This window comes from Legionella cherrii, assembly GCF_900635815.1.
Taxonomy (GTDB): domain Bacteria; phylum Pseudomonadota; class Gammaproteobacteria; order Legionellales; family Legionellaceae; genus Legionella; species Legionella cherrii.
Window position 1 is genome coordinate 1,266,617 of sequence record NZ_LR134173.1, and the last position, 57,671, is coordinate 1,324,287.

Sequence of the window (57,671 nt, forward strand, 5' to 3'; positions counted from 1 at the left end):
CCTGACGCCAAATCTCATGGCTTTGCCGGTTTCGTTCGTCGTGGACAAGAGTTTGATCTTGGTTAAAGCTATCTAAGTCAATTAAAAAAACATATAATCAAAAACTATGTCATTGCAAAATTATCCTTTAAGATAAAGATCCTTAGGAATTTCTTTTTTTTCAAAGTAATAAGCGGGCACGAGTATCAAAAAAACTCGAGTTTTATTCTTAAAGACTAATTCATTTCATTGATATAATGACTTACTGTTTCAATCGGGGATATGGATATTTATGTGGATTGTATGGATTGCACTTTCGCGACCTTACACGTTTATTGTAATGGCTCTAATGCTTCTCATTATTGGGCCTTTGGCAATAATGCGTACTCCTACAGATATTTTCCCTGACATCAATATCCCCGTTGTGAGTGTGGTATGGAATTACACCGGCTTGCCTCCCGATGAAATGGGTAACCGCATTACGAGTGTGTTTGAACGTGCTGTAACTACTACAGTCAATGATATCGAGCATATTGAATCGGAATCACTGATTGGCGTCAGCGTCATCAAATTATTCTTTCAACACGGTGTTAATATTGATGTCGCTCTAAGCCAGGTCACGGCAATCTCTCAAACCATACTACGCAATTTGCCGCCAGGGACGTTACCCCCCTTAGTCTTAAGCTATAAAGCATCAACCGTTCCGGTCTTACAACTGGTGCTTTCGAGTGCGACCATCCCAGAACAAAAATTAAATGATTTGGGCAATAATTTTCTTCGTACGCAACTGGCAACCGTACAAGGAGCGGCAGTTCCATATCCTTATGGAGGTAAAATTCGGCAAATACAAGTCGATTTAGATTTACAGGCCATGCAAACCTATGGTGTCTCGGCACAAGACATTAATAGCGCAATTCTTGCCCAAAACCTAATTATACCCTCAGGAACACAGAAAATTGGTGAATATGAGTATATTGTCAAATTAAATGGCAGTCCGCTTTCAGCTGTTGAATTAAATGATGTGCCTGTTAAATCAACGCCCGGTCGAGTGTTATATATTCGTGATGTGGCTCATGTACGTGATGGATTCGCGCCGCAAACCAATATCGTAAGGGTCGATGGAAAGCGAGCGGTCATGATGTCGATACAAAAAACTGGAAATGCGTCCACTTTAGATATTGTACATCGGGTAAAGGCTTTATTGCCTAAAGTGAAGGACATGCTTCCGGAAGGACTTAATTTATCAAATTTTGCGGATCAATCCATTTTTGTCACGGCAGCCATTCGTGGGGTTATTGTTGAGGGAGTCATCGCTGCAGCATTAACGGGTCTTATGATTTTACTTTTTTTAGGAAGTCTGCGTAGCACCTTTATTATTACCTTGTCTATTCCACTATCCATCATTGCATCGATTACTGTCCTTTCAGCTTTAGGCGAGACGATTAATATTATGACCTTAGGAGGGTTAGCTCTTGCTGTGGGTATTTTAGTTGATGATGCGACCGTTGCAATCGAGAACATTAACTGGAATTTAGAGCAAGGGAAAGAAGTAGAACAGGCTATTCTTGATGGTGCGAAACAAATCGCCATACCTGCGCTGGTATCAACCTTATGTATTTGTATTGTTTTTGTACCTATGTTTTTTTTAGGGGGTGTTGCTCAATACTTATTCGTACCTTTAGCAGAGGCGGTAATTTTTGCTATGCTGATGTCTTATGTGTTATCACGCACACTTGTAGCTACGCTCGCAAAATATTGGTTACACAAACATGAACTGATGGGCGAGGAGAAAAATAAAAGCCGCATGGCTCGTTTGCATGCACAATTCGAAGACAAATTTACACTGCTCCGTTCCCGTTATTCCGAATCATTATCATGGGTATTAGACAATGCTAAAATTTTTATTCCTTGTTTTTTAGCTTTTGTTGGTGTTTCCATATTATTACTCTGGCCATGGCTTGGTTCAAATTTTTTCCCCAGCGTGGATGCAGGACAAATTAAATTACATATTAGTGCTCCAACAGGGACGCGAGTAGAAGAAACCGCACGACTTGTTGATAATATTGATACAGTGATCCGGCAGGTTATACCTCCTAAGGATTTGGGAAGTATTGTTGATAATATTGGTTTGCCTGTGAGTGGTATTAATTTATCGTACAGTAATTCAGCAACAAATGGTCCGGAAGATGCCGATATCTTAATTTCTCTGAAAGATGGACATCGCCCAAGCCCAGGTTATGTTCACCAGTTGAGATCTGTTTTAAGAGAACGTTTTCCCCAAGTGACTTTTGCATTTTTACCGGCTGATATTGTAAATCAAATCATCAATTTTGGTTTGCCATCACCAATTGATATTCAGGTTATCGGCTTAAAAAAAGAGGAAAATGCTCATCATGCGAATCAATTGATGAGTCAGTTGAAACGAGTTCCTGGCCTTACTGATGTACGAATAAGACAGGCCAATAACTATCCTGAATTTTTTGTAGACGTCGACCGCAGTTTGGCAAATGAACTTGGGTTTACTCAATTCAATGTTGCTTCTGACTTATTAATTACTTTATCTGGTAGTTTTCAGACAACCCCTACATTTTGGTTGGATCCTAAAAACGGTGTTTCTTATCCTATTGTGACGCAAGCACCACAATATGCAATGACTTCGTTAAATGATTTGCTCAATATACCAATCGGAAGTTTGACCACACCGAGCCAAGCACAAATTTTAGGTTCTTTTGCCACTTTGAAACGTACTTGGACCTCTGTGGTTGAGTCTCATTATAATGTTCAACCAGTGATTGATATTTTTGCTTCGATACAAGACAGGGATTTAGGCTCGGTGACAAAAGATATCGAGAAAATTATTCACGATACAAAAAAAGATTTGCCTAAAGGATCATCTGTAGCGATACGTGGACAAATTGATACCAAAGAAAATGCGTTCAATGGATTATATTGGGGATTAGCATTTTCAATCTTGTTAGTTTATTTATTGATTGTTATTAACTTTCAATCTTGGACTGATCCTTTTATTATTATTACTGCATTGCCTGCCGCGATTGCTGGAATTGCTTGGATGCTATTTATTACTCATACGGCATTAAGTGTACCTGCTTTAACGGGAGCAATTATGTGCATGGGGGTTGCAACAGCAAATAGTATTCTTATTATCAGTTTTGCTCGTGATCATCTTGCGGTTGAAAATGATCCAATGAAAGCAGCCCTTGAAGCAGGAAAAACGCGTTTACGACCGGTAATGATGACTGCGCTAGCGATGATAATTGGTATGTTTCCCATGGCGCTGGGGCTTGGGGATGGTGGTGAACAGAATGCTCCTTTAGGACGGGCAGTCATTGGAGGGTTATCTTTTGCGACGGTAGCAACACTCTTTTTTGTCCCTGCGGTTTTTTATGTCATTCATGAACGCAAATTGAAGAAAAAGCAAAGGAAGGATCATGCTTAAAACGATCAAGTCGCAGATACAGAACCACCAACATAAACGACTTATTTTGGCGCTTACTGTTTTTTTATTCATTCTCTTAGTGCTCATTGTTTTACGTGTTTATGCCGCGATAAGCTTGCGCAATGAGACACTTGCAGATGCAGTTCCTGTCGTTCGGGTGATGAAAGCAAAACAAGAAAAAGGATTTGATAAAATTATATTGCCCGGTAATGTTCAGGCCTGGCATGAATCACCTATTTTTGCCCGGACTAATGGCTATGTAAAAAAATGGTATGTCGATATTGGCAGTCGGGTAAAAAAAGGGGATTTGCTAGCTGTCATTGAAACCCCAGAACTTGATGCACAGGAACGCCAGGCAAGGGCAGATTTAAATACAGCAATTGCTAATAATCAACTGGCACAGATTACAGCAAAACGTTGGCTTAATTTATTAAAAACGGAATCTGTTTCCCAACAGGAAACGGATGAAAAGGTGAGCACCGCTGCAGCTCTTGAGGCCGCGATGCATTCGGCGAAGGCTAATTTGCAACGATTACAAGAGTTAGTAGGCTTTGAACAGGTTATCGCGCCTTTTGATGGGGTCATCACGGATCGTGCTACGGACATCGGTGATTTGATTGATGCAGGGAGTAGTTCAACCGCACGACCATTATTTCGTATTGCGCAAACAAGCCCTTTGCGAATTTACGTCAAAATTCCCCAGTATTATTCAGCACGTATCAAACCTGATATGACAGTCAAACTGCATTTTGCAGAGCATCCTAAACAGGTTTTTCCAGCAAAATTATATGAAACAGCACACGCTATTGACCCTAAGACGCGAACGTTACTCGCTCAATTTATTTCCCCAAATAAACAGGGGGAATTATTACCTGGTGGTTATACCGAAGTATGGTTTACTTTACCCGTTCCTCCTAAGACAGTGATTTTGCCAGTTAATACCTTGCTCTTTCGTGCACAGGGATTACAAGTAGCTGCTTTAGGTAAAGACAATAAAATAGTTTTGAAATCAGTAACAATTCGACGTGATTTTGGTGCCACAGTTGAAATTGCTACTGGGGTATCGCCAGGTGACCGAATTGTGATTAATCCTCCTGATTCTATTATCAACGGCGAAGTAGTGCGAGTTGTTTCATGAAAAAGTTGATCAGTGCCGGGGTTCTCCTTTTTGCATTGGTGGGTTGTTCTTTAGCTCCCCCCTATCATCGCCCAGCGATGCCAATCCCTGAACAGTTTAAGGAACCTGGAAAATGGTTGAAAATTAAATCAGCCCCCCAAATTGTTGCTCCTGATGCATGGTGGTTGGCCTTTCACGATCCGGTGTTAAATGATTTGGAACAACAGCTGAGTGTGGCAAACCAAGATTTGAAATTAGCCTATGCCCATTTTCAGGAGGCGATTTCATTGGTTCAAGTTGCCCGTTCGTATTTTTTTCCAACTATTCAAGGATTATTCAATGCGGATAGACAACAAAATTCACGAACCGTTGCAAATCCTCCAGCGACTCCAGTATTTAATCAATTTTTATTAGGTGGTTTTCTTAGTTATGAGCTGGATGCATGGGGTAGTGTTCGCAACACAGTCATCGCCAATGAAAGTAATGCCAAGGCAAGTGCTGCGGATATGGCTTCGATTCGATTAAGTTTACAAGCCGCTCTTGCCACCAATTATTTGGCTTTAAGGGGAAGTGATGAGGCACAACGAATTTTAGACACCACCGTTGTTGCTTATCAAAAAGCCCTTTATTTAACCAAAAAACGTTATCAAGGTGGGGCGGCACCTATATCTGATGTAGACGAAGCTGAAACTCAGCTTGAGAATGCCAAAACAATGGCTGCCGACATGCGCTTACAGCGAGCTCAGCTTGAACATGCGATTGCGGTATTAGTTGGAGAAATACCGAGTAATTTTTCATTGGCCCCTGCAAAATCACCCAGGGTTTTCTTAGCAATAGCCCCTAATTTACCTTCAACTATTTTAGATAGAAGACCTGATATCGTAGCTGCTGAATCTCGAGTTATTGCTGCAAATGCAAATATTGGCGTAGCCCGCGCTGCTTTTTTTCCTGTGATTGATTTAACCGGCAGTGGCGGTTTTCAAAGCAGGAGCTTATCCAATCTCATTTCGAAACCCAGTCTTTTTTGGTCGCTCGGCCCTTTGAGTTTATTATCCTTAACTCAACCTGTAGCTGAAGTGACTCTTTTTGATGGGGGACGATTGCGAGGTCTACTAAATCAAGCTAAAGCACAATATTTCGAAACAGTAGCTACTTACCGACAAACTGTATTAACTGCATTTCAGGAAGTGGAGGATAATCTGGTTGCAATCAATCAGCTTGATAAGGAGTATCAAAGTCAAAAAGCAGCGGCTCGTGCAGCCAAGCGAGCATGGGATCAGGAATTGTATCGATATAAAGGCGGTCTTGTTACTTTTCTGCAGGTGGTGGTGGTTGAAAATGCCGCATTACAATCAAAACTTTCATTAGTAAACATTTATACGCGCCGACAAATTGCCAGTATTCAGTTAATTAAAGCTTTAGGTGGGGGGGCTTTAGAGCTGGGAAAGAAGGGCGCGGCAATCGATAAAGGCAAGAAATAATCCAAATCCAGGCAATTCTTAGTACTTGATGCGAATCACAAGTTGGTGGTCAGACAAGGGGAGGCTGGGCCTAACAGCCCAGCCTGTATTTGCAATAACGTAGCCGTATTAATCGAGATTAATAGTATAAGAGTAGCTACCCATGCCATCATATACTGTATCAATATAACGAATTCCGTTACAGGAAGCACTAACTGTTGGGTGATTCATTAATGGACCATCTTTAATATCAAGCACACACCAATTTTCTGAGTCATAAGCAACGGTAACATGTGCATAGCCACTGCGGCATTGGTATGAATCTAAAATTTCAAAGCTACGTGGGCCAATGATGTGGAGAAACACATCAGCATCGTTAAATCCGCTTACTACATAGATGCCTGGGTGAGAAGTATCGCTTAAACGAAAATAATCTTTATAACCGCACCAAGATTTATCTGCATGAGCATTCATCATCATCAAGCTGGTTGTCGCTAATATCATCCATTTTTTCATTTCAGAACACCTTTTATTGTTATTATTATTAAAACCGAGGGGATTATAGGGAAGTATTGAACATAAAACAATCACTCTGCTGCAATGCCTCCAGATGAGCGGGCATAGGTTGGTTCAGCAAGCCAAATCATTACAAGTAAAATCATAAAAATCCAAGCGGAGAGTCTGAAAATATCGTTCGTAGCGAGCATATATGCTTGATTAATTATTTGGGTGTAAATGATACCAAAACTTTTTAGACCCGAGATTCCTAATGAATGCAATTGATCTATTGCTTGTTGGACTAAAGGATTGTATGCGGTAATTTGTTCTACCAGATGGCTTTGGTGTAGGGCTTCTCTGTGACTCCATAAAGTAACACTGATTGAAGTTCCGAAGCTCCCTCCCAAAATTCGAAAAAAGTTGCCAACGCCTAAAGCACTGGCTAACCGTTCAGGGGGTAAATCGGCCAAAATTAAGGCAATTAATGGGGTAAAGAAAAAAGCAAGAGCAATTCCCTGTATAAATCGAGGTGTAATCAGTTGGATAAACCCCACTTCAGTATAAAAGGTAGACTGCCATAAGCAGGTAAGAACGAAGATAATAAACCCTAAGCTGATAATAATGCGTAAATCAAATTTTCCCATATAGTTACCAACAATGGGGGTTAAAAAAAAGGGTAAAACGCCTACGGGTGCAACCGCAAGTCCCGCCCACGTGGGGGTATATCCCATTTGGGTCTGCAACCATAATGGAAAAATAACTACAGTAGCGAAATAGACCATAAAACCCAAAGTCAGACCTATCGTTCCAATGGTAAAATTACGGTGAGCAAATAAATATAAATCGATAATGGGGTGCTCTTGGGTCAAAAGCCAAATGATTAAAAAACTTAAAGTAATCGTTGAGATAATCGCCAAAGTTAGAATAAATTCTGATTTAAACCAATCGAGATCATTGCCTTTATCTAATAAAACCTGTAAACAACCAATGCCTATGCATAATAAAACCAAGCCTATATAATCAATAGGTAATTTAGTGGTGGGGGTTTCTCTTCCACTAAGAGTGATCATGGTGAAGATTACCGAAAAAATCCCAACAGGAACGTTAATATAAAAAATCCAGGGCCAGGTATAATTGTCAGTAATAACACCACCCATGATAGGGCCAAATATTGGACCTACAACAGCGGTCATTGCCCATATTCCGGTTGCCAATCCTCGTTTTTCGGGAGGGTAATTGGCCAGAAGAATACTCTGTGATAGAGGAATCATAGGGCCTGAAACTGCACCCTGAATAACGCGGAAAAAAACCAGCATTTCCAGATTTATGGATAGGCCACAGAGCACGGAAGCAATGGTAAATAAGGCTGTAGAAAAAAGAAATAAACGCACTTCGCCAAAACGTTTAGCAAGCCATCCGGTAAGAGGCAGCATAATGGCTTGACTTACTGCAAAAGAGGTAATAACCCAAGTTCCATTATCGGGGCTAACACCTAAATCTCCTGCGATAGTGGGGATTGCCACATTAGCAATAGAGACATCAAGGACATTCATAAAAATGGCCAGTGATAAAGAAATGGTCATTAGAGCCAATCTACTGCCAGTTAGTGGAGGACGCTCAGTCATTATACTTTTTTCCTTGGCAAGGACATATCCGGTGAGTTTGCATGTAAAATTTCATTAATAATCGACTCTACCTCCGCGAGCTGCTTCTTATAAACATTGGTTTGAAAGGTAACTTTAGGCTCTGTTATTTGAGCCAAGCGAGTCCCTTTTAAATTATGAATATCAATGGTCACCCGCATGGATAGGCCGAGTTGCAAAGGCGTCTTTTTCAATTCTTCCGGGTCCAAACTAATGCGCACAGGCAGTCGTTGTACGATTTTAATCCAGTTTCCTGTGGCATTTTGTGGCGGAAGTAGGGCAAAGGCTGAACCTGTTCCTGCATTTAAGCCAACCACATGTCCATGATATGTCATTCCAGGATAAGCATCGGCGTAAAGCGTAACGGGTTGGCCCACACGGATGTCATTTAATTCAGTTTCTTTGAAATTTGCATCGACCCAAGTATCATTTAAGGGAACAATCGCTAACATGGCGGAGTTCATAGACACTTGTTGTCCAGGATGGACATTACGTTTCGCTACATAACCCGTAGCAGGCGCAACAATAGTGGCTCTGCGAAAATTCAGGTAAGCCATTTTTAAATTTGTTTTGGCCGTTTCAACTAATGGGTGAGTGTAAAGATGAGAATTTTCAACTAACGCAAGTGCGGCATCAAGTTGATGTAAAGAAAGATCATAATTGGCCTGAGCTGCCTCTAGGGCTGTTTTATAATGTTGCATCTCTTCACGAGATACCGCTCGATTTCCAACTAGACCTTCCCGGCGTTTCAAATCCAGTTGTGCTTTAATCAGATTTGCTTTACCTACAATCACATTTTGTTGTGCTTGTGCGGCATTTTCAAAATATTGGCGGACTTGACGTACAGTTTGTGCTAAATCTGCTTTGGCTCGTTGTAGCGCCACCACATAATCAGTGGGATCCAGTTGAATTATGGTCTGGCCTTCAGTCACCAGTTGCGTGTCATCTGTTTTAATTTTAACGACGGTGCCGGGGACTTGAGGCATAAGTTGAACCATATTCCCGTTCACATAGGCATTATCGGTGGATAGTTTAAATCGTCCCGAAATAAGCCAATAGAGAAACCATATCAGCGCTATAAGTAAAAAAAGACCGCCAAGAACGAGCATCGCAGTCTTGCGTTTACGTAACGTTTCAGCTGTTGGACCACCCTGATCTTTAGATTGGGCTTCAGATTCTTTTATTTCTGCCATAATTTATAGCTCTCCACCTAAGGCTGCTAATAAGGCTACAAAAGCTTGCTTTTGACGCGTTTGTAAATTATATAAAATAGCTTTTTCTTGGACTAATAACTGTTTTAATTCAATAAGTTGGGTGTAATCAATAATTCCTTGAGTATAACGAGCTTGGAGTAATTTGTAATTGGATTCAGTATAGTTTAATGCCTGGTTTTGTGCGGTAATTTGAGCATCCAGTGTTTTCAAGGCAGATAATTGGTCACTTACTTGCTGTAATGAATTTAAAATGGTTTGATTATATTGGCTTACTGCGAGTTCATATTGCGCATAATTTGCTCCTAGATTTGCCTTGCGTGCACCCGCATCAAAAATAGGTAAATCAAAGGCAGCACTCACATTATCATTTTGCAGCCATATATTGAATGCTTTAGTAAAATAGATACTTTGCAGGCTTAACAGACCTTTCAAGTTAATATTCGGGAAGAATGCTGTTTTAGCTACATTGACTTGATGTGCGGCAGCTTCAGTTAAGGCCCGAGCTGAGGCTATATCCGGTCTTTGGGCAAGTATGTTTGCAGGAATTACTGCAGGCAACAGGAGTTGTTTCTTGTTATAAACAAAAGCTGCCGTCTCAATTTGTGTATTCAAAGGGTTTTTTCCCATTAATACGGCTAATTGATGGCGTGACTGCAGTTCAGCGCGTTTGTAATCTTCTATAGATAGTGTGGCTGCCTGAGCATTAGCTAATGCGGTTTTTACTGGAATATTGGATTCAATGCCTTGCTGTTCCCGACCTACGATGATATCAGCAAGCTGTTTTAACAAGCGTGCATTTTCTTTGGCTAACCGTTGTTGAATGATATTATTTTGAATGTCGAAATAAGTGGTAGCAACGGCAGTACTCAAAATGAGCCGAGTTTCAGCGAGATCCATCTGTGCAGCAAAGGCTTCACTGACTTTACTTGCTAAGTTTTCTCTATTTTTACCCCAAAAATCCAGCTCATAATTAAATTTTAAGCCAATGTCTGCAATGTTCGCTTGATCGACTTTGATAGAGTTGATTGGTGGGGGAACTTTGCCATGTATTGGAAAGTATGCCTTTTCCAAATAACCACTTGAGTCTATAAATGGCCAAAGTGATGAATAGGCAATTTTGGCAAGTTGTTGCGCCTGTTGAACTCGAGCTTCAGCGCTGCGCATATCAGGTGAATCAGCGAGTGCCACAGAAACGAGTTGTTTTAATTGTGGATCGATAAGCGGTTTAAGATAATGGATTGATTTTATATTTTTAGGAAGTTTATAACGATGTTTTATTGCTAAGTCAGCTGCATGAAGTGGTTCTGTATTCGTATGGACCTCACCAAAGAGGGAACAGCCCGTTAATGTGAGTGTGATTAATGCACAAATTACAAAAAACGAACGCAAAATTTAGATCCCTTTTGGTTTGATGGAATAAGTACTGTATCAATATTTTTTGAGAAAATACATTGATGAATTTATTTAAAAAATTTGGTATTAATTTTTAATTTTATAAAAATATGGTCTAGAATAATTTACATAAAGAATAAATTTAAAATAAAAAAGGGGAATAACATGCTGAAAAAAATAATCATAGTTAGCATTTGTCTCTCCACACTTGGAATGTTAAGTTCCTGTGGAACTGTTCATGGTTTTGGACAAGATGTATCGCATGTGGGTAAAGACATCCAAAGAGCTTCACGATAATCATTTTTCTCACTCCCTATAGCTAATCCTATAGGGAGTTTGTTTTGTGCTCGTGGGGCTAAATCTTCGTCAATACCAGGATCTCTATGATCACTCCCTAAGTAGGGGTATTACTCTAATTGGAATGGATTGCTCGCCACGAGTTAAAAAATGGTTTATGCCCTCCCAGATTATTTCGTTAAATTATTTCGCTTCTCCACCCATAAATTGAAGTCCACTGATTCTACCGGAGTCGTATTTTGGTCATGATGAAAATTATAGTTTAGCTTTATTGTCACGTTGAAATTTCAGTGTTTTTTCTTAAAAATTACATTGTGATGCAAAAAGAAGAGTCTGAAACTTGATGTTTGTGCGTTCTGTTTTCGGTGTTAAATAATCTCCAACGCACAGAAGTAGAGTTCACCACGAATGGATTGGTTATCCCATCCCAAGGTGTATATTGCTCCATGCTTTGAAAAAAACATAATTTAGGTGAAGATAAAAGAATTTTTTGATCGTATTTTTTACAAATTTTTAACAGCTCTCCTACTTTATTTTGAATTTCTTTAAAAACGTGCTCATCGTCAATTTCTTTATATCCATAAGCTAAAGTAATATGAAATAATCCAGGAACTTTGTTTTCCAGACCTAATTCTTTCGCGATCTGTTGAATAACTTTTTTTTGTTCTTCGGGTATGGATAAAATGAGCTGTAACCCAGAAAAATAGTCTATAGATTCAACTGAAATTGAGGGGGTAAAATTCAATTCAGACAGTTTTTTATTGATTTTTTGAAAAAATGGCAATTTTTTTGATATAAATGAAACCCAATTTTCCTGTGTTTCTTCTTTTGTATACAAATTACAGGTTGTCATATGATAACTGTGACGTGGCAAAGGAGAAAAATAGTCGCAAAGCACAGGGGTGTTTTTAAGAAAATGATAAATCTCGTCCCATAGATTATGATTTGTTTGTCCTACATCAGCAATAATAGTAACCCCGGGAAATTCCAGATAGTTTCCTTGATCATCGATTTTATTCAGGATAGGCATAAATAATAGGTATCAACATGTGGGTCGCTTAATATTTTAACTATCTTGCCAAGAGAAAACAACTTAACTCTTTCCAACCTGCATTTGCTTTTCAGTAACGACTTGATCCTCCATTAAATCATAAAATCTCTGAAGAGATATTAACTCAGGTTTGTGACCGGAGTTATAATTTTTGAGTTCTTGTAGTGTCGCTTCAATAGTTGCTTTTGTCTGTTGCCAATCGCCTTTGCTGAGTTCTGTTATTGCATTGTTGAGATTTTTATTGAGTACTACTTGTCTTTGTGCACCTTGTCTAAAGAATGAAAAATATTCTGATTGAACTCGAGCATCATTTATAGCGATTATCTGTTGTAGTTTTTCCACTAACCTAAAACAATCGGCTGCATGATGTACGTCTTTTTGGGCAACCTCTAAAAGATTCTCTTTTAAATCAGGGCTCAGTTTGGAACTGTTGATTAAGTCAGGTATTGATTCTTTATCAAAAGCTTTTTTCAGACCTTTTAATTCGTCTAGGACAGCAGTTTTTTTCAGCATTTGTTCGTTGTACGCTATTGCTTTATCCAATGCTTTATCAAAGGCATCCTGATTCGTGTTTAAAAATAATTCTTCTAAATCTAAAGTGTCAAAACCATCAATATGAGCGAATTCTTGTTGCGTCTTAGGCAGACCGATGGGGGCAACAAACTCATGTAAGCTATGTCCTCCAGAATTAAACAATAAGGCAGAAACATAGAGTTTTAAAAAAGATCCCAATTTTTCTTTAGATGCTAAAAGAGTCTCGTCAGTCGCTTTTTGGATGTGCTTTATTACTTCGGGTGATATTTTGCCTTCTTTTATAAGTTCAGCAGCTTGCTCCAGAACCTCATTGGTTACTTTACCGGAATCCATAATACTGATAATCAGATCTATTTGATTTTTTTTCGTCGCTTCATCGAGCGGCTTGCTTTGCTCTCCACCATCATTAGGTTTTGCTAGGACATCCATAGAGTCTGCTAATTTCTTAAGCTCTTTAATTTTCGCTAAAGCACGCAATTGGCAGAGCATGGTTCCTGATATTGAGTTTGAGAATGGATGAACCAGGCGAGAAAAATTATCTTGTACCCATTGAGCATTGGTATCATAGCTTGATTGATCGGAAGGTTTCAAAAACTCTTGGGTTTTGGCCATACGTGCTGGATCATCTATAGGCACTGGATCGCGATTTTGTAGAATACCAAGCGCACTTGTCGTTGTCGTATTTTGTAGTACACCTCGGGCAGTCTTTTTCGTAGTAGACTGATTTTCTTTGGCTACTTTTCCTCTGTCCAGGTAGATATCTTCATGATAAATGTCCAAAGGCAATAAATGGGGACCCTGTGAGGCAATAATCATTGCGACGAAAGCAGATGAGACTATTTCAATGATTTTTTGTCTTTGCTCATCAGAAAATTGCCCGAATATTTCCTTGTTTCGTAGTTTTGTTAAATAATCAGCATATTCATGCTCTGTATCATCAGATGGAGCATATTCTCCTCGCAAAACCTCTTCATATAATCCTGCATAAGAGCTGTATGCGGTTCCTTTAATCGCCTCTAAATGTTGGCTCATTTCATCCAATGTAAACTGTCCCAACTGGCTACTTAAAGTTTCATAAGCCAAATGTGTCTCAAAATATCGACGGGAGCTGTCATTATTTATGTCCTCAGGGGACTTAGAGATCTGAAAGCCTGCCAGTGCAGAGTCTTTGAGATACAGGTCGATTGCAGATCGAGTGTCTTCGTTTTTTGCACCGGCTAAGTACAAATGCTTTAATTCGTTAAATTTATCTTTATCATCGTGATATTTTGCGAGGAGCATTAATAATGCTTGTCCTACTGATATCTTCATAAACAGCCATTTATAAAAAAACATTCTTGACTTTAATTAAAGCACATTTTGCAATTATTTTTCATTTTTTGGCTGAATATATTGATTTATAAACTCATAATTCTGATTGGGAGAGTTCAGGTGATGCTTGGATTCTTCGGTTTTTTGCCCCCATTTCTCTCTTGATAAATGGTTGCCAGTGCCATAAAGGAATATCAAAATCATGTGCTTGAAATAACTCATTTAAATGAGAAATCAAGGCCTCTTTTTCTGGTAAATCAGGAGTGATTTGGATGGTGAAGTGATTTAAAGCCTGTTGCTGGATGGTGTAGTCATCAAATTGAAAAGGGAACGATGCCATTTTTTGACGAATCAAATCAGCAAAAATGGGAAATAATTGGTTATTTTGGGTTGCATAACAAATATCACCTACACGACCTTCAATTCCTGCCAGCCGTGTAAAAATGCCTTTTGAAGGTTCCTCAATCAACACATCATCTAAACGATAGCGAATTATCGGTTGAGTGGTGCGCAACAGATCCGTAATGATAGGAACAAACCGGCGTTCATCCAGCCATTCTTTTTCAATAATTAAATATTCTTCATTCATTAATAAATGGTTATTTTCTTTATCACTGATGGCCAAAAAGCCTTCGGTGCATTGATAAACCTGTGCTACCTGACAATTGAAAGCCGTGCTTATAATTGCCTCATCGCGTGGCTCTAACACTTCCGCAACCGCGAATATTTTTTTAGGAGTAATCGATAAGCGGTGTTTTTCCCTAGCTAAGGCCAGTAATACAGAGGTTGGTGCCGATAAAATGGTAGGTTGGATTTCATTTAATCGATCTCGATGGGCTTCGAAATGATCAAGCAAATCAAAAAAATGAAATTGGATTTTTTTGCTTTTACTGAGGGTTGTGTAAAGTTTGCTATTTGCCCTGAGGAAAAAAGCAATGCACTCATTTTTCTTAAATCCTTCGGGTAACGCTTTAGCCAGTAAAATCCCCGCCCAGGCATCGCGCTCTTTCGCATTGGCTAGAAATAAACCGCGATTTCCTGATGTTCCAGAAGAAAGCCCCACTGCAATGCCATTGATTAAGGCAGAGAAATCGCGGGTTTTTTCTGCTTTTAATGCCAATTCCAAGGCGTGGTCTTTTTTGATGTTTGCCGTGTTTATTTCATCAAAATGGTGCATCATTATTTTTTTATTGATAATTGGCCACTCACTCAGGGGCTTATCCAGATAAGGTTGATAAAAAGAAGACTTGGCATAAAGTGGACTTGACTAACTTTTTAAATCTTTTTTCCTGGTAGGCAGACAATTGGTCACGTGATTTAAACCGTTTGCGAAGATAATGGGTTTTAAAATAATAATAAAGCAGCCTCAGTATCATCGTTGATTCTCCAAAAGGCGAGCACGGATGTGTTGACAATGAGAAGGAATAATATCGATTTCTTTATTGTTTTTAAAAAGCTGCTGCAATTTTCTAATGGTTTGCTGGTACGCTTCTTTATTATCATGAATTAAATAAGTCAGATCACTTGGAAAAACGCCTTCCTTAAAAGATTCTTGATGCCAACAACTGTCTGCCACAAAGAACGTTTCTTGGGGCGCCTTAAAATACAGGCCGATTTGACCTTTAGCATGACCTGGCAGAGGAATAGCAATAAGTTGTCCGTCATGAAACAGATCAAATCCAGTGGCAAAGGGTAGCAGGTTCGTTTCGAGTCGTACTTCATGTTCTAATACGACCAGACGTTCATAAAAATCTTTTGGCAGTAGTCCGGGTAAAAATCCCTGCAACAATGCTTTGATTCCTGTTTTATGGCGTATGTCTTCTACCGCTTCGGCATGACAGAATATGCGTGCGTTAGGGAAGTCTTTTAAACCACCAATATGATCTGCATGAAAATGCGAAATCACAATACCCTTGATCTCCGCAGCTTGAATATTTTTTTCCGCTAATTGTTCTTTAAGTGATTTTTTTAATTCCACGGGTGTTAAGCGTCTGTAGATGGAATAAGGAAATTTTTGGGTTAGTGTGTAGAATCGATTGCTGTAGCCTGTATCAAAGAGGATGTATCCTTGCTCTGGGTGTTTGATTAAGGCACAAATTGCTGGATATTCGCGTTGTTTCCAACGCCCTTTTTTTAGGGTCATTCGCTCACAATGTCGGCAATAACCGGCTTCGAATAATTGATACTCTATCATGCTCTTTGATACCACGTTGCAAAACGTTCTATGCCTTGATTAATACTGATCTTGGGTTGATAGCCCAAATCCCTTTGTGCTGCTTCAATATTTAAAGTTTGCCCCATACATAAAACTGCTGCACTGTAGCGAGTCAGACGAGGCTCTTTTCCCAGTTAATGAAAGGTGATGTAGTTTTTCCATTGAGGCTGCATATATTTTTGCAAGCGAGTAAGGAATAAATTTGGGTCGAAAAGGTTTTTGTAATGCCGCTAAAAAGCTCAGTAAGAATCGTGATTAGAGCGGCGTGGCTCAGCATTGGTTATATTGTATTTCTTGCCGCAAAATCGTCGATCTGCCTGTGCTGCAAGCAGCAAACTGTCTACTACATTTTCGACATAAGTAATGTCGATTAGATTTTGTCCAGTACCAATAATGGGCAGAATGCCATTTTTTTCATTTGAAGTATGCGAGGTAAAATGGCGCGATCATAGGGGCCAAAAATCGCACGTGGACGTAAGGTGATCACATCCAAATCGCGTTCTCTATGGGCCTTATCAATGAGGGATTCAGCGAGTAGCTTGGTTTTTACATAATAATTGGCAGGTTTCAGGGGCAATAAGGAGTCTTCTTTTATATTATGTTGTTCCGTGAAATTAAAATAGATACTTGGTGATGAAACATGAACTAATCGGGCATTTGGGGGCGTCGCTGCAATGACATGTTGTGTGCCGAGTACATTGGCGTTATAAAAGTCATTATAACGTCCCCAAGGGCTAGAAAGAGCGGCACAGTGAAAAATGGTTTGGGCATCTTGTGCAATTCCTTTTAACTTTTCTTTATCGAGTAAGTCTACAGCAATGAATTGAGCACCGAATTGGCTAATCAATTTGCCAAGTTGTTCGTTGCGCCCCAAAGCGATGACTTCATAACCGTCTGCTACTAATCGCTGAGTCAAGCCTTAGTCCCAGACAACCTGTGGCACCAGTAACAACGCATACCATATTTAATACTCCATAATTATGCCACCAGCTGCTAAACCAGCACCGGTACCCATTAAGAGTACTAATTGTCCACGGTGTAATTGTTTGCTGTCAATTAAAGTGCTTAATGCAGTGGGGATAGATGCTGCAATTTGATTTCCATGATTAGAATAAATTGAAACAAATTTTTCAGTTGGAATATTCACTCTCTTTTGTATGTGGCGCATCGCCAGCAAGCTTGCTTGATGAGGGATAAACCAATCAATATCACTCAGGGTTAATTTGGCTTTGCTTAAAAGATTTTCCACCAAACTATCGACTAGTTTAGCGGCTAATTTAAATACTTTTTTACCATCCATATAAAACAGACCTTGTTCTAAGTTCTTCAGTGGGTTTTTTGCAGGCAAACGTGTACCACCTGCTTCAATTTGGCAAAAAGTGGCACCAATACTATGCGTTTCATGATGTGATGATAAAATTCGATGTGTTCCATCGCTTTTTTCAAGTACACATGCTGCAGCCCCATCACCAAAAATGGTGCATGTTTCCATGTCTTGCCAGTTTAGTCCCGCTGAAGCAATGTCACTGGACACAATAAGTACTCGTTTATATCGGCCTCCCTCAACGAGATAGGAGGCAATATCCAAGGCATTAATGAAGCTGAGACACGTACTATTGATATCAAAACAAGCAATTCCCGTGTGCCCTAGCCCTAATTGTTTCTGAATTAATGCAGAGGTACAAGGAATTGCTTGCTCACTCACTCCACAAGCACTGATGATGGCATCAAGCTCTGTGAGTTCAATATTGGCTTGCTGTACTGCAATCAATGCAGCCTGTGCTCCCATATAAGAAGTTGTTTCATCAGGGGAAGCAAAGTGGCGTGAGATTAAGCCGGATTTTTTTTGTACACTTCCGGCGGGTAAATTTAGTTGACTATCCAGTTCTGACGATAGAACTTTTTTTCGGGGTAGATAACGTCCCATTCCTGTAATTTTTACAGCAGGCATACTCAATTCCTTCATTGCTTCCATCGTGATACTCGAAATGTTACAGAAATGGAAGATAATAGAAGGGCATTATACTGTGTGGTTATTTGTTAATCAAACATGAAGTGTTGGAATGGAGGTAACAATTACACTGTCAACCCTTTCCAATCCATGATAAATTAACCAGTATTCATTGAATGATTCGCAAAGGATTGTGGTTAGTGTTTAACCTGAGACAACATGTAAGTGTATTTATTTTGGTTTTGCTGAGTACCGTTCTGCAAACCTCGTGTAAGGTTGGCCCTAATTTTCAGTCACCCACGCCACCCAAAGTCAAAAGACTTACGGAAACACCACTACCCAAAAAAACGGTAGGTACTCGCGGTGCAGGTGGTCAAGCACAAGCTTTTATCACTAATGAGGACATTCCTTTATTGTGGTGGGAATTGTATCGTTCTCCTGAAATTAATCAGCTCATTCGTAAAGGCTTAGCACATAGCCCTAATTTAGCTGCAGCATCTGCTGCTTTGCGTCAAGCTCAGGAAAACTTGAAGCAGCAAATTGGCAATTCAATGTTTCCTTCAGTCGATGTGACGAACCTTATGGAAACGCAACGTTACTCCGGTGCCCAAATTGGTATCCCAAATGAAACCGCCATATTTACCATCTATTATACCTCATTTAATTTATCTTATACTTTGGATGTTTTTGGTGGTGCGCGGCGTCAAATTGAAGCATTAGGTGCCCAGGTTGATTATCAGCAATTTCAAGTGATTGCTGCTTATCTGACCCTGACTGCTAATATCGTTACTACTTCAGTGGCCATTGCATCATATCAAGCACAAATTGATGCAACTGTTGACCTTATTAAGGCGGAGCAAGGGATTCTTGATATTTTAAATAATCAGTATCGTTTGGGGGGCGTGTCACAAGAAAATATATTGACACAACAAACCTTGCTTGAACAATCAAAAGCAACATTACCCCCATTACAAAAAAGTCTATCCCAAGCCAAACATACCTTAGCGGCACTTGTGGGCACATTTCCGGATGAACCCTTACCCGTTATTCGTTTAGACCGATTAAAATTACCTATTGAGTTACCGGTAAGCTTACCTTCGAATCTTGTTCGTCAACGCCCCGATGTGCGTGCATCGGAAGCATCGCTTCATCAGGCTTGCGCAAATATTGGCGTAGCAACAGCCAATTTATTCCCGCAATTTACTCTAAATGCCAATGAGGGATGGCTTGGTACTACCTTTTCAGGCCTTTACAGTGCAAAAAATAATGTGTGGTCTGTTGCGCCCCAGGTGATGCAACCTTTATTTCATGCAGGGGCATTACTGGCACAGCGACGTGCGGCGATCGCAGCCTATCAGCAAGCTTGGGCTCAGTACCGACAAACTGTATTGCAAGCTTTTCAAAATGTAGCCGATGTTTTAAGAGGTTTGGAAGTAGATGCGCGCACATTACAAGCGCAAATTAGGGCTGAAGATGCAGCACGCGCTTCCCTAAATCTCACCCTCAAACAATATCGGTTAGGTGGTGTAAGTTATATCAATTTATTAAACGCGCAACAGCAGTACCAACAGGCTCGAATTAATCGTATTCAGGCACAAGCTGCGCGTTACAGTGATACAGCCGCATTATTCCAGGCGTTAGGCGGGGGCTGGTGGCATAAACCTTGGTGCGTCAAAGAGTGTCTATGATGAAAGAGATATTTTTAAAAAAACAAATGATTATTATGTTGGTTGCAGTGGGCATCTTGTTTGGCTTGATTTTTGGTTGGAAGGCAATTGGTAACTATATGATGAGCCAATATTTTCTGCAGATGAAATCACCTGCAGTTACCGTGTCCACGATGAAAGTCGAAACTTCCTTGTGGCAACCTACCCTGAAATCGGTGGGGAGCATGCGTGCACGGCTGGGTGTGAATGTCACAACAGAGCTAGCGGGTATGGTGCAAACAATCTTGTTTACCCCAGGTGCCCTAGTCAAAAAGGGGGCTGTTTTGGCGCAATTAAATGCCGATGCAGAACTGGGACAATTACGGTCATTACAAGCACAGGTTGAATTAGCAAAAATTACTTATAAGCGTGATAAGGCACAATATGCGGTTCGGGCAGTGAGTAGGCAAACGGTAGATACTGATGAGTGGAATCTCAGGAATTTAGAGGCTCAAGTTGCCCAACAAGCTGCAACTGTTCAAAAAAAGACAATACGCGCACCTTTTGCAGGTCAATTAGGGATCAACAACATTAATCCAGGACAGTATCTTAACGTAGGGGACACGGTAACCACATTACAGGCGTTAGATCCGCTTTATGCTGATTTTTATTTGCCACAACAAGATTTAGCGCAGTTAAAAGTGGGACAAACTGTGAAGGTTGTTACTGATACTTTTCCCGAGAAAGTATTTTTGGGAAAAATTACCACTATAGAACCTATTGTCGATAGTGCAACTCGTAATGTGCAGGTAGAGGCGACTATCCCTAATCCTGATTATTTGTTGAAGCCAGGTATGTTTACTCGTGTTGAAGTGGAAACTGGGGCAAAAGAAAGCCATCTAACCTTACCGCAGTCAGCGATTAGTTTTAATCCCTATGGTGATATTGTTTTTTTGGTGAAACAAAGCGATCAAAAAGATAAGAATAATAAACCAATCCTTGTGGTCAAACAGGTTTTTGTTACTGTTGGAGAGACGCGGGGGGATCAAATTGCTGTGCTTAAAGGATTGCATGAGGGTGATATTGTGGTAACCAGTGGCCAATTAAAACTTAAAAATGGTAGTAATGTTCTTATTAATAATAAGATACAGCCCAGTAATGAGGCATCACCAAAAGTCGCTGAGCGGTAATAATGCAATCCCAGTTTAGCTAACGTGATCCGGGGAACTGAAGACATGAAGTAAACTTACAAGTCCTGGTTCGGGCTTGTGTCTTCACCAAGGTGCGATGAACCATGAAGTGAGCAGTTTAGATAAAGAATAATCTAAGGATTAGAGAATGCGGTTTACCGATATTTTTATTAAAAGACCTGTACTGGCTACGGTGATCAGCTTGATGCTTTTAGCAATGGGCTTACGTTCTATTGGTTCTTTACCCATTATGCAATATCCATTTACTGAAAATGCTATTGTCACTGTAACTACCACTTATACTGGTGCAGATCCTGATATTATTGCTGGTTTTATTACTACGCCACTTGAAAACTCCATTGCTCAAGCAAATGGAATTGATTACATGACTTCCATCAGCTCTCCGAGTACGAGTACGATTACAGTAAACCTTCTTCTCAATTATGATCCACTCAAAGCTTTGTCCGACATTACTACTAAAGTGAATGCGGTACTGAATCAACTTCCCAAAAACGCACAAACACCGGTGATCACCGTTTCAGTAGGGCAAACCATTGATTCTATGTATATTGGCTTTTATAGCGATGAATTACCGATTAATAAAATTACAGACTATCTAATCCGGGTAGTACAGCCTAAATTACAGGCAGTTAATGGGGTTCAAAATGCTCAAATTCTAGGGAATCAAACTTTTGCCCTGCGCGCGTGGTTGGATCCCGTTAAACTTGCAGGATATGGAATTTCCGCAGCAGAAGTTGGAACTGCGCTCGCAAATAATAATTTTATTTCTGCAGTGGGCCGTACTGATGGGCAAATGTTCATCCAAAATCTGACTTCGGGTACTAATCTATCGGATGTAAACCAATTCAAGAAAATGGTAATTAAAGCTCAAAATGGGGCGATTATTCGTTTGGAAGACGTGGCTAAAGTCAGCCTAGGGGCAGAAAATTATAATTCTGCAGTGAGTTTTGATGGGCGAACAGCAGTATATATTGGGATTGTTGTAGCACCTTCAGCCAATCTTTTGACCGTAATTAATGAGATTAAAAAAATATTTCCCAGTATCCAGGAACAATTTCCCCAAGGTCTACAGGGAAAAATTGTATATGATGCCAGTTTATTTGTTAATTCTTCGATAAATGAAGTAATCTTTTCCTTATTAGAGGCTTTTTTAATTGTCACTGCGGTCATTTTTATTTTTCTTGGCTCAATTCGCTCGGTTGTTATTCCTATAGTTGCTATTCCCTTATCTTTGATCGGAGCATTTTGGATGATGCTCATTTTGGGGTATTCAATTAACCTGCTTACTTTGTTGGCCTTGGTTTTGGCTATAGGATTGGTAGTTGATGATGCAATTATTGTTGTTGAAAACGTGCAACGCCATATAGAAGAAGGACAAACACGGTTTAAAGCCGCTTTATTAGGCGCGCGTGAGTTAGCGAATCCCATTATTGCGATTACGGTCGTTTTAATTGCTGTTTATTTACCCATTGGCTTTATGGGTGGATTAACCGGCGCTTTATTTACCGAGTTTGCTTTTACACTCGCGGGTGCGGTTACTGTTTCGGCTGTAATTGCATTAACTTTATCGCCAATGATGTGTTCCAAATTGCTTAAAATGGGAGATGGAGCGGCTAAAGGGCGTTTTATGACGTATGTCGATGATTCCTTTACAAAACTTGAACATTTTTATAAACGAATTTTATCTGCTACATTAAATCACTTGCCAGTAGTCATTGTCTTTGCAATCATCATTCTTCTCAGTAATTATTTTCTTTTTATTACTTCAGAGACTGAATTGGCCCCCCAAGAAGATATGGGTATTGTCATTGCTCAGGTGACTTCATCAGCGAACGCTTCTCTCGCTCAAACACAACTTTCTGCCAATGCAGTAAATGACATTTTTAGACAGTTTCCAGAAACCGATCACATTTTCCAAGTTGATGGTTACCAAGGATTAAATACATCCATCATCGGTATGGTTTTAAAGCCTTGGGATCAACGCACACGAACCTCCAATGATTTAGAGCCCCTGGTTCAAAATGAACTCAATAAAATTGCTGGAGCCAAGGTAGCAGCCTTTCAATTACCTTCATTACCTGGAGGTGGAAGTGGATTGCCTATCCAATTTGTTATTACAACTACAGAAACGTTTGAAAAATTAAATATTGTGTTACAGCGTGTTTTAGAGAAAGCGGATGAGGCCGGTATTTTTGCTTATATTAATCCTGATCTCAAAATCGACCAAATACAGACAAAAATTAATTTAGATCGGGATAAAATATCTCAGTTTGGTTTGACCATGCAGGATCTTGGCGATGTATTTGGAGCCGCCTTAAGTGAAGGCTATATCAATTATTTTGATCTAGCAGGCCGCTCTTATCAGGTAATTCCTCAGGTCATGCGGGCTACACGATTAAACCCGGATCAAATATTGAATTATTATATTAAAACTTCTTCGGGAGCCTCAATACCTCTTGCCACGGTTGCTAATTTGCAAAGACAAGTTGTTCCTGAATCATTAAACCATTTTCAACAACTTAATTCCGCCACAATTTCTGCGGTTGCCTTTCCTGGTATCTCTATGGGCAAAGCGTTGGGTACGCTTGCCAATATTGCCAAACAAGTTCTCCCTCAAGGTTATTACATCGATTATGCTGCTCAATCACGTCAATTCATTCAGGAAGGCTCCAGTCTGATTGTTACTTTTTTCTTTGCTTTAATCATTATCTTTTTATCATTGTCAGCCTTATTTGAAAGCTTTCGTGATCCTCTTATCGTTTTGATTAGTGTGCCTATGTCGATTTGTGGGGCCATGATTTTTATCAGTTTAGGGATAGGTGATGCCACACTGAATATTTATAGTGAGGTGGGACTGGTTACACTGATTGGGCTTATCAGCAAGCATGGCATTTTAATTGTGCAATTTGCCAATGACTTACAGGCAAGTGGGCAAAAAAAGTTAGATGCCATACAAGCCGCAGCGGCAATTCGATTGCGCCCTATTTTGATGACTACCGCGGCAATGGTTTTAGGTGTTATCCCATTGATTTTTGCTACAGGGGCTGGTGCGGAGAGCCGTTACAATATTGGTCTAGTCATTGCAACGGGAATTTCGATAGGTACCTTGTTTACGCTTTTTGTGGTGCCTTCAATGTATTTGTTATTAGCGGCAGATCATTCAGAAATAGCAGCAGCAGAGCATTTAGAGGATGAAGAATCTTTTGGGTAAATAAAATCAAGCAGAGGGAGTCGCGGCAGGCATTGCGGGTGCTTCATATCTTTTTGCATCGGCATCTTGAGCAGTTTTGGCAGCAAATAGACCAAGTCGTTGAGTTAACGCTTTGATTTCAGGTGGATTGTGCACGGCATCATTAATATTATCCAGGAGTTTTTGTCGCGTTGGTGTATATAAATTCAATGCTTCAAGCAGGGATAAAAAACACATTTTTAAGTAAGTCCAACTAAAGGTATCCACTTTCTTATGCGCTAGCATAACTCTTGAAAAATTAGGATTTTCAACCTGGTCTTTTATTTGTTTTATGCGTTCTTGTACCTTTAATGTTTTATTTCGGGCAATTTCATCTAAAAGGCGAACGCACATTGATTTTTTATCTAAAGTTTCTTTGTTTTCAAATATAGAAGTTCTATTATGGGTAGCGGCTTTTAAATCTTTGAAATAAGTTTTAAATTGAGCCAGAGCCACTTGTATCGTATCAAGATGATAATATTCAGCGTAGAATTTTTTCTCGAATTTACTTATTTCTATTTCCAACAGCTTTTCGATACTTCGGTCAATATTCTTAGAAACTTTTGCTTTCGCAATTATTTCATTTTTGAGGTTCATTAAATAGGCTTTAAGTTCAGCAATGTATTCTTGATCAGTAAATTGTAAGTCTATAGGATTACACTTTGCTTCCAGATTTTTCTCGAATGATTCAGTAGTATACTCTTCAATGAAAGCCAGTTTTTCTTGCTCTTGGATTGGCTCTAAACTCTTGAGATAAACTAAATGTTCTTCTGTAGTATTTAGCCGCATTTGATGTGTTGCTTTCAAACCCAAGTAATAATGATGACTAGCAACGATTAAACCTTCGATTTCAGTAAAATGAGGATCATACGCTTTAAGTCCAGAATTACATAGGCCATCGAGCGTATGATGTTCAGGGTATGGGCTAGGAGCAATTTCGACCTTTTTATTTCGTTTAAGTTGCGCTAGTTTGGGTAGTGCTTTTTTATAAGCAGCACATAACTCAATTTTTGCTTGAGTAGAGTCCACTTTGGGCTTGGGAGCGGAAATATCAAAAAGATCAAGTGGGGTGGTTACTTGCAGATACCAATAGTATAGATTTTCAATATCTTTGTAGTCTTTATCTATTTTTTTGAGATATTTTTGGTTTCTTTTGATCTGTTTTGTAGCCAGATTAATTCTTTTTTCCAGTGGCTCTTTATCATATATTAATCGAATACGCGTTTTCGAATCCAAACTACTCAGTGGCAGTGGATGCACTAAGCCTTTAAAAAATTCATTAGTGATTTGCCTTAAGGGGCCGGATAAAATTCCTGGGGAGAGTCCTAATCGGTTTTCCCAGTGATCTGCCTCAAGAAGCATAGGCGTAAATATGCTTGAGCGCATATTCTCCATGTTATCCATTATGGCGTCATGAGAAGTGCTGGTAAATTCATTAAGCTTTGCTGTGAGTTCCTGGTAAAGATAAATCATTTCCGCTGATTGCAGGAACAATTTAAAATAGGAATTAGAATTCTCAATCAAACCTTCTATAATTAACGTTGATTTTTTAGCACGAAAATGTAATTCACCAAGTTCTTCAGTAGTTAGATAATTTGTATTATTTAAGGCGCGAATGTGTTTAGGGCTAATATAAAAGGCATTTATAATATACCAAAGTGCGTTGTATTGAACTTTAGCTGGTCCATAGGAGACTTGTTCGGGTGCTATTTGGTATGCATCGGAATGTTCCTGGAATGTGGCATAAAGATCCTGGGCCTTATGAAGTAAATCACGAGCTATGAATCCTGTGTGCGGATCTGCAGCCAAACGCTGTGCTGACTTTATGATTTCATTGAGATGCCCGTAGGCTTGTAATAAATAGCGTACGTATTGAGTTTTAAAACTTTGATTATTTAAATTTTCTAACTCATGAACGATTCCTTCCAAATGGAACAAACTGTTAAAAATGTCTTTTAATGCACAGACTTGTCTGCTTTGACTCAATCTCTTGTTATTATCCTCCATTTCAGGGAATGGTACTGCCGATGGAGGGAATACAGTTTGCACGGCTTCATTCAACATTCCTGTTGGTGAAAGATCTATGTTTTTTGGGGGGTACATAGCGAGTTAATGCCTCCTGCATTGGATGGTTAAATAGTTTTGTTACCTCAAATAAAGATTGTCTGAATGCATGAATGCATTTGGAATAATTAGTATGTTGGATAACAAAGTGTTCTCTACCTGTTTTGGGATCGGGTTTGAGTACTGCTGCGTTATTTTCGAGAGTAAATTTATCTTGAGCCAGGTTATAAAAACGTTCCTTTCTTCGTTTCCATTCATTAGTGACACGAATAAAGGTTTCCCGGAAATGGTCTTTTAATCCTAAGAACATTAGAACAGGTGGAGCATCCCTGCGAAATATCTTTCTGTTTGATAAACTGGCAACCAAATATTTATCAAAATTTAACGCATCTTCCTTCTGTTCGGGGGGGAGGGCACAAATTAAGTAGGGTTGAAAAATACTATATAAGTTGCGGAGTTGAGCTTTTACTCCTGGCTCAAGAGAACTTAACAACGATATATTTTTTCGAATTTGAGGTTTCTCTTTTATTGCTTTATGAAGCAACTCGAGAAATTGAGAATATGCATTGGTCACAACTAGGAATTTATTATGCTTATTTTGATACCATTGGTAGATTTCAAGAGCTTGATCCGAATCTAATTGATCAGGATTTTGCAGCAATTTATCGTCTTCTACTTGTTTAAAATGCAGTTTTGCATCTTTTGCTCGTTTACTTTTCAGAGCCTCCGTTTCTTTTTCATCAAGAAATCGAGCTTTAGCGAAATCATAATAAGTTTGGCTTTTATCCTGCCATTTGGCCAAGGAGTCCTGGGTGTGTTTATCCAATTGTAAAAACAAGGATACAGGGGGGGCTTCTAATATTTCTACAGGCTTATTGGCAAGGAATGCAGCCAAATATTTTTCAAAATTTTGAGCCGCCTCTTTAAGCTCTGGTGGTATTCCCAATTTAAAATAGGGCTGGAAGACTTTAAATAACTCGAGACACTTACTTTTTGTCTCGGCATCAAAACTGGTTAACAGCAAGTTATTACCGTAGAGCTGGGGTTTTTCTTCGATCTGTTTTTTTACTATTTGAGAGAATTGTGTATAGGCGGTAAGAATTTTCTGGAACTCATCTTTATTGAACCACTCAAAATTGATGTAATCAAAAAAGCTTTGGATATTTTTATCCAGACCGAGAAAAGAACTCTTTAGGGGAATATTGGTAATCGGATTCTGTGCAAATAAATCGGCTAAATAGAGTTCAAGATTTTTTGCTGAGTCTTTAAACTCAGTGGAGGTCATAGAGCCCAAGTAAGGTTGAAACACTTTAAATAATTGTTGACACTCTGCTTTTACAGCCTCATCGAGTTTGCTTAGATCCAAATTTTTTTCATAGAACCCTGGTTTGGCGGCGATTTGTTCTTTTACTAGATGGACAAAACGCAAATAAGCAGATTGGATCAGTAGAAATCTTCTTTTACTAATCCTTGATATTTTATCTTGCTCTGACTCAACTTGTAACGGTATTGATTCATCAACCGTATACACACTCGCTTTTTCATTATAAGGAAATAAAACTAAATTGGCTTTTTTGTGCACCGAATCAATAAGGTTTTTATTCAATTTAATATGAAAAACCTTACTGTTTTCATCTTTAGTAATTAAATTCTTTAACGCCTTTTCTTTTTCCAAAACAAAACTGATATGGTCTAAGGGAAGCTGTCTTTTTAACTTGCGTATGCTCGAGCCCATGAAAGAGTACCAATCTTCTTTTTCAGGACCTGTTAATCTTGAGATTATGAGTTCATTTAAATCGATGTCGAGTTGGGCCATATAAGGCTTAATAAGCTTATAGTGTTTTATAAGCTCTTTTTTAACCTCTGGGGGAAGTTGATACAAACGAAGATTTCTATAGCGAGGATCTTGTAACAGTTCAAAAAATTCTTTACATGCGGTATTTGCTTTTTTAATTTTATATAAAGATTTATTGTCTTTATCGATCCTTTTATACGTCATTTCTAATCTTAATTCGATAAAGCGCGGATCTTCTATTTCCAGTAAATCTGCTCCTTTCTCTTTAAAATCAATGGCCTTTTGGGGCAGGTAAAGTATTTTTTCGTATAAAACTTTGATTTTTTCCATTAAAGGAACAGACAAAGTGCCAGGCTTTAGCATGGCGTTGTCTTCAATTTTATCAACAAAACCAAATAAAGTGGGTAACAAGGTGTACTTAAGCTGCGCTAATTTATCGCGAACTAGATCTTGAGATGATTCACTGAGCTCTCCAATTTGTTCTAAAGTGCTCATCGATAAAGTAATTAGATTACTAATTATGTGGATATAATTTAAAAATTTAAATGAAATAAAAAAGCGGTTTCCTTTTAAATTTTCTATATCATTCAATAGGCTTAGTGCTGCTTTTTGCAGCTCAGCCAGCTTTTCTTGGTTCAGTTTAGGTTCTGATTTTTTTATCTGCGACGAATATTGTTCTATGTAATGAGTTAATTTATCAATATAACTCGGTAAAACGGCACTGAACTGAGTCAGAAAATTATAATCCACATTACTACTAATGGGCCGCAGTTGATCGACGGTGATTCCAGCTACTTCCCCTATTTGCGATGCTAATGGCATAGGTTTGAGTGCTGTGACAAAAGCCTTTTGTTCTTTAGCATGGTTCTCTGCAAATGCTTGAATTTGACTGAATACAGGCAAAATAAGGGCTAACTCCTCATTAAACATGTCTTTCAGATCAACGTCTAAATGAGTAAGCAGATAACTTGCTTCATAAGCTGAATTAATTGTTTTACTGTAGAGTAAAGTCAGATCAGTATAACTGCGCTTAAGATCTCTGACATCAATATTTTCCAAATCTAAAAAAGTAAGACGCGCATGATAGAGTGCATTGATCAGTTTTTTAATTTGAGAAATATTATCAGGATCGAGATCATAGTTGCTAAAAGGAGCCCACTCGATATGACCATTCCTTGAAGCCGCTGATAGTACACGTGCTCTAAATTCATCGAGTGTAAAAGGAAGGGTGTGATTTCTTTTTGATGTAATTCTAAGAATTTCGGGCATAAAAGGCTCAAGGTCCTTGGGTGCAAAACCTGAGCGTAAGTTAATCTTTAATTCTTCCTTTTTTATTACCGACGTTATCAATTTTCCTTGTGGGTCAATAACGGTATATTCAAGGCCTGCATCAATTATACGGGCATAAAAAGAGCCTTTTTCAGGGACTATGCCGCTGGTCATTAAGCCAATGTTGTATTTAAAAGGGACTGGTGCGTCGAGCTCTGTCAAAACAACATCTTTAACCTCCTTTCTATCTTTAACCCCCTCTTCACCGGGCGTAATTACTGAATAGGCAATTTTTCCATTTTTTTCCCTTATGTATATTTGTTTCTCTTTTAATTCGGTTTCATCCGACATGAAACAAAGCTCGTAGCGAGGAAAATAAGGAACTATTAGAGGACTAACATGTTTGCTGTATAGAATGTCAAAAATTTTAGTGTCAATTTGCTCCAGTATTTTAGATATCTGGTTTTTCTTAAATGACTCTAATAATTTTACATATTCTTCAAATATCATTTACAGTAGCCTAATCATTAATTATTTTATTGGGCATTACTAAATCGGTACTAATAATACCTCAATTTGGCAATATTTTCGACTGTAATTGTAGATAAAACAACAATAACCTCTGTCTCTATTGTTTATGCTACAGGGATTTTGAACGTATTTTTATGGATAATTCCAAAATAAACTCTGCAGACAGCTCCGTGAAACCAGGGTAATCTGTATAGGCTTTGATCTGGATAGGTTGAGTTATTCGTTCCCCAGTTTTTTGAGACTCGTCTAGCATTGCTTCAACTTTTGCTCCTTCAGTACAAACAAAATAAACATCCGACTCGGGGCGACGTAAGAATTGGGCCTGAAATGATTTAAAAACAATAGAAGCATTTAATTTTTTTTGGCTAGCATGATAAAAACTATGTAGGCCTCCCGCTAAATCAGCACCAACACTGAGTGCGCCGAAATACATGGAATTTAAATGATTACGACTGCGCCGATTTAAAGGGAGGCAAATAATGATTTCAGTATCGGTAAGTTTTATGAGCCGGGGTTTTAAGTAGCCGATCAGGGGTACTTTAAAATGACTAAATTTCCAAAGAAAGAATTTAAAACGAGTCAACATGTTCATTGGTTTTCCTTTTTTACCATATCCATACTTTGAATGAGCAAAAGTCCATGGGGCAGTGGATTTGCTTCAATAACTATAAGGGAAAAAGCAATCGTAAGATTCAATTCAGGAATTGAGACCACTTCATTAACCCGCCAATAATGAATATTTAAAGCGATACCTTTTTCAGCGATATAGGGCTCTGTAATAAATGTGGGGTGAAGTGTGAGTTGTTGGTTTTTGATCACCTCAAGATAATTGCCCAGAAAGTCAGTTAAGGCATTCCAGGCATTTCCCGTATAGTTTTTATGTAATTCTGAATCATTACTTGAGTCATAATTGTAATCTACGGATAAAGTATTCAATAGAATTTTTTTCACCCATTGGCATACTGCTGCATCATTTTGTGTATATTCATTTTGTGCATAAAGAGCATATGAAGATATGAAAAGTACGAGCCATAGCAATATCCTTTGCAAGAGCGTATTCATATTTGAAATCCTTTTTAAGTTATTAAAAAGAAAAGGTTAAGTCTTTTATTGTAGTACAATCTGTAATTTAGAAATAGGAATCGAACAATTTCATTTTTTCTGTGCAAAAATATGCTAAAATAAAAAATTATTTTTGATCCGTTTCCAAAGTAAAAATGTTTATTTGATCTATACGCTCTATTTTTTTGACGTATAATTAAATTTTTTGAAGCCGCAAATAATTAAACCATAACTAATCTGTCTTAAACCAAAATAATCGAATTTTATGCATACTATCACCATACGTGGTGCACGAACCCACAACCTTAAAAATCTTGACCTGGATTTACCACGCGATCAACTCATTGTAATTACGGGTTTATCCGGTTCAGGGAAATCCTCGTTAGCCTTTGATACATTGTATGCGGAGGGGCAGCGTCGTTATGTCGAATCGCTCTCTGCTTATGCGCGGCAATTTTTATCGATGATGGAAAAGCCTGATGTGGATTCAATCGAAGGATTATCACCGGCAATTTCCATTGAGCAAAAAGCAACTTCACACAATCCTCGCTCGACGGTCGGGACCATTACTGAAATCTATGATTATTTACGGTTACTCTACGCACGAGTGGGGTGAACCTCGGTGTCCTACGCATCACGTCAGTTTGCATGCGCAAACGATTAGTCAAATGGTGGATCAGGTACTTGCTTTGCCTACGGACAGTAAAGTGATGATTTTGGCTCCGGTTGTGCGTGAACGCAAAGGAGAGCAGGTCCAGCTTTTACAGCAGTTACAAGCGCAAGGCTATGTACGTGCTCGAATTGATGGAGAACTCTATGAGTTGGATTCGCCTCCTAAGCTGGGTCTGCGTACTAAGCATACGATTGAAGTCGTGGTGGATCGTTTTAAAGTCAGGCCTGACATTGCGCAGCGCTTAAGCGAGTCCTTTGAAAATGCGTTAAATTTGGCTGAGGGCCTTGCAATTGTTGCTTCTATGGAAAATCAATTTGATGACCTGGTTTTTTCTTCCAAATTTGCTTGCCCAGAATGTGGATACAGCCTAAGTGAGTTAGAGCCCAGACTTTTTTCATTTAATAACCCAGTTGGTGCTTGTCCTTCTTGTGATGGGTTGGGTGTTGATCAGTTTTTTGATCCGGATCGTGTTGTTCATGATCAAACAGCCAGTTTGGCCGAAGGGGCTATTCGTGGTTGGGATAAAAAAACGACTTATTATTTTTCAATGCTCGAATCGCTTGCACAACATTATGGTTTTGATATTCATACCGCATTTTGTGATTTGCCTGAGGAAGTCCGCCAAATTGTTTTATATGGGGGAAATGAGGTTATCGATTTTCATTATCATAGGCCCAATGGTGGGTATATGGTGAAGCGACATCCTTTTGAAGGCATTATTCCGAACATGCAACGACGTTATCGGGAGTCTGATTCGGGAATGATACGTGAAGAACTTGCTAAATATTTATCATCTCGTCCATGTCAGAGTTGCCAAGGAACACGATTGCGTGAATCTGCGCGGAATGTGTTTATTGATAACAAAAATTTACCTGAAGTTACCGCTTATTCGATCGAAAAAGCCTATCTGTTTTTTAAAAATTTGCATATGACCGGCTATAAAGGTGAAATTGCAGCAAAGATTAACAAAGAAATTGTTGAGCGATTAGGGTTTTTGGTCAATGTAGGCCTGGATTATCTCTCCTTAACACGTAGTGCTGAAACATTGTCAGGAGGGGAAGCCCAACGTATTCGATTAGCCAGTCAAATTGGCTCGGGATTAGTGGGGGTGATGTATATTTTGGACGAACCCTCCATTGGTTTGCATCAAAGAGATAACGATCGCTTATTAAAAACATTAATGCACTTAAGGAATCTGGGAAATACAGTCATTGTGGTGGAACATGATGAAGACGCGATTCGCAGTGCTGATTTTGTTCTGGATATAGGCCCTGGCGCTGGGGTTCATGGTGGGGAAATTGTTGCTCGTGGGACCCCTCAGGAAATCATGCAATCTCCAGCTTCATTGACGGGTCAATATTTATCTGGGAAACAATCCATCGCAATTCCTGAAAACCGCCGGCCAATTAATCCCGAAAAAATGATACATTTAAAAGGGGTGGTCTGTAATAATTTACTCGATGTCAATGTCAGTATTCCTTTGGGTTTGCTAACTTGCATTACGGGGGTTTCGGGTTCCGGGAAATCCAGTTTAATTAATGATACTTTATATCCGAGTGCCGCAAATCTATTAAATAGAGCAAGTTTATATACTCCTGGTTCCGTTAAAGAAATCACCGGTTTAGATCTATGCGATAAGGTGATTGATATTGATCAGAGTCCAATAGGGAGGACTCCGCGTTCTAATCCGGCTACCTATACTGGAATATTTACTCATATTCGCGAATTATTTGCCGCAACTCCTGAGTCTCGAGCACGGGGTTATCAGCCTGGGCGGTTTAGCTTTAATGTGCGTGGGGGGCGCTGTGAAGCGTGTCAGGGTGATGGACTTATTAAAGTCGAGATGCATTTTTTGCCTGATATTTATGTGTCATGCGATGTATGTAAAGGCAAACGTTACAATCGAGAAACTCTTGATATTCAATATAAGGGCAAAAACATTCATGAAGTTTTAGAAATGACGGTTGAAGATGCAAGCCATTTTTTCGCAGCGATTCCGGTATTAGCCAGAAAATGTCAGACCCTGATGGATGTGGGCTTGTCTTATATCAAATTAGGGCAAAGTGCGACTACCCTATCTGGTGGGGAGGCTCAGCGCATCAAATTGTCGCGTGAGCTGTCAAAGCGAGATACAGGAAGCACTTTATATATTCTTGATGAACCAACAACCGGATTGCATTTTCATGATACCAAACAGTTGTTATCCGTATTATTTCGTTTGCGAGAACAAGGCAATACCATCGTGATTATTGAACATAATTTGGATGTGATTAAAACGGCGGATTGGATTATTGATTTGGGGCCAGAGGGAGGAAGTAAAGGTGGGCGTATCGTGGCAACGGGGACGCCAGAACAGGTTGCCGAATGCGAGCATTCCTATACAGGGCAATTTTTAAAGCCTATTTTGGCTACACGGTGATTTTTACTACCCATCCTCATCTCAAACAGAGCGAGTGGTTTCCCATACCCACAAGGTGCCGCATTGTGGAGACCCCTTGCTTGCGTTCGGGATGACCCGCAACCCAATTATGCATTAATGCGATTCGTTTTTTTTAAATAATTATAGGCATAAAAGCTGATTGGTAGGAGTAATGCCCAGGTAATACCCACAGAAAGATAAAAGGGATAGCTTTTTTCAATGACTACGATATTGCACGATGCCCCAATTTTATAAGCAAAAGGCATCAAAAAAAGAATCAGTAGAAACCAAATGAAATAGTAGCGTGTGAATTTTTCATTAAGAATAATCAGATTTAATCCGAAACTTAACCAAATACAAATCATCCATGGGGCTGTAAAATAAGAACTAAAGGGATTTGCTTTAAAATAAATATAGTTTTGATGAAGCCAAATTGTGTCGGTAAGCGAACCAATAAATGCAATAAGAAATGCAAAAAAAAGGGCATTTAAATAAGGCAATCGATTAATTAATTGCCATACGATTTGCACGGCAATAATTAGAAAGCCAATAATTGGCCCAAGATATACATTGTTTTGTGCTGCAAAATAGAAACAAGCTATCCAACACAAATAATAAGATGAAAAATGGATACACCATCCGATCCTACTTTTATTCATCAGTTCTACTCTTATGTTTTGGGTGTAAAAAATCCTCTCCCATTCCAATAGGCACATCATCCCAAGTGCAGCGAGGGCTCTCCTATGTTAGCGAATACCGTGCCACAGCATGGAGCCGATAACTCGGAATGACCTAGTATTTGCCTATCCCGCTTCGGTGCTCAAAAATCATACGCTTTTGTTCCACCTCGCAATATTTAGAAAGCGCGTACTGTTCTTTTTTACATTTTCGATCTATAACTAAATTGTAGGAAATTTTGCATAGGAAGAAAAATGGGTACTTTTTTTATTGTTCTTATCATTATTGTAGTACTTTTATTCATATGGGCTATTAGTGTTTACAATACCCTAATTCACTTAATCGAAGCGATTAATAACGACAAAAAACAAATCGATATCCAATTAGATCGTCGTTTTAAAGTATTTGAATCTTTGATTGAAGCTGTAAAAAAATATATGGATTACGAGCAAACTACACTAAAAGACGTGGTTGCTTTGCGGAATCAGGCTCAAGCCGCTAAAGCTGCGGGGGATGAACAAGGGCGCATTGCTGCAGAGAATCAAATTTCCCAGATTGCTTCTGGACTTAATGTAGTATTTGAACAATATCCTGATTTAAAAGCAAGTCAGAATGTAATGCAATTACAGGAAGAAATTGTCAATACTGAAAATAAGTTAGCTTATTCTAAGCAAGCTTATAACGATGGTATAGAGCGTTATAATGCCAAAAAGAAATCGTTCTTTGAATCCATGGTGGTCTCTTTTTTTGCTTCCTCTTTAGATAAAGATTTTGTTTATTGGGGACTTCCTGAAGAGCAGATCAAGGAAAAAGAAGACTATACCGTAAAATTTTGAGTATAGGATATGGGGCTTGAAGAGTATCACGGCGGCGTAGGCAATTGGCGCGAGCAAATACGGTTAAATAAACGCAAGACACGAACAGTGATTGCTATTTTTATTGCGATTTATTTTGCTGTAGGCTTGCTTGCCGATCTATTTATTTTGCATACAGCTTACCCGCAAGTCACTCTTGAGCGATGTTTTCTCGCATTGATTCAGCTGAAAGTTATTCCTTATGCGACCATTCTGATGGTTGGTTTTGCGGTGGTGTCATTAATGATAACGTATGCATTTTACGATCGCATCATGCTATTAGGAACGGAATATCGTGAAATAACCCCCAAAACAGCCCAAAATTTACTCGAGCAACAATTATATAATGTGGTCGAGGAAATGAAAGTTGCTGCGGGCTTGCAGTACATGCCCAAGGTTTTTATTATCGAAGCTGATTATATGAATGCTTTTGCAAGTGGCTACAGTGAAAAATCGGCAATGGTAGCAATTACTCGTGGATTAATAGGGAAATTAGACAGGGCAGAATTGCAAGCGGTGATGGCTCATGAATTAAGCCACATTCGTCATTACGATATTAAATTAACTCTGATGGTGGCAGTTTTAAGTAATATTCTTTTGATTGTAGTCGATATTTTGTTTTATTCAGCATTATTCAGGCGCAACGACAGACGTGAAGATAACCGCCTGTTAATGGTTATAGTGGTTCTGCGTTATGTTTTACCTTTAATTACTATCCTGTTGACTTTATTCTTAAGTCGAACACGGGAATACATGGCTGATGCGGGTTGCGTGGAATTAATGCGTGACAATGAGCCTTTAGCGCGGGCGCTCCTCAAAATTAGCGCTGATCATGCGCAACATGTGGAACAGTATACCCAAGAATACGGTAATACCCCCCACGAGCAGGTAAGACAGGCATCATATCTCTTTGATCCTTCTGATATGCAACCGGTTAAATCTTTAAGCAGTGCTTTTGCAACACATCCTTCAATTGATGCTCGTTTACGCGCTTTGGGATTTAAGCCTAAGTAAAAAACGTTCCAAAGAAATATAATGTCCTTTATCTCTCTATGTCTCAGTTCTTGTGCAATTTTATGTTTAAGCATATGATTATACACGAAACCTACACTGGACTATGTCAACCCGAACTTAGTGAGAGTTCTCTAGTTATCTAGTATCAGCATTATGATATGATGCTAAAATCCGGAGATCATTTATCGTAGAACTCAGGATGACAAGAGTCGTGAAAGATTACTTATAGTCTAAAAGTTTATACCTTCTCTAAAAAGGAATTTGGATGTGATGAAAATTCAGTCATTAGTTTTATCTGTTTTTTTGGTATTAAGCGGATTTTGTCTCAATGCAAGTACGCTGTCAAAGGATGGTACAAGCAATCAATTAAATAGTTCAGAATTTCTTAGAAAAATAACGCCAGAATTTCTGTATGGATATACCGATTTTAATTTTGATTCGACTTCAGGGACCAATTTTAACCGATACAATGGACATTCAAATCTCTATTCGGCAGGAGCAGACCATGTTTCTCTAGGCCAGACTATGATGGTGGGTGTTTATTATTTTGGAATTGATACAGAACTTTCTTCTCAATTTTTACTCACTCCTGGATCTGTAACTACCTCAGAACAGACCATACATAATAATACGATTTTTGGCCATTTGTTTAAAATTTTCACTCCCGAGATTTATGCTGATTTGGGTGGGGGATATGGTTTTAATAAGTTTATTACCTTTACAGAGATAGCCACAGAGCCTGTGCCATTAATCGCTCAAGCAACTAATAATAACAACAACTGGTTTATTAGCTTTAATGGAATTTATAGAAAAATCTGGAAAAAATTTTTGATGAGAGCTAATGCCGGAGTGTTGTACAGCCAAATTGATACGGGAAGATATAATTATTTTTTCCCGGCTACTGATACCTTTCAAGTAATTGAACCACTAACGAATAAAGCAACCTTAATTTTGGAAAATATTGAATTAGGTTATTATATTAAGCCTACGGTAATGCCTTTTCTGAGTGGTGGATTAATTCAGGTAGCACAATTTTCCAATAGTCGCGCATTGATAAATCCTGCAAGCGTCATTAATGGTTCACTCCCCCAATTGAATATGGATAAAAGTGGCTTTCGCGTAGGGGGAGGGATCGCCATAACCTATAAAAATGCAACCATCCGAGTTGAAGAAAAATATTATAATGCAAGTGGCGTGTTTCAGAGCTATCAAACTCTAGCCGCATTAGAATATCAATTTGGTTAGGACGAGTCTCATCGTTATTCTCTTGACCAAAGCATTTTGACTTTTTGAAACCAGGCCCTAGGTATAGAACTTGATAGCGTCAACTATTATGATTAAGACAAGGCGCAAAAGAATGAGGCGAAGATGTTATAGGGCTCTATATCTTTGCATACATTCAGTGTTGTGGCGAAGCGTATTAAGGACGATATCTCGTGAAGAAGAAACATTATTTTTCGCCTAAAGCTATGAAATCTAAATGGATACAAATCCTTTTAGGTCTCTTCTGGGTGGCTCTAATTTATTGCACGGATGTCATTCAAATCCCACTTCTAAGTTCATTTATTACTCAATTAGACTATCGAACCTATGATCAAGTGGTTCAATTAAACTGGCGTCCTCATCAAACAATTCCTCGAGTTGTTATCATTGATATTGATAATAAATCAGTACAACAAGAAGGCCGATGGCCTTGGTCTCGAGACAAGATGGCTGATTTAATTAATCAATTAAAGAAAAATGGGGTCGTCACGATTGCAACAGATATTGTTATGGCAGAGGCAGAGGTAAATTATGCAATTGGTTTAAAAAATGAATTAAATAAATTAATGCCTCAATTGTCCCTGGAACAAAAGCAATTACCTAATTTGCTCGAGCAGATTGCCCCCAAAGTAGACAATGATCGTATTTTGGCTCAGGCATTGATGGATCATAATGTGGTATTAGGCTTTTTGTTTCATAATGACACGCAAATTAGGAAAGGGGTGTTACCTCCTCCTTTAACTAATCCAGAGAATCAATATTTATGCAGAGATCATCTTCCTCTTCATCAATTCTCTGGATATAACGGGTGTTTACCCTTATTTCTGAATGCATCCACGCACGCGGGTACGGTGACCAACGTACCTGATCTGGATGGGACAATACGACATGGGCTTATGTTAGCCAGTTATGATAACAGGCTCTATCCAACTTTAGCTCTTGCAACGGCCATGAATTATTTAATGGCGCATCACATAGAACTTAAAATTCATGATCATCGATTATATGGAATACAAATGGGGAATGTATTTATCCCTACAAACTCGCGCGGACAAATTCTTATTCCATTTTGGGGACAAATTGGGACACTTAATTATTATTCTGCGACGGATGTTATCCAAGGTAAAATTAACCCAGACGAATTGCAAGGAGCCATTGCTATCATTGGTTCAACAATCATCCTTTTGGCCGATCTGCACCAATCTCCGGTTGCCCAATCGTTTCCTGGTGTTGAGATGGTAGGGAATATGGTTCAAGGTATTGTTGGACAGCAATTGGTATCAGAATTTGATTGGAGGACTACTCAAGGAAGAGTGTATTTAGTATTGATTGGATTATTTTTTACCTTTTTAATCTCTTCCTTGAGTGTTTCCGGAATGTTGATTCTTGCAGTAATTAGTATTATCGGTATTCGGGGTTTATCAATCTATCTCTTTGTATCCCAAAGTTTCTATCTCCCAATAGCACTTATGTTAACCTTAGTCGTACTGATTACCATAACGAATTATGCTTATTTATTTATCATTGAAAGAAAACAAAAAAGAAAAATAAATCAGTTGTTTGGTCAATATGTCCCAGAAGCATATGTTAAAGAACTAATCGAATCTCCTGATCAATACAGTATGGAAGGACAAGAACGTAACATGACGGTTCTATTTAGTGACATACGTAATTTTACAGGAGTGAGTGAAACGTTAGATGCATCTCATGTGAAGCGGCTATTAAATGCTTTTTTTACGCCAATCACTGAAATCATTTTTAGCTTTAGAGGAACGATTGATAAATATGTAGGTGATATGATTGTCGCGTTTTGGGGGGCTCCTATACATGATGAAGAACATGCATTTCATGCCATAAGTTGCGCGTTAACCATAGCCAAGCGTTTACCAGAAATTAATGTAACAATGCTAGAAAAAGACTTACCGACGGTGAATATCGGTATTGGCTTAGCAACAGGAATGATGAATGTCGGTGACATGGGTTCAGAGTTTCGCCGTGCTTATACAGTCATTGGAGATACAGTGAATCTTGCTTCTCGATTACAAGATTTAACGAAATTTTATCAGGTGACTATTCTAGTGAGTGATGGAACACGTACGGGACAAAATCAATTTGTCTGGAGAATCATCGATAAAATTACAGTTAAGGGAAGAAAAAGTGGGTTGGTTATCTACCAACCTCTGGGCAGGGTGAATGAAGTTTCTGAGGAAGTTTTAACGGAGCTCAAAGAGTACCATCAAGCTTTGGGTGAGTATTCCGCACAGAACTGGACTTCTGCAGAAAAAAAATTTGCCTTGCTAAAAACCAAATTTCCCGATGTTTATTTATATCAGATGTATCATGAACGCAGTAAAGCGTTCATGAAAACTCCGCCTCCTGATAACTGGGATGGGGTTTATACGCACCTGCATAAATAATTTTTCATTATCTTATGACAAGATTAATGAATAAGGATAGGCTTATGCTCAGTACCCATAACTATTTTTAATGGAAAAATTGTACAGGAATCTATATGAAAAAAATAATAATTACAGGGTTATTCATGTTAGCCAGTCAAGTATTTGCTCAATCTGCTGCTACTGTTTTGTTCACCCAGAAAAAAGTGATCGCCAATCATAATGGTGTTGAGCGTGTGCTGTCTCGTGGCTCGGCTTTGGATCCTGGTGATGAAGTGATTACAGGTGATGGTGCGGCCGCGAGCCTCCAATATACAAATGGCGCATTAGTTAACATCGGCAACAATTCAAATTATAAAATTCTGGCGTATTCGCCCAAGGAGTCAGTGCAAATTAAGGCGGAATTGAGTAAGGGTAAGGCAGAAATAAAAACTCCGGAAAAAATTAAGGAGTCACTTAAAACGCCAATTTTATCACTTGCAATACTTGGAACCGATGTGCGTATCTACGTCCCTTCGCACAGCATGACCTATATCGAGGTGATTGAAGGACTTGTTTTGGCCAGAAATGAATACCTTCGACCAGGAGCAAGTGTTCGTGTTACTGCAGATAAGATTGTTAATGCTCCTTTCCCTAAAGAGGGGGAAGTCACAACGACCGCGGATGTGGTATCAGTCACCACTGGGGCCGGGAAGACAGTCACTAATGATGCTGGGAGTGGTGTTGATAGTGTATCCTATCTTTCTACAGCGCAAGTAACCGCGACGTCAACTTCTACGGCAACACAAGCTGCGCAAGCTGCTGCAATAGCAGATATTTCCATAATTTGCCTGACTCCGGGATCTCTCGGGTGAAGCCTGATTGGTTGCAAACGGAGGTGTGATTTAAAGTCTCATCCCGGTTGCACGGTTGGGCCTTGGCCCGACCATTCTTTGATGGGTTACTCTCGAGCAAAATGCTGTTGGGCGAAGGCCCAACCTAGGTCTTCTTATTGGAGATGAACGCTTGTAGCACATGCCTTTTGATGCCACTCTGCGCACTCCGGCCAGTGTATCACGTCTTCTCCTGATTCTGCGGACAACTCCGGGAACAGATGGAGACGATTATTCGCGAAAGCCTACCCCTTTTTTTAATAAAATCATGTTGAGGAGCGTGAGTAATGCCAACATAAGGACAATAATTGCCATGGCTAAAGATGTATTGACTTCACTTTGACCAATCATCGCATTTCTAAGCGCATTGACCATATAGAGAATAGGATTAAGCCAAGAAATTTTTTGCCAGAATTCAGGAAGCATGTTGATACTGTAAAATACTCCGCCTAAATAGGTGAGGGGGGTGAGCACAAAGGTTGGAATAATCATAATATCATCAAAGTTTCGGGCCACCATGGCATTGGTAAAACCTGCCAGAGAAAATACGGCAGATACCAGCAATACAACCAGCAGCGTCATCGGCAAATGGCCTAGCTCAATAGTTAAGAAAAGACTCGCAATAATATAGACCAATGCAGCAACGATTAATCCTCTAAATACTCCTCCCAAAACATATCCAAGCAGCAGGAGACTGTTATGCATTGGACTTACGAGCATTTCATCAATACTTTTTTGAAAGCGGACGCTATAAAGTGAGGAGGATACATTTCCATAGGAATTGACAATGACTGACATCATAATCAATCCAGGAGCAATGAACATTGGATAACTGACCCCTTGAATCGAGCCGATACGAGGACCAATTAAACTACCAAAGATGAGAAAATAAAGTGTCGTCGTAATCACTGGCGGTAAAAAAACTTGAGTTGAAATGCGAAACATACGAACTAATTCGCGTCTAACCAAAGTATATAATGCGATAATTTGTTTTTTAATGGCCATTTTTTATCAGATCCAAAAAGAGTTCTTCTAAGCGATTCGTTTTATTACGCATACTATGAATTTTTATGCCGTTTTGTGTGAACAGGGCGAATGCATCATTTAAATTCAAATGGTTATCGACTCGGAGTTCTATTGTAGTGCTATCGATCAAAGTCGGTTTAAAGGGATGTAAATCGGGTAAAAGATCGATACGGTTTTCTGTGTTGAAAATAAACGTTTGATGGCGTAGGGTTTGTAACAACGCCTTCATCGACGTATTTTTTATTATTTCCCCTTGATCAATGATGGCAATGTTTTTACACAGTTGTTCTGCTTCTTCCAGATAATGAGTGGTGAGAATAATGGTTGTCCCTTCTGCATTGGTTCGGGTTAGGAATTCCCACATACTGTGACGGATTTCTATATCGACACCAGCCGTAGGCTCATCAAGAATCAATACCTTAGGTTGGTGAACTAAGGCTCTGGCGATCATGAGTCGACGTTTCATTCCTCCCGATAAATGGCGTGCTATTGAATTTCTTTTTTCCCAGAGGCCTAATTGCTGTAGTAGGGACTCAACTCGGGGTTGTGCGCATTTTCGTGAAATTCCATAGTAGCCGGCTTGATTTAGGAGAGTTTGTTCACAGGTTTCAAAAATATTGAGATTGATTTCTTGGGGTACAAGTCCTAAACACGATTTGGCTTTCTCCGCTTCCTTTTCTAAATCATAACCATGAATACTGATGCTACCCGATGTCTTATTAAGTAATGTCGTAATTAAACCAATGGTAGTTGATTTTCCCGCGCCGTTAGCACCCAATAAAGCAAAAAAATCACCCTGGTTTATGGTTAAATCAATGCCCTTTACGGCTTGTACCCCATTTGCATAGGTTTTATATAACTGTTTGATGTCTAAGGCGTGCATAGCGATTTAGTGAAAATAAAAAGATTATTATACACAATAATCCTATTATTTCGCGAGTCATTACTCCCTCCCCCAAATGCAGGGGGAGCTCCCTTCGTAACACGATGCCGCCGTTTTGAGATTCTACCCTTGGAATGAGGTGAGTGAATTGGAGAACTCGCTCCGATTCAATAAACAAGACGATTGAGTTTTCATCCAACCCGTAATGCTGTAGCGAGGTTGATGCGTAACGCAAACCTCGTGAGGTAATTCGCTATTAAAACAGATGAAGCGATTTTCGGAGGGTAAAACCTTTTTAAGCAATTGATCTTCTGTATTGTAGAGTTTTAACTCCCCACCAAATTCAGGTTCCCAATTATGATTTAAATAATAGACACAGGAGATTTTTCGTGTTTTTTGGGTAGCAAACTGATCGACATGTTTTTTATAAAAGGTGCCAGGCTGATAGGCAGCAAAATGGGTTTCAAATTCATGCAAACCTAAAAAGAGTGACTGATTCAATATTTGAGCTAAATACTGCATTTGCTTTAAGAAAATTTGTATTGTCGGATGGCTCTCATATTCATCCAACCAAAAAATTTCATCAGAGCGAATGATCTCATTATGGTGCGAATCCAATCTACGGCCAATTTTAGCTCCTCGAAATTGCCCTTGCTCATACAATTCTTGTGCTACTACTCGTAATGAGCGGCATTGGTTGGGTTCTAAAAAACCATCGATAATATAAAACCCCTGAGTACAAAGGTTCTGAATAAGTTGTTCTGAATCAATCAAAGCATTCGTCCTTCAAGTTGGTATTCATACTCACGCCATTGTGGCATGAATTGGCTCATTAGTTCATAAAAGCGTTTATTATGGCTTGGTTCTAGCAAATGAATTAATTCATGAACAAGAACATACTCCAGACAAATCGTAGGTTTTTTGATGAGGTTGAGATTTAACCAGATACGTGCTGCTTTAGTATTACATGAACCCCAACGGGTTTTCATTTTTCTTATTCCCCATTCGCTGACTTTGACACCAATAATCGTTTCCCAATGTTGAATGAGATCAGGCAATAATATCTGCATTTGATGTTTATACCAACGTTCCAGAATGGTTTGTATTTGTGGAGGAGAACTATTGGGCTGAGTAAAACAGTACATCAGTTCATCATTGATTTTAATCTGTGTAGGGCCATGATGTTCTTCAATGATGAGTAAATACTTTTTCCCTTTGAATGGTACAGTGGCTCCCGTTGCAAAGGTACATTCTTCAGCAATGGCCCGATTACGGATGCGTTCTCTTTGCTGATGTATCCATGCAGTTTTAGATTCAAGATTTTGTCTTATCAGCTGTTCACTGAACCGCAAAGGGGCACTCACCTTAACTAATCCATCAGGGGGATAAATACGTAAGTGCATGTTTTTAATTTTTTTTCTTGATATTTCTATAGGAATACCATCGAGTTCAATGATCATCTCATTAATCTACTTATTCGGAAAACTAAATATAGAAAAACCTGGGTTCCGCTGCGCTCTACCCAGGCTACGATATTTCCCAAATATATAATCGGGATAAGAAAGAGAGCTATTGTACTATCTTTGCGCGCCGATACAAGGACTGTCTATATATTCACCATTAATATTTAAAACCATATTCACATTGGCGCGTTGATAGCGAGCCAATATGTCATACTCCTGTTTGGTGAGATAGCCATAAGAGTTACCACAATACACCAGTGATGTGGCTCCAGGCTTTGGTTTAACCTGCACCGGCAAATCACACTCCCAACGAAATTGTGTTAAATCACAATTTGCGGAATTGGCAAGTGCTAAACTCAAGGGTAAAAGAGATACAGCAATAGTTACATACCACTTCCTTTTCATAGTGTGCACCATTTGCATGTTTATGTTTTTTAAGTATAGGATAAGATTCGAAAAAAGCAGTCAAGGGACCATTATGCTTTTATCTAGTTCTGAATACATTAAAGCGCTACATGAAGGAAAGTACCTCCTTTTTTTGGAGTGGGTCGATTTTATTACTCAGAAATATGAGCTGATGGGTGCAGAAGACACCGTAAATTTTTTGATTCTTGAATGGCTAAGCAATGATTATTCAGAAGAGGATGCAAAAAAAGTAGCTGTCTTACAGGCGGTATATGATTTGGAGTCTAAAACGTTACAAGGTAAATTGGACTATTCGCTTAAAATAATTATTACTGCATTATTTATGTGCATGGTTTTTAGGCTCTCAGATATCAATGTGTCCTTAACGCCGCAAAAAAAAATAAAGCCCCGTGAAGCAGAGTTGCTGATTACACAAAATCTTGCTCAGTTAAACCCATTTACCTATAAAAAGCGATTAGAAGATATGCAAACACAGTTTTATCAGTACGTAGAAGATGCTGATGAAAAAGAGGTAGTTGATGCTTTTAAAAATATCCGTGCTATTACTGAGCCTAGATACATCCTTGAAGATTATATTTTGCATTTAGAACGCATAAAAATAAAAGACGATGAACTTTATGCCACACGATTAAGCATGGCAAAACGCTTTCTTGGTTATTTATATGAACAAACGGAGTTGACGCCCAAAGTAGCCGAGGTAATTGCTACTTATGTGAACTCGCTTCGTGAATTGCGTCCGGGGAAAGGAGAATTGGCGTGTTTGGATAACATTTGCCCTCCTTCAGCCTTGGAAAATACCTGGCGTTGGGTTACCGGGATAGGAATTGGTTTTTTCAGCTTGGTCTTACATGAAAAATCAATTAGCGAGTTAATTTCGGGAAAGGATAGAGGCCTTAACCCTTAGTTTTGTTAAATTTTAGTAATTTTTTTGCTTATTAGCCTATATTTAATACCAAATTTTTAGTATCTGCTACACTTTTAAAATCATGGTTTTCTGCCTGCAACATAGACAGATGCTGGGTTAATGTTAGTGGGAGAGTTGTATTTTCATATGATGAAAAAAAAACAACAAGCTTATATATAAAATGAAGATGCTTGATTCAGAGAAGATATAAAAACTTTCACTTATTTCATTTTCATTTGTTTTTTGTAGATGGTAAAAATGAAACTCAAGTCTTTAGTTCTCTCTATATATGGGTGGTTAGATACCGAATTAAAAGAAAATAATTTAGAACAAGACACGATACATTGGGCTCGTGTTTTCATCTTTGTATTACTTCATTTGTGTTGTTTGGGGGTGTTTTGGGTTGGATGGAGTTTTACATCAGTTTTTACTGCTGCTGTGCTCTATTTCCTTAGGATGTTTGCAATAACTGGTTTTTATCATCGCTATTTTTCACATAAGACTTTTAAAACAAATCGTTTTTGGCAATTTATTTTTGCAGTATTGGGTAATGCCTCCGTACAAAGAGGACCACTCTGGTGGGCAAGCCATCACCGTATTCATCATCGACATACAGAGCAAATACAAGATCCTCATTCTCCCATAAAACATGGTTTATTGTGGAGCCATGTTGGATGGATTTTTTATTCAAACAATTTTAAAACAGACTACACTGCAATACGGGATTTTGCAAAATATCCAGAATTACGCTGGTTGAATCGCTATGATAATGTGGTACCAATTTGTACACTGTTCTTACTCTATTTTATGGGTAATTTTTTAGAAAATCATTATCCTAACCTGCATACTAACGGTCTACAGTTAGCTGTTTGGGGCATCATTTCAACAATTATTCTCTTCCATGTTACTTTTTCTATCAATTCTCTCTGTCATGTATGGGGCACAAAACCGTTTGATACAGGAGATGAGAGTCGCAATAATTTCCTACTGGCTTTAATTACTCTAGGTGAAGGTTGGCACAATAATCATCACTACTATCAGAGGTCAACAAGCCAGGGATTTCGCTGGTGGCAAATAGATATAACTTATTATTTATTATGCTTTTTAGAGAAAATTAAAGTTGTTCATGATCTTAATAGAGTTCCACTGGAGTTAAGGAAAACGAATGGGGTAATCAAATCTTTGGATGAAAAAAACTTTAATAAGTTAAATGCGGAATAGAGTTTTTTAATGTATGGGCGATGACTCTATTTGATTTATCTAAGTTGTAGGGATGTGAGGTAGTAATGAAAATTCAAAATCAAAGAATTTTATCTAAAGATGTTTTATTAGTATCCTTTTTTCTGATTATTTATTTGTTTTCTTGTCTGATTTTCAACAATGAAATTCTTATTTACGGGTTAGTGAATCTGGGATGGAAAGGAAAAGTCATATTTTGTCTTATTATTTACCACATAACGATTGTTGTATTCAGTATTTATTTACATCGAAGCGAAACTCATAGGTCAATTGAGCTCGCACCTTCAATAAGATATTTTAGCCGTTTTTGGCTTTGGTTTGCTACGGGACTAAGCAGAGCAGAGTGGGTTGCAATCCATAGATTACACCATCAAAACCCAGATTCGCCCAATGATCCGCACAGCCCGTTATATAAAGGGACATTAAATCTATTTGTGAGCGGGTTTGAAATTTGTGCTGAATGTAACCCTTCATCACTTATAGAAAAATATGGAAGTATTTCTGATAACGATGCACTTGAAAAATTGCTCTTTAGTAAATTTCAATCGTTAGGATTAATCATCTTTTTATCTTTATACATTCTACTCTTTGGCTTGTGGGGTATGGTTATGTGGGATATCAATATTATTGCGATTACTATGGTCTTATTCGGAGCATTTGCTGCTTTGACTCATGTATATGGTTATCGAAACTTCAATACAAAGGATAATTCGCATAATCTAATGCGTATTGGTATTTTGTTGAATGGGGAAGAATTACATAACAACCATCATAACAATCCTACCTCTGCAAAACTATCCTTGTTGGATAATGAATTTGATCTCGGTTGGTTTTATATCAAGATGTTAATGAAATTAAATTTAGCGAAGCTTCGTACCACTGCAACTGTGGAAAGAAAAGGAGTGGGATACGAACTCCAGAAACACTAGGCTCTGTTTACAAGCATTTCGGCCAAGAAAGTAGAATTGTAAACAGGGCCTAGCTATTATTCCACCAGCCTCCGCCGAGTGATTGAAAGAGCGCGGCAGTATCATTATAACGAGCTGCTTCAGCTTGGATTACTTTTAAGTGTATTTTTAAATAGGATTCTTTTGCCCTTAAAACGGCTAAATAGTTCGCTTTACCGAGTTGGTATTGCATTCTCACTATTTTAAATTGTTCCCGCGTGTTTGTTTCCGAATTCGCTTGTTCACGCAATAACTCAGCACCGAACTCAAGAGCATGTAAGGCATCTGCAACTTGTTGAAAGGAATCAAGTACCACTTTCTTATATCGTGCAAGTTCATAATCATACACCGCAATAGCGAGTTGGCGTTTTGCACGTAATTCACCTCCTTTCAGCAGTGTTTGGAATATTTGACCACCATAATTCCACACATTATTTGCAGGATTGAACAAGGTACTTAGCGCAGTTGAGTACCAGGCATAGGTAGCACCTATATTTAATTGAGGGTAGAGATTAGCGGTTGCCACGCCAATATCTGCGCTCGCTTTATGCAGTAATGATTCAGAGGATTTTATATCGGGTCGTTGTTTGACAAGAAGTGAAGGCAGAGTAACGGGAAGATCTGTGGGTAAACGGATATTTTGCAGTGTAAAATCAAAAAATTCTGTTTCGCTCGGCAATGATCCTATAAGTATTGCAAGAGCATTATATTTTTTAGCTAAATCATTTTTGAGGGTAGGGAGTTGTGCTTGAGTTTCCTTAAGTCGATTGTCACTATCAAGTAGAGTAAGCTTGGAAGTATGTCCTTGAACATAGTTGCTATTTTCTAATTTTACCAATTCTTTTTGACACGCTATAAGTTCTTTTGTGGTTTTAATCTGTTCTTGCAATGATGCAATCGTGATGCCTGTTGTCACTATATTCGCTGTTAGCGTTAAATAAGTCGCTTCCAATTCAAAACGTTCATAATCAATTGCGGCTCTTAGGGACTCTAATTGACGACGAGTGCCGCCAAATAAGTCTAAATTATATCGAACGCTGATAGAGGTATTGTACAGGTCGAATGTATTGACTGAAGAAAATGGAAGTTTAGTTCCCGGAATAGGTGTAATATTAATTCCCGTGGCAAGTAAACTATTTCTCTCACGACTCGCCAGAAATTGAGTATCCACGGTAGGAAATAAATTGTGTCCTGCCTCAGCAAGTAAATTGGCCTGTGCTTTACGCAAATTAGCCTTACTCATTTCTATTGATGGATTATTTTTTAATCCTTTTTCTATGAATGAATTTAATTCTTTGGAATGAAATATCTCCCACCATGATGCAGATATCTTCTTTTTAAAATTAAAGTGTTGTGGTTGACCCGCTCGGCTCTTTGCGCCAACTGTTCTATTTTTCACCGACCCAGTATTATAGTGGGTTGCTTTTGGGGCATCTGGTGAATGAAAATTAGGCCCAACTTTACAACTTGTAAGGATTAATGTGCATAAAAATAAATAAATTCTTTGCATTTGATCTTCTTATATAAATAGATGTATCAACAATGAGAACAAAACAAATTCGTTTAAACGATCAAAAAATCAAGTTGATGCTGACCGGCTGCCCTGGATGTAAATTATTGAATGCTGTTTTGATTGGTTTTGCCTCGACTCGATAAACGAATTTTGATCTTGAGCTCTCACTAAAAATATAAGGAGGCGTATATTCTGTTTTTGAAGAAATATAGTTTATCGTCGCAGGGTAATTTTCTTTGCATCCATCACAGCTGATGGTGACTTGGTTGTTTAATTTTAACTGAGCTAATAAGGGCTCAGGAACATAAAAAACAACCTTTAGATTTTCAGGTGCAACGATAGATAATACTGGGCGTCCAGATAATACTAATTCACCAACAGTGAAATAGGTGTTGTAAACATAGCCTGAAATTGAAGAATATACTTCTTTATTTGATTTGTTCCATTTTGCTTCGGTTAAGTCTGCCCTGGACGATTCGACCAATGCCTGTTGGGAGATTAATGATGCTTTAGCATTAAGGTAATTATTTTTTACTTCTTCAAGTTCTTCAAGGCTAACCCCGCCTGACTTTACCAGTCTTTGATAACGAGTTAATAATTGACTCTGGTAATCAAGTTCGGCTTGTTTTACTTCGACTTGTGCCATAGCTTGGGTAAGATTGGCTTGAGCTCTGTTGAGCTGGGATTTTTGTGGCTGTACATCCAGGGTGAATAGCTTATCTCCTTTATGAACTATAGTTCCTTTAGAGGCATCAAGACTGATAAGATTACCTGCAAAATTGCTTGAGATATAAGTATAATCAGCATCGATATATCCCTGCAATGAATTGTTCTCTTTTTTGCAACTCACTGTAAGTGTGCAAATTATCAATAGAAACAACCCTCGCTGAGTGAGTTTTCGCATATTATTTTGATCTCAAACGAATCAATCAAATGAATTGAAACAAATAAAAAACTTACCACCAAATGACAGCACCTGACAATACACTGACATAAGTATATCTAAGAAAATGAAAAATTTTTTTGTAATTAATTTTAGACTTGCGTCAAAAAGTAATGCCAGGAACCGTAACATGTTGCTTTATGTCTGCTTGCTGACTGTCGATTTCGTGACTGTTTCATTAATGAAAGAAATCACATTGAAAAATAGACTGTCAGTGATGATCATATTACGATACCATAGACCATAATGCCCCGTATCAACAAAATCATCTTTATGGATATTTGGACATTTTCTGGGAAAATTCAGACATTGTTTTGAGAAAAATTGAGTATTTCTAATTCTCATTCAAGGATGATAAATGATAAAAAATGAATTTCTTCGTATCTGGTCGATTGCAAAAAAAGAAATTATTCAAATCAAACGAGATTTTTTGATTTTCTCATGGTTGATTATCATCCCAGTGACGCAAATACTATTGTTTGGGGCGATTATAAACACCAATCCCAAAAACCTTCCAACCGTAGTGATTACCTCTGAGGATACTCCTTTAACCCGAACTTTATTAGAGGGTCTAAAAAACACGAATTATTTTTCAATTGAAACCATAACTGCGGATGAAAAAAAAGCCGCGCGCTTATTACTGAGTGGAAAGGTGCTTTTTGTGATTAATATTCCTCCCAATTTTACCCGGGATTTAATTCGTGGAAAGCACCCGCATGTATTGATCGAGGCTGATGCCTCAGACCCTGTAGCGGTTTCAAATGCGTTTCGTGCTGCATCTGAATTACCTTCTAAAGTTTTTGAACATGATTTACAGGGCCCACTGAGTTATTTAGCTTCCACGGATGCTCCATTCATTTTTGATATTCAAGCTAAATACAATCCTGAAAGTATTCCACAATACAATACCATACCTGGATTAATTGCTTTATTGATCTTTTCCACATTAACTGTTTTAACAGCGGTATCTATAAACTCAGAATTTGAACGAGGAACATTCGAGACCTTATTAATAACGCCTTTAACTCCAGTTAATATTATTTTTGGTAAGGTGATACCCTATTTTATTTTAGGGTATTTACTTTTATTTATATTGTTGGCAATCGCTTATTTTATTTTTTCCATTCCTTTTCATGGCAGCTTTTTCCTGTATTTATTACTTTTAGCCCCTTACTCTATTTCCAGCTTAGGAACAGGACTCGCCATCTCGGCTGTTACTCGAACACAATTTGCGGCTGTAGGTTTAACGAACGCCTATGGTCTGGTCGCAATTATGGTCTCGGGTTTTTTATTTCCATTTACTGGCGTACCACATTGGGCACAATCAATCAGTCAAACGATACCGCTGACGCATTTTTTAAGGATCACGCGAAACAGCATGTTAAAAGGTGCCGGTTGGGATATTTTATGGCCTGATACGTGGCCTATAATTTTATTTTCCATAGTTATTATTTTTTTTGGAATCGTACTTTTTAGAAGAACCTTAGACTAATTGATTATGATAATAATGTCGTGCTGATGAGAGAACAGATAGTTTATGAAACAGAACGCTGAAAATTATGAGGAGCTTATTTTACAGCATCCTCTTTTCTGTCTTCTCAATCGTTCAAATGCGCATCAATTAATTGGATATGCGAAACCTGAGCATGTTGAAGCGGATCAAGTTATTGTTGTTGAGGGTGAACCGATTGATTGTATTTTTTTAATTATTTCAGGAAGAGCAGAAGTAACAAGAGCTGTGCATGCGCAGGGAACAAGACAGTCTATGCGTATATCTGAATTAACAAAAGGCGATATTATAGGTTTATCCTCAGAGGGTTTTGTTTCTCAGACAGGTCTTCGAACGGCTACAGTGAAAGCACTTACCCCTATGCAATTACTAAAAATTAGTCTTTATGATTTTCTCAGTTTTTTGGAGCAGCCGGAGATAAAATATCCTAATTTGAAAAAGTTAAGTGAAGAATTTCTTTTAATTCAGTTTATTCGTGCTCATCATCTGTTTAGTAATTTTTCCCATGAGAAAATACAGACAATGGTGAAAACAGCAATAAATATTCAGGTTACTGCAGGTACCTATTTGTATAAAGAGGGGGATGCTGCTGATGCTTGTTATTATCTCCTCAAAGGTGAGGTTGTTCTTCTCAATAAAAAAGAGAGCAGTCTTAAGGTAATTAAAATAAATCAAATGTTTGGGGATGCAGAATTTATGAAGGATATCAAAAGAAATGAAGACGCGTTTGCAAAAATCGATAGTGAGTTATTAGTTATAGAAACAGAGCTTGTTAAAAAATTTATAACCATGCATCAACCATCTTTATTTCAAAAGCTTTTTTTGAAATTTTCGGGGAAGAAATAGGGTTTTTTATGGATAAAAGCAATTATATTATCGATGTAAGAAATTTAACTAAAAAATTCGAAAAATATCAGGCAGTTAGCAATCTTAATCTTAAAGTTGAATATGGTGATATATATGGCTTTCTTGGTCCCAATGGAGCTGGAAAAACAACTTCTATAAGAATGCTATGCGGTCTGATCATTCCTGATTCAGGTACTGGTGAGTGTGTTGGCTTTGACATCTTGACAGAATCTCGTCGGATCAAAGCACTTGTTGGATATATGTCGCAGAGTTTTGGTCTGTATAAAGATCTGACTGTCTATGAAAATATGCTCTTTTTCTCTGAGGTTTATGGTGTAGTTGATCGAAAGAATCAAATAGAAAAGTACTTGCACAAATTTGATTTAGAAAAATACAAAGATCAAATTTCAGGAACTTTATCTGGGGGGTGGAAACAACGCTTATCATTGGCTGTTTCTTTATTGCATGATCCCTTATTGTTATTATTAGATGAACCAACCGCTAATATTGATCCCAAGGCAAGACGAGAGTTTTGGGATTTGATGCATCAATTATCAAGAGAAGGAATTACCATTTTATTGAGTTCTCATAATTTAGATGAAGTAGATAAATGTAACAAAATTGCATACATGTGTTATGGACGAACCCTTATGTCGGGAACGATTGAAGAAATTTTAAACTCTGTAAATTTGACCACATGGGAAATAAAAGGCAAAAATATTGCGATGCTATCCCATCAATTAGAGTCTACCGAGGGAGTCGATCAAGTTTTACGATTTCATAATTCACTCCATGTAAGCAGTAAAAATAAGGAGGAATTGTCGAGAGCAATCCAGCCCTATATCGAAAGCGAGTGTTTTTATGGGAAAATAATTGATTCGACTTTAGATGATGTTTTTGTTTGGCTCTCTACGTATGGCGATCAGAGATTATAAATGATAAAAACAGATTTTTGTCGTGTCATATCGGTTGCTAAAAAGGAATTTATCCAGATCAAACGCAACATTTCTACGTTTATGTTCCTATTCTTAGTTCCTGTTCTGCAAATATTATTATTTGGTTTTATGATTAATACGAATCCCAAATTTTTACCAACGACCGTTATATCCTCTGAAATTAATTCATTTACCCGCACTTTATTGGAAGGTCTTAAACATACAGAATACTTTTCCTTAGATTCTATTGCCCGATCTGAAAAAGAGGCCGATAATTTATTGCTTAGCGGAAGAGGCCTTTTTGTTATTAATATACCGCCCAATTTTTCAAGGGATTTATTGAGAGGAAGAAAACCGCATGTGCTCATTGAAGCGGATGCCTCCGACCCAGTTGCAATTTCAAATGCATTTCGAGCAGCCGCCGCTCTCCCGGCTCAATTATTTGAACATGATCCGCGTGGTTCTCTTGCTTATCTTTCTTCACAACAGACCCCTTTTGAATTTGATATACATGCCAAGTTTAATCCTGAAGGGTTCTCACAATATAATATTGTTCCTGGATTAATTGCCGTATTGATGCTTACAACACTGACCCTTCTAACTGCGATGTCAATTACAGCTGAATATGAGGTAGGTACTTTCGAAACACTATTAATCACGCCACTGAGCGCAGCAAATATTATTTTGGGTAAAGTTATTCCACATTTTATAGTGGGTTATCTGATCTTATTTATGCTCTTATTTATTTCTTATTTTGTTTTCTCTGTGCCTTTTCATGGAAGTTTACTGCTGTATCTGGTCATCATGGCACCTTACTCTATTGGAAGTTTGGCAATGGGGTTAGCTATGTCCGCCTTCGCAAAAACCCAATTTCAAGCGGTTGCTTCAACTAATGCCTATATGTTAATTGTAATAATGATTTCGGGTTTTTTGTTTCCATTCAGCGGAATGCCAATGTGGGCGCAATACATAGGTCAATTGATCCCCTTAACGCACTTTTTAAGAATTACCCGCAATATAATGTTGAAGGGGGCGGATTTTAGCATTCTCTGGCCTGATATTTGGCCTATTCTACTCTTTATGGTTGTTATGGTTTTTTCAGCAATTTTACTTTTTAGAAAAACTTTGGATTAGGAATATTTTACTTTCAAAGCAAAATTTTTTCGTATAAAAAGTCTAGGGGGCAGTTTGAATCTTGGGGCTTAATTTTAACACAAGACTTTTAGTGAATAGGGCGTGAATACTTACTATAAATAAGAAATCCCCGTATGCACGGGGATCATTGATGTTCAGGAATTAGGTATTAATCTGCTTTTTTACCGGTTAACTTTTCTTTGATGCGTGCTGCACGACCAGCTAAGTTACGGAGGTAATAAAGTTTAGCACGACGCACATCACCACGTCTTTTTACGGTAATGCTATCAACAATAGGACTGTAAGTTTGGAACACACGCTCTACACCAACACCGTGAGAGATTTTACGAACAGTGAATGCAGAATTCAAACCGCGATTACGTTTTGCGATAACAACACCTTCAAATGCTTGTAAACGCTCACGGTTACCTTCAATTACTTTCACTTGAACCAAAACAGTATCACCTGGGTTGAAAACAGGGATCTCTTTACCTTGCATTTGCTCAGCATTCAGTTGGTCAATAATATTAGTCATGGACTACTCCTCAAATTGGTTCATCCTTTAGGAATCACCGTGTTCATACATAAACTCAGCAAGCAATTGCTTATCTGTTTCACTTAACTGTATTTTTTCAAGTAAATCTGGACGTTTAAGCCAAGTTTTACCCAGAGATTGCTTTCTTCGCCACAGTTCTATATCTCTGTGATTACCACCTATCAAAACGGGTGGCACCTCTAACCCGTCAACGGTTGCTGGTCGAGTATAATGAGGGCAATCCAGTAAACCATTCATAAAAGAATCTTGTTCTGCTGAACCAAGATGCCCTAGACTCCCTGGTATTAAACGAATTATTGCATCGATAAATACCGTAGCAGCCAGCTCACCGCCACTTAAAACAAAATCCCCGAGAGACCATTCTTCATCAACATATTGTTGAAGAATACGCTCATCAATTCCTTCATATCGCCCGGCAATAAACAGCAAGGGTTGTTTGTCACGTGCCACTTGATTTAAGTCATTTTGTCGAATTACCTTACCTTGAGGACTCAAGTAAACCGTTTTACAATGACTCGGCATTTGACTGCGCGCCTGCATAATTGCCCCTTTTAAGGGCTCATACATCATAACCATTCCCGGACCGCCACCATAAGGCTTATCATCGACTTGCCTATAGGGCCTGGAAGACCAATCTCTTGGGTTCCAGTAATCAATTTTGACTAATTTCTGTTCAATTGCTCTACCCGTAATGCCATAGTTTAACGCATTCAGTATTTCGGGTATTAAGCTGATTACTCCGAGATGAAGTACCACTTAAAAATCCATATCCCAATCAACAGTAATTAATTGCTGGTTGGTATCAATATCTAATATAAATTGGTCGAGTAAGTAAGGTATTAAGTGTCTTTTATTACCTTCTACAACCAAAACATCATTTGCACCTGTAGGAATTATTTCGGTGACAGTCCCAAAAGATTGACCTTTTTGGTTTATCACGTTCATTCCTATAAGTTGATGCCAATAATATTCACCAGGTTTTAGTGTTTCCAGTTGTTCCTGTTGAACTGCAATTTCTATATTAGTGAGGTGAGCTACTGACTCGCGTTCAGGATAACCTTCAATTTGGGCTATGATGGATTTAGTTTGCACTTCAGCACGCAATAATTTTATTGGCTGCCATTTATTGTTGATAAAGGCATGCCAATTTGTATACTTCAGCACATTATCTCGAGGCTCTGTAAAGGAGTGAACCGTAACAAAACCTTTAACACCATGTGGCCGCCCAAAACGGGCTATTACTATCCAGTTGTCCTGATTATTCACGTTATTAAGCAGCTTGGCCTTTTTTATTAAACTCTTTGACTAAAGCGCTTACGCGATCAGACAATTGTGCGCCTACTTTTTGCCATTGGCTTAATTTTTCTGCATCAATGTGCAAACGTACTTCTTGCCCACGTGCTACAGGGTTAAAATAACCGATACGCTCAATATAACTGCCATCGCGGCGTTTGCGACTGTCAGTAACGACCATATGATAAAACGGACGCTTTTTGGCGCCACCTCTTGATAAACGTATAACGACCATTGTTTTCCTCTACTTTAGAGTGGTTACGTAAAAATGCCGTGTATTGTACGAAAATTAATTCAGCATGTGAAGTAATTCTTGCGAATTATTTAAAATCATCGGGTAATATGCCTTTTAAACCGGCCATTCCACCAAGTCCACGCATCATTTTTTGCATTCCACCAGGTTTGGTAAATTTTTTCATCATTTTTTGCATTTGTTCAAATTGCTTCAATAACTTGTTCACATCCTGTATTTGTGTTCCCGATCCCAAAGCAATGCGTTTTTTGCGTGAACCCACAATAAGCTTGGGTATACGACGTTCTTTGGGTGTCATGGAGTTAATAATGGCAATGGTTTGCGCCATGGCTTTATCGCTAACTTGTTTCATTGCCTGTTGTGGCATCATTTGACTGACACCTGGTAGTTTGCTCATCATTCCAGAAATACCACCCATATTGTTCATTTGCAGAAGCTGTTGTTTAAAGTCTTCCAAATCAAAGCTTTTGCCCTTTTTCAGTTTTTTAGCAAGTTTTTCACTGGCTTGTTTGTCCGCTTTACGCTCAACTTCTTCAATCAGCGTGAGAATATCTCCCATGCCAAGAATTCTTGAGGCTATCCGCTCAGGATGAAACGGCTCCAACGCCTCTACTTTTTCACCACTTCCAATAAATTTAATCGGTTGGCCGGTAATTTGTTTTACAGAAAGAGCAGCTCCCCCTCGTGCATCACCATCGGTTTTGG

The 57,671-nt window shown here is 38.6% G+C and carries 46 protein-coding genes and 2 pseudogenes (2 of these 48 running past the window's edge); 21 read left to right on the forward strand and 27 right to left on the reverse strand.

Features of this window, described 5'->3' with window-relative positions:
- The 4 genes from EL022_RS05510 to EL022_RS05525 all read left to right on the forward strand — a co-directional run.
- Positions 1 to 66 carry the 3' end of an MBL fold metallo-hydrolase gene (locus EL022_RS05510; protein ID WP_028381352.1) on the forward strand. Its footprint begins 699 nt before the window's first position, so the window shows 66 of its 765 coding nt (coding positions 700–765); the start codon falls outside the window, past its left edge; its stop codon occupies positions 64 to 66.
- 205 nt (positions 67 to 271) lie between these two features.
- Positions 272 to 3,436 carry an efflux RND transporter permease subunit gene (locus tag EL022_RS05515; RefSeq protein WP_028381351.1) on the forward strand — a complete coding sequence of 1,055 codons (3,165 nt, stop codon included), beginning with the start codon at positions 272 to 274 and terminating at the stop codon, positions 3,434 to 3,436.
- Positions 3,429 to 4,574: an efflux RND transporter periplasmic adaptor subunit gene (locus tag EL022_RS05520; RefSeq protein ID WP_028381350.1), complete on the forward strand. Its 1,146-nt coding sequence runs from the start codon at positions 3,429 to 3,431 to the stop codon at positions 4,572 to 4,574. Before EL022_RS05515 ends, EL022_RS05520 begins: the two co-directional genes overlap by 8 nt.
- On the forward strand, positions 4,571 to 6,034 hold the full coding sequence (locus EL022_RS05525) for an efflux transporter outer membrane subunit (protein WP_028381349.1): 1,464 nt from the start codon (positions 4,571 to 4,573) through the stop codon (positions 6,032 to 6,034). Before EL022_RS05520 ends, EL022_RS05525 begins: the two co-directional genes overlap by 4 nt.
- A 108-nt stretch (positions 6,035 to 6,142) precedes the next feature.
- Here the strand turns inward: EL022_RS05525 and EL022_RS05530 are convergent, their stop codons facing one another.
- From EL022_RS05530 to EL022_RS05545, 4 genes are all read right to left on the reverse strand, one after another.
- Complete coding sequence (locus EL022_RS05530) at positions 6,143 to 6,529, reverse strand: hypothetical protein (RefSeq protein WP_028381348.1); 387 nt, start codon at positions 6,527 to 6,529, stop codon at positions 6,143 to 6,145.
- Between the two features lie 71 nt (positions 6,530 to 6,600).
- The gene (locus tag EL022_RS05535) at positions 6,601 to 8,136 is read right to left on the reverse strand and encodes a DHA2 family efflux MFS transporter permease subunit (RefSeq protein WP_028381347.1); all 1,536 of its coding nucleotides are present in this window, start codon (positions 8,134 to 8,136) and stop codon (positions 6,601 to 6,603) included.
- Positions 8,136 to 9,347 (reverse strand): HlyD/EmrA/EmrK family protein, encoded by a 1,212-nt coding sequence (locus tag EL022_RS05540; protein WP_028381346.1) that lies wholly within the window; start codon positions 9,345 to 9,347, stop codon positions 8,136 to 8,138. Before EL022_RS05540 ends, EL022_RS05535 begins: the two co-directional genes overlap by 1 nt.
- A gap of 3 nt (positions 9,348 to 9,350) precedes the next feature.
- Entirely contained in the window at positions 9,351 to 10,757 is a 1,407-nt protein-coding gene (locus tag EL022_RS05545; protein ID WP_028381345.1) for an efflux transporter outer membrane subunit, read from the reverse strand.
- Between the two features lie 168 nt (positions 10,758 to 10,925).
- On the opposite strand from EL022_RS05545, the gene EL022_RS05550 reads away from it, so the two are divergent.
- Positions 10,926 to 11,057, forward strand: coding sequence for an entericidin A/B family lipoprotein (locus EL022_RS05550; RefSeq protein WP_081776882.1), 132 nt, complete (start codon positions 10,926 to 10,928; stop codon positions 11,055 to 11,057).
- A 307-nt stretch (positions 11,058 to 11,364) separates the two neighbouring features.
- Here EL022_RS05550 and EL022_RS05555 read toward each other — a convergent pair whose 3' ends face one another.
- The 6 genes and pseudogenes from EL022_RS05555 to EL022_RS05580 all read right to left on the reverse strand — a co-directional run bounded on the left by EL022_RS05555 (position 11,365) and on the right by EL022_RS05580 (position 18,119).
- Complete coding sequence (locus EL022_RS05555) at positions 11,365 to 12,087, reverse strand: DUF1868 domain-containing protein (RefSeq protein ID WP_028381344.1); 723 nt, start codon at positions 12,085 to 12,087, stop codon at positions 11,365 to 11,367.
- Positions 12,088 to 12,150: 63 nt separating this feature from the next.
- The gene (locus EL022_RS05560) at positions 12,151 to 13,953 is read right to left on the reverse strand and encodes a hypothetical protein (RefSeq protein WP_241972248.1); all 1,803 of its coding nucleotides are present in this window, start codon (positions 13,951 to 13,953) and stop codon (positions 12,151 to 12,153) included.
- A 94-nt stretch (positions 13,954 to 14,047) separates the two neighbouring features.
- The gene (locus tag EL022_RS05565) at positions 14,048 to 15,178 is read right to left on the reverse strand and encodes a F390 synthetase-related protein (protein ID WP_338418471.1); all 1,131 of its coding nucleotides are present in this window, start codon (positions 15,176 to 15,178) and stop codon (positions 14,048 to 14,050) included.
- A 147-nt stretch (positions 15,179 to 15,325) separates the two neighbouring features.
- Positions 15,326 to 16,147, reverse strand: coding sequence for an MBL fold metallo-hydrolase (locus EL022_RS05570; protein WP_028381341.1), 822 nt, complete (start codon positions 16,145 to 16,147; stop codon positions 15,326 to 15,328).
- 260 nt (positions 16,148 to 16,407) lie between these two features.
- Positions 16,408 to 17,084: pseudogene (locus EL022_RS16300) on the reverse strand (NAD-dependent epimerase/dehydratase family protein).
- Positions 17,085 to 17,132: 48 nt separating this feature from the next.
- On the reverse strand, positions 17,133 to 18,119 hold the full coding sequence (locus EL022_RS05580) for a beta-ketoacyl-ACP synthase III (protein WP_028381339.1): 987 nt from the start codon (positions 18,117 to 18,119) through the stop codon (positions 17,133 to 17,135).
- A 200-nt stretch (positions 18,120 to 18,319) separates the two neighbouring features.
- On the opposite strand from EL022_RS05580, the gene EL022_RS05585 reads away from it, so the two are divergent.
- The 3 genes from EL022_RS05585 to EL022_RS05595 all read left to right on the forward strand — a co-directional run bounded on the left by EL022_RS05585 (position 18,320) and on the right by EL022_RS05595 (position 24,187).
- Positions 18,320 to 19,807 (forward strand): efflux transporter outer membrane subunit, encoded by a 1,488-nt coding sequence (locus tag EL022_RS05585; RefSeq protein ID WP_028381338.1) that lies wholly within the window; start codon positions 18,320 to 18,322, stop codon positions 19,805 to 19,807.
- Entirely contained in the window at positions 19,807 to 20,955 is a 1,149-nt protein-coding gene (locus EL022_RS05590) for an efflux RND transporter periplasmic adaptor subunit (protein ID WP_035900936.1), read from the forward strand. Before EL022_RS05585 ends, EL022_RS05590 begins: the two co-directional genes overlap by 1 nt.
- Positions 20,956 to 21,103: 148 nt before the next feature.
- Positions 21,104 to 24,187 (forward strand): efflux RND transporter permease subunit, encoded by a 3,084-nt coding sequence (locus tag EL022_RS05595; RefSeq protein WP_028381336.1) that lies wholly within the window; start codon positions 21,104 to 21,106, stop codon positions 24,185 to 24,187.
- A 6-nt stretch (positions 24,188 to 24,193) separates the two neighbouring features.
- Here EL022_RS05595 and EL022_RS16305 read toward each other — a convergent pair whose 3' ends face one another.
- The 4 genes from EL022_RS16305 to EL022_RS05610 all read right to left on the reverse strand — a co-directional run bounded on the left by EL022_RS16305 (position 24,194) and on the right by EL022_RS05610 (position 30,926).
- Positions 24,194 to 26,308, reverse strand: coding sequence for a hypothetical protein (locus EL022_RS16305; protein ID WP_241972250.1), 2,115 nt, complete (start codon positions 26,306 to 26,308; stop codon positions 24,194 to 24,196).
- Entirely contained in the window at positions 26,259 to 29,843 is a 3,585-nt protein-coding gene (locus EL022_RS16310; RefSeq protein WP_241972251.1) for a hypothetical protein, read from the reverse strand. The genes EL022_RS16305 and EL022_RS16310 overlap by 50 nt, the downstream gene beginning before the upstream one ends.
- Positions 29,844 to 29,973: 130 nt before the next feature.
- On the reverse strand, positions 29,974 to 30,456 hold the full coding sequence (locus EL022_RS05605) for a PaaI family thioesterase (protein WP_028381334.1): 483 nt from the start codon (positions 30,454 to 30,456) through the stop codon (positions 29,974 to 29,976).
- Entirely contained in the window at positions 30,453 to 30,926 is a 474-nt protein-coding gene (locus tag EL022_RS05610) for a hypothetical protein (protein WP_028381333.1), read from the reverse strand. Before EL022_RS05610 ends, EL022_RS05605 begins: the two co-directional genes overlap by 4 nt.
- Before the next feature lie 265 nt (positions 30,927 to 31,191).
- Between EL022_RS05610 and uvrA the strand changes: the two are divergent.
- Positions 31,192 to 34,018: pseudogene (uvrA, locus tag EL022_RS05615) on the forward strand (excinuclease ABC subunit UvrA).
- A gap of 107 nt (positions 34,019 to 34,125) precedes the next feature.
- On the opposite strand, the gene EL022_RS05620 reads toward uvrA, so the two are convergent.
- The gene (locus tag EL022_RS05620) at positions 34,126 to 34,677 is read right to left on the reverse strand and encodes a DUF2878 family protein (RefSeq protein ID WP_028381331.1); all 552 of its coding nucleotides are present in this window, start codon (positions 34,675 to 34,677) and stop codon (positions 34,126 to 34,128) included.
- Positions 34,678 to 34,950: 273 nt separating this feature from the next.
- On the opposite strand from EL022_RS05620, the gene EL022_RS05625 reads away from it, so the two are divergent.
- The 5 genes from EL022_RS05625 (at position 34,951) to EL022_RS05645 (ending at position 41,077) form a co-directional block, all read left to right on the forward strand.
- Positions 34,951 to 35,532 carry a LemA family protein gene (locus tag EL022_RS05625; protein WP_028381330.1) on the forward strand — a complete coding sequence of 194 codons (582 nt, stop codon included), beginning with the start codon at positions 34,951 to 34,953 and terminating at the stop codon, positions 35,530 to 35,532.
- Between the two features lie 9 nt (positions 35,533 to 35,541).
- Positions 35,542 to 36,564, forward strand: coding sequence for a zinc metalloprotease HtpX (gene htpX, locus EL022_RS05630; protein ID WP_028381329.1), 1,023 nt, complete (start codon positions 35,542 to 35,544; stop codon positions 36,562 to 36,564).
- Positions 36,565 to 36,834: 270 nt separating this feature from the next.
- Positions 36,835 to 37,809: an autotransporter domain-containing protein gene (locus EL022_RS05635; protein ID WP_028381328.1), complete on the forward strand. Its 975-nt coding sequence runs from the start codon at positions 36,835 to 36,837 to the stop codon at positions 37,807 to 37,809.
- 224 nt (positions 37,810 to 38,033) lie between these two features.
- A complete protein-coding gene (locus tag EL022_RS05640) occupies positions 38,034 to 40,244 on the forward strand; it encodes a CHASE2 domain-containing protein (RefSeq protein WP_028381327.1) in 2,211 nt (736 codons plus the stop codon).
- 95 nt (positions 40,245 to 40,339) lie between these two features.
- Positions 40,340 to 41,077: a FecR family protein gene (locus tag EL022_RS05645; protein WP_028381326.1), complete on the forward strand. Its 738-nt coding sequence runs from the start codon at positions 40,340 to 40,342 to the stop codon at positions 41,075 to 41,077.
- 249 nt (positions 41,078 to 41,326) lie between these two features.
- On the opposite strand, the gene EL022_RS05650 is transcribed toward EL022_RS05645, so the two are convergent.
- The 5 genes from EL022_RS05650 to EL022_RS05670 all read right to left on the reverse strand — a co-directional run bounded on the left by EL022_RS05650 (position 41,327) and on the right by EL022_RS05670 (position 44,872).
- Positions 41,327 to 42,100 carry an ABC transporter permease gene (locus tag EL022_RS05650; protein ID WP_028381325.1) on the reverse strand — a complete coding sequence of 258 codons (774 nt, stop codon included), beginning with the start codon at positions 42,098 to 42,100 and terminating at the stop codon, positions 41,327 to 41,329.
- Positions 42,090 to 43,004: an ABC transporter ATP-binding protein gene (locus tag EL022_RS05655; protein ID WP_028381324.1), complete on the reverse strand. Its 915-nt coding sequence runs from the start codon at positions 43,002 to 43,004 to the stop codon at positions 42,090 to 42,092. The genes EL022_RS05650 and EL022_RS05655 overlap by 11 nt, the downstream gene beginning before the upstream one ends.
- 123 nt (positions 43,005 to 43,127) lie before the next feature.
- On the reverse strand, positions 43,128 to 43,778 hold the full coding sequence (locus EL022_RS05660) for a 2OG-Fe(II) oxygenase (protein WP_028381323.1): 651 nt from the start codon (positions 43,776 to 43,778) through the stop codon (positions 43,128 to 43,130).
- On the reverse strand, positions 43,775 to 44,464 hold the full coding sequence (locus EL022_RS05665) for a M48 family metallopeptidase (RefSeq protein ID WP_028381322.1): 690 nt from the start codon (positions 44,462 to 44,464) through the stop codon (positions 43,775 to 43,777). Before EL022_RS05665 ends, EL022_RS05660 begins: the two co-directional genes overlap by 4 nt.
- Positions 44,465 to 44,581: 117 nt before the next feature.
- Positions 44,582 to 44,872, reverse strand: a complete 291-nt coding sequence (locus EL022_RS05670) for a hypothetical protein (RefSeq protein ID WP_028381321.1) — start codon at positions 44,870 to 44,872, stop codon at positions 44,582 to 44,584.
- Between the two features lie 73 nt (positions 44,873 to 44,945).
- Between EL022_RS05670 and EL022_RS05675 the strand changes: the two genes are divergently transcribed.
- The 3 genes from EL022_RS05675 to EL022_RS05685 all read left to right on the forward strand — a co-directional run bounded on the left by EL022_RS05675 (position 44,946) and on the right by EL022_RS05685 (position 47,965).
- The gene (locus EL022_RS05675) at positions 44,946 to 45,797 is read left to right on the forward strand and encodes a helical bundle domain-containing protein (protein ID WP_028381320.1); all 852 of its coding nucleotides are present in this window, start codon (positions 44,946 to 44,948) and stop codon (positions 45,795 to 45,797) included.
- Between the two features lie 258 nt (positions 45,798 to 46,055).
- Positions 46,056 to 47,018: an acyl-CoA desaturase gene (locus EL022_RS05680; RefSeq protein ID WP_028381319.1), complete on the forward strand. Its 963-nt coding sequence runs from the start codon at positions 46,056 to 46,058 to the stop codon at positions 47,016 to 47,018.
- A gap of 65 nt (positions 47,019 to 47,083) precedes the next feature.
- Positions 47,084 to 47,965 (forward strand): acyl-CoA desaturase, encoded by an 882-nt coding sequence (locus tag EL022_RS05685; protein ID WP_051544464.1) that lies wholly within the window; start codon positions 47,084 to 47,086, stop codon positions 47,963 to 47,965.
- Between the two features lie 49 nt (positions 47,966 to 48,014).
- Here EL022_RS05685 and EL022_RS05690 read toward each other — a convergent pair whose 3' ends face one another.
- Both EL022_RS05690 and EL022_RS05695 read right to left on the reverse strand, forming a co-directional pair.
- Positions 48,015 to 49,493, reverse strand: coding sequence for an efflux transporter outer membrane subunit (locus EL022_RS05690; RefSeq protein WP_028381318.1), 1,479 nt, complete (start codon positions 49,491 to 49,493; stop codon positions 48,015 to 48,017).
- Positions 49,494 to 49,554: 61 nt separating this feature from the next.
- On the reverse strand, positions 49,555 to 50,346 hold the full coding sequence (locus EL022_RS05695) for an HlyD family secretion protein (protein ID WP_237761399.1): 792 nt from the start codon (positions 50,344 to 50,346) through the stop codon (positions 49,555 to 49,557).
- A gap of 451 nt (positions 50,347 to 50,797) precedes the next feature.
- Here EL022_RS05695 and EL022_RS05700 point away from each other — a divergent pair, with 451 nt between their 5' ends.
- Genes EL022_RS05700 through EL022_RS05715 form a run of 4 tightly spaced genes read left to right on the forward strand, consistent with a single transcriptional unit; the run spans position 50,798 to position 54,864 of the window.
- Positions 50,798 to 51,931, forward strand: coding sequence for an ABC transporter permease (locus tag EL022_RS05700; RefSeq protein WP_028381316.1), 1,134 nt, complete (start codon positions 50,798 to 50,800; stop codon positions 51,929 to 51,931).
- 45 nt (positions 51,932 to 51,976) lie between these two features.
- Positions 51,977 to 52,795 (forward strand): cyclic nucleotide-binding domain-containing protein, encoded by an 819-nt coding sequence (locus EL022_RS05705; RefSeq protein ID WP_035900877.1) that lies wholly within the window; start codon positions 51,977 to 51,979, stop codon positions 52,793 to 52,795.
- Between the two features lie 8 nt (positions 52,796 to 52,803).
- Positions 52,804 to 53,730 (forward strand): ABC transporter ATP-binding protein, encoded by a 927-nt coding sequence (locus EL022_RS05710; protein ID WP_028381315.1) that lies wholly within the window; start codon positions 52,804 to 52,806, stop codon positions 53,728 to 53,730.
- Complete coding sequence (locus tag EL022_RS05715) at positions 53,731 to 54,864, forward strand: ABC transporter permease (protein ID WP_028381314.1); 1,134 nt, start codon at positions 53,731 to 53,733, stop codon at positions 54,862 to 54,864.
- A 169-nt stretch (positions 54,865 to 55,033) separates the two neighbouring features.
- On the opposite strand, the gene rplS is transcribed toward EL022_RS05715, so the two are convergent.
- The 5 genes from rplS to ffh all read right to left on the reverse strand — a co-directional run.
- The gene (rplS, locus tag EL022_RS05720) at positions 55,034 to 55,399 is read right to left on the reverse strand and encodes a 50S ribosomal protein L19 (protein WP_028381313.1); all 366 of its coding nucleotides are present in this window, start codon (positions 55,397 to 55,399) and stop codon (positions 55,034 to 55,036) included.
- Between the two features lie 27 nt (positions 55,400 to 55,426).
- Positions 55,427 to 56,176 (reverse strand): tRNA (guanosine(37)-N1)-methyltransferase TrmD, encoded by a 750-nt coding sequence (gene trmD, locus EL022_RS05725; protein WP_028381312.1) that lies wholly within the window; start codon positions 56,174 to 56,176, stop codon positions 55,427 to 55,429.
- Complete coding sequence (gene rimM, locus EL022_RS05730) at positions 56,177 to 56,686, reverse strand: ribosome maturation factor RimM (protein ID WP_028381311.1); 510 nt, start codon at positions 56,684 to 56,686, stop codon at positions 56,177 to 56,179.
- Positions 56,687 to 56,690: 4 nt separating this feature from the next.
- Positions 56,691 to 56,948, reverse strand: coding sequence for a 30S ribosomal protein S16 (gene rpsP, locus EL022_RS05735; RefSeq protein WP_028381310.1), 258 nt, complete (start codon positions 56,946 to 56,948; stop codon positions 56,691 to 56,693).
- Positions 56,949 to 57,033: 85 nt separating this feature from the next.
- Positions 57,034 to 57,671: the 3' end of a signal recognition particle protein gene (gene ffh, locus EL022_RS05740; protein ID WP_028381309.1), read on the reverse strand. It continues 742 nt past the right edge of the window; 638 of the gene's 1,380 nt are visible here — the last part of the coding sequence; its start codon lies off the right edge, out of view; the stop codon is at positions 57,034 to 57,036.

What these genes read in the sequence shown, in the direction of transcription:
- EL022_RS05515 (WP_028381351.1), top strand. Translation starts at nt 272, where the DNA reads ATGTGGATTGTATGGATTGCACTTTCGCGACCTTACACGTTTATTGTA.
- EL022_RS05520 (WP_028381350.1), top strand. Translation starts at nt 3,429, where the DNA reads ATGCTTAAAACGATCAAGTCGCAGATACAGAACCACCAACATAAACGA.
- EL022_RS05525 (WP_028381349.1), top strand. Translation starts at nt 4,571, where the DNA reads ATGAAAAAGTTGATCAGTGCCGGGGTTCTCCTTTTTGCATTGGTGGGT.
- EL022_RS05530 (WP_028381348.1), bottom strand. Translation starts at nt 6,529, where the DNA reads ATGAAAAAATGGATGATATTAGCGACAACCAGCTTGATGATGATGAAT.
- EL022_RS05535 (WP_028381347.1), bottom strand. Translation starts at nt 8,136, where the DNA reads ATGACTGAGCGTCCTCCACTAACTGGCAGTAGATTGGCTCTAATGACC.
- EL022_RS05540 (WP_028381346.1), bottom strand. Translation starts at nt 9,347, where the DNA reads ATGGCAGAAATAAAAGAATCTGAAGCCCAATCTAAAGATCAGGGTGGT.
- EL022_RS05550 (WP_081776882.1), top strand. Translation starts at nt 10,926, where the DNA reads ATGCTGAAAAAAATAATCATAGTTAGCATTTGTCTCTCCACACTTGGA.
- EL022_RS05555 (WP_028381344.1), bottom strand. Translation starts at nt 12,087, where the DNA reads ATGCCTATCCTGAATAAAATCGATGATCAAGGAAACTATCTGGAATTT.
- EL022_RS05560 (WP_241972248.1), bottom strand. Translation starts at nt 13,953, where the DNA reads ATGAAGATATCAGTAGGACAAGCATTATTAATGCTCCTCGCAAAATAT.
- EL022_RS05570 (WP_028381341.1), bottom strand. Translation starts at nt 16,147, where the DNA reads ATGATAGAGTATCAATTATTCGAAGCCGGTTATTGCCGACATTGTGAG.
- EL022_RS05580 (WP_028381339.1), bottom strand. Translation starts at nt 18,119, where the DNA reads ATGCCTGCTGTAAAAATTACAGGAATGGGACGTTATCTACCCCGAAAA.
- EL022_RS05590 (WP_035900936.1), top strand. Translation starts at nt 19,807, where the DNA reads ATGAAAGAGATATTTTTAAAAAAACAAATGATTATTATGTTGGTTGCA.
- EL022_RS05595 (WP_028381336.1), top strand. Translation starts at nt 21,104, where the DNA reads ATGCGGTTTACCGATATTTTTATTAAAAGACCTGTACTGGCTACGGTG.
- EL022_RS16305 (WP_241972250.1), bottom strand. Translation starts at nt 26,308, where the DNA reads ATGTACCCCCCAAAAAACATAGATCTTTCACCAACAGGAATGTTGAAT.
- EL022_RS16310 (WP_241972251.1), bottom strand. Translation starts at nt 29,843, where the DNA reads ATGATATTTGAAGAATATGTAAAATTATTAGAGTCATTTAAGAAAAAC.
- EL022_RS05605 (WP_028381334.1), bottom strand. Translation starts at nt 30,456, where the DNA reads ATGAACATGTTGACTCGTTTTAAATTCTTTCTTTGGAAATTTAGTCAT.
- EL022_RS05610 (WP_028381333.1), bottom strand. Translation starts at nt 30,926, where the DNA reads ATGAATACGCTCTTGCAAAGGATATTGCTATGGCTCGTACTTTTCATA.
- EL022_RS05620 (WP_028381331.1), bottom strand. Translation starts at nt 34,677, where the DNA reads ATGAATAAAAGTAGGATCGGATGGTGTATCCATTTTTCATCTTATTAT.
- EL022_RS05625 (WP_028381330.1), top strand. Translation starts at nt 34,951, where the DNA reads ATGGGTACTTTTTTTATTGTTCTTATCATTATTGTAGTACTTTTATTC.
- htpX (WP_028381329.1), top strand. Translation starts at nt 35,542, where the DNA reads ATGGGGCTTGAAGAGTATCACGGCGGCGTAGGCAATTGGCGCGAGCAA.
- EL022_RS05635 (WP_028381328.1), top strand. Translation starts at nt 36,835, where the DNA reads ATGAAAATTCAGTCATTAGTTTTATCTGTTTTTTTGGTATTAAGCGGA.
- EL022_RS05640 (WP_028381327.1), top strand. Translation starts at nt 38,034, where the DNA reads ATGAAATCTAAATGGATACAAATCCTTTTAGGTCTCTTCTGGGTGGCT.
- EL022_RS05645 (WP_028381326.1), top strand. Translation starts at nt 40,340, where the DNA reads ATGAAAAAAATAATAATTACAGGGTTATTCATGTTAGCCAGTCAAGTA.
- EL022_RS05650 (WP_028381325.1), bottom strand. Translation starts at nt 42,100, where the DNA reads ATGGCCATTAAAAAACAAATTATCGCATTATATACTTTGGTTAGACGC.
- EL022_RS05655 (WP_028381324.1), bottom strand. Translation starts at nt 43,004, where the DNA reads ATGCACGCCTTAGACATCAAACAGTTATATAAAACCTATGCAAATGGG.
- EL022_RS05665 (WP_028381322.1), bottom strand. Translation starts at nt 44,464, where the DNA reads ATGATCATTGAACTCGATGGTATTCCTATAGAAATATCAAGAAAAAAA.
- EL022_RS05670 (WP_028381321.1), bottom strand. Translation starts at nt 44,872, where the DNA reads ATGAAAAGGAAGTGGTATGTAACTATTGCTGTATCTCTTTTACCCTTG.
- EL022_RS05675 (WP_028381320.1), top strand. Translation starts at nt 44,946, where the DNA reads ATGCTTTTATCTAGTTCTGAATACATTAAAGCGCTACATGAAGGAAAG.
- EL022_RS05680 (WP_028381319.1), top strand. Translation starts at nt 46,056, where the DNA reads ATGAAACTCAAGTCTTTAGTTCTCTCTATATATGGGTGGTTAGATACC.
- EL022_RS05685 (WP_051544464.1), top strand. Translation starts at nt 47,084, where the DNA reads ATGAAAATTCAAAATCAAAGAATTTTATCTAAAGATGTTTTATTAGTA.
- EL022_RS05690 (WP_028381318.1), bottom strand. Translation starts at nt 49,493, where the DNA reads ATGCAAAGAATTTATTTATTTTTATGCACATTAATCCTTACAAGTTGT.
- EL022_RS05700 (WP_028381316.1), top strand. Translation starts at nt 50,798, where the DNA reads ATGATAAAAAATGAATTTCTTCGTATCTGGTCGATTGCAAAAAAAGAA.
- EL022_RS05705 (WP_035900877.1), top strand. Translation starts at nt 51,977, where the DNA reads ATGAAACAGAACGCTGAAAATTATGAGGAGCTTATTTTACAGCATCCT.
- EL022_RS05710 (WP_028381315.1), top strand. Translation starts at nt 52,804, where the DNA reads ATGGATAAAAGCAATTATATTATCGATGTAAGAAATTTAACTAAAAAA.
- EL022_RS05715 (WP_028381314.1), top strand. Translation starts at nt 53,731, where the DNA reads ATGATAAAAACAGATTTTTGTCGTGTCATATCGGTTGCTAAAAAGGAA.
- rplS (WP_028381313.1), bottom strand. Translation starts at nt 55,399, where the DNA reads ATGACTAATATTATTGACCAACTGAATGCTGAGCAAATGCAAGGTAAA.
- rpsP (WP_028381310.1), bottom strand. Translation starts at nt 56,948, where the DNA reads ATGGTCGTTATACGTTTATCAAGAGGTGGCGCCAAAAAGCGTCCGTTT.